General features: G+C 73.1%; 26 protein-coding genes. 15 read left to right on the top strand and 11 right to left on the bottom strand.

Going from position 1 to position 54580, the window contains the following annotated elements; translation table 11 throughout:
- Positions 1-1829, bottom strand: a 1829-nt coding sequence (locus tag ABEB00_RS33945) for a condensation domain-containing protein (protein ID WP_345624568.1), incomplete at its 3' end; no start/stop codon positions are given.
- A 3-nt stretch (positions 1830-1832) separates the two neighbouring features.
- Positions 1833-20660 (bottom strand): non-ribosomal peptide synthetase, encoded by an 18828-nt coding sequence (locus tag ABEB00_RS33940; protein WP_345624567.1) that lies wholly within the window; start codon positions 20658-20660, stop codon positions 1833-1835.
- Between the two features lie 295 nt (positions 20661-20955).
- Here ABEB00_RS33940 and ABEB00_RS33935 point away from each other — a divergent pair, with 295 nt between their 5' ends.
- Genes ABEB00_RS33935 through ABEB00_RS33920 form a run of 4 tightly spaced genes read left to right on the top strand, consistent with a single transcriptional unit; the run spans position 20956 to position 25347 of the window.
- Positions 20956-22140 (top strand): LeuA family protein, encoded by a 1185-nt coding sequence (locus ABEB00_RS33935; RefSeq protein WP_345624566.1) that lies wholly within the window; start codon positions 20956-20958, stop codon positions 22138-22140.
- Positions 22140-23567 (top strand): 3-isopropylmalate dehydratase large subunit, encoded by a 1428-nt coding sequence (gene leuC / locus ABEB00_RS33930; protein ID WP_345624565.1) that lies wholly within the window; start codon positions 22140-22142, stop codon positions 23565-23567. The genes ABEB00_RS33935 and leuC overlap by 1 nt, the downstream gene beginning before the upstream one ends.
- A complete protein-coding gene (gene leuD, locus ABEB00_RS33925) occupies positions 23564-24202 on the top strand; it encodes a 3-isopropylmalate dehydratase small subunit (RefSeq protein WP_345624564.1) in 639 nt (212 codons plus the stop codon). Before leuC ends, leuD begins: the two co-directional genes overlap by 4 nt.
- On the top strand, positions 24199-25347 hold the full coding sequence (locus ABEB00_RS33920; RefSeq protein WP_345624563.1) for a pyridoxal phosphate-dependent aminotransferase: 1149 nt from the start codon (positions 24199-24201) through the stop codon (positions 25345-25347). Before leuD ends, ABEB00_RS33920 begins: the two co-directional genes overlap by 4 nt.
- Positions 25348-25385: 38 nt before the next feature.
- On the opposite strand, the gene ABEB00_RS33915 is transcribed toward ABEB00_RS33920, so the two are convergent.
- A complete protein-coding gene (locus tag ABEB00_RS33915) occupies positions 25386-26594 on the bottom strand; it encodes a cytochrome P450 (RefSeq protein ID WP_345624562.1) in 1209 nt (402 codons plus the stop codon).
- Between the two features lie 258 nt (positions 26595-26852).
- On the opposite strand from ABEB00_RS33915, the gene ABEB00_RS33910 reads away from it, so the two are divergent.
- Together ABEB00_RS33910 and ABEB00_RS33905 are read left to right on the top strand one after the other, a co-directional pair.
- Entirely contained in the window at positions 26853-28247 is a 1395-nt protein-coding gene (locus ABEB00_RS33910) for an MFS transporter (protein WP_345624569.1), read from the top strand.
- 129 nt (positions 28248-28376) lie between these two features.
- On the top strand, positions 28377-28934 hold the full coding sequence (locus ABEB00_RS33905; protein WP_345624561.1) for a glycoside hydrolase family 25 protein: 558 nt from the start codon (positions 28377-28379) through the stop codon (positions 28932-28934).
- Between the two features lie 96 nt (positions 28935-29030).
- Here ABEB00_RS33905 and ABEB00_RS33900 read toward each other — a convergent pair whose 3' ends face one another.
- The 6 genes from ABEB00_RS33900 to ABEB00_RS33875 form a co-directional block, all read right to left on the bottom strand.
- Entirely contained in the window at positions 29031-29243 is a 213-nt protein-coding gene (locus ABEB00_RS33900) for an EF-hand domain-containing protein (protein WP_345624560.1), read from the bottom strand.
- Between the two features lie 132 nt (positions 29244-29375).
- A complete protein-coding gene (locus tag ABEB00_RS33895; RefSeq protein ID WP_345624559.1) occupies positions 29376-29993 on the bottom strand; it encodes an ADP-ribosyltransferase in 618 nt (205 codons plus the stop codon).
- A gap of 98 nt (positions 29994-30091) precedes the next feature.
- Positions 30092-30595: an ATP-binding protein gene (locus ABEB00_RS33890; RefSeq protein WP_345624558.1), complete on the bottom strand. Its 504-nt coding sequence runs from the start codon at positions 30593-30595 to the stop codon at positions 30092-30094.
- A gap of 320 nt (positions 30596-30915) precedes the next feature.
- Positions 30916-31683, bottom strand: a complete 768-nt coding sequence (locus tag ABEB00_RS33885) for an enoyl-CoA hydratase/isomerase family protein (RefSeq protein ID WP_345624557.1) — start codon at positions 31681-31683, stop codon at positions 30916-30918.
- A gap of 82 nt (positions 31684-31765) precedes the next feature.
- Positions 31766-33010, bottom strand: a complete 1245-nt coding sequence (locus ABEB00_RS33880) for a L,D-transpeptidase (RefSeq protein WP_345624556.1) — start codon at positions 33008-33010, stop codon at positions 31766-31768.
- Positions 33011-33161: 151 nt separating this feature from the next.
- Positions 33162-34388, bottom strand: a complete 1227-nt coding sequence (locus ABEB00_RS33875; RefSeq protein ID WP_345624555.1) for a L,D-transpeptidase — start codon at positions 34386-34388, stop codon at positions 33162-33164.
- Between the two features lie 153 nt (positions 34389-34541).
- Between ABEB00_RS33875 and glgX the strand changes: the two genes are divergently transcribed.
- On the top strand, positions 34542-36806 hold the full coding sequence (gene glgX, locus ABEB00_RS33870; RefSeq protein ID WP_345624554.1) for a glycogen debranching protein GlgX: 2265 nt from the start codon (positions 34542-34544) through the stop codon (positions 36804-36806).
- Positions 36807-36833: 27 nt separating this feature from the next.
- Here the strand turns inward: glgX and ABEB00_RS33865 are convergent, their stop codons facing one another.
- Positions 36834-37040 carry a hypothetical protein gene (locus ABEB00_RS33865; protein ID WP_345624553.1) on the bottom strand — a complete coding sequence of 69 codons (207 nt, stop codon included), beginning with the start codon at positions 37038-37040 and terminating at the stop codon, positions 36834-36836.
- 31 nt (positions 37041-37071) lie between these two features.
- Between ABEB00_RS33865 and ABEB00_RS33860 the strand changes: the two genes are divergently transcribed.
- The 7 genes from ABEB00_RS33860 (at position 37072) to ABEB00_RS33830 (ending at position 50130) form a co-directional block, all read left to right on the top strand.
- A complete protein-coding gene (locus ABEB00_RS33860) occupies positions 37072-38478 on the top strand; it encodes a sulfatase family protein (RefSeq protein ID WP_345624552.1) in 1407 nt (468 codons plus the stop codon).
- Between the two features lie 196 nt (positions 38479-38674).
- On the top strand, positions 38675-40648 hold the full coding sequence (locus tag ABEB00_RS33855; RefSeq protein ID WP_345624551.1) for an ABC transporter ATP-binding protein: 1974 nt from the start codon (positions 38675-38677) through the stop codon (positions 40646-40648).
- Positions 40645-42522: an ABC transporter ATP-binding protein gene (locus ABEB00_RS33850; RefSeq protein ID WP_345624550.1), complete on the top strand. Its 1878-nt coding sequence runs from the start codon at positions 40645-40647 to the stop codon at positions 42520-42522. Before ABEB00_RS33855 ends, ABEB00_RS33850 begins: the two co-directional genes overlap by 4 nt.
- Positions 42523-43006: 484 nt before the next feature.
- Complete coding sequence (locus ABEB00_RS33845) at positions 43007-45049, top strand: M4 family metallopeptidase (RefSeq protein ID WP_345624549.1); 2043 nt, start codon at positions 43007-43009, stop codon at positions 45047-45049.
- Positions 45050-45140: 91 nt separating this feature from the next.
- Positions 45141-45650 carry a DUF1990 domain-containing protein gene (locus tag ABEB00_RS33840; RefSeq protein WP_345624548.1) on the top strand — a complete coding sequence of 170 codons (510 nt, stop codon included), beginning with the start codon at positions 45141-45143 and terminating at the stop codon, positions 45648-45650.
- 147 nt (positions 45651-45797) lie between these two features.
- On the top strand, positions 45798-46160 hold the full coding sequence (locus ABEB00_RS33835; RefSeq protein ID WP_345624547.1) for a trypco2 family protein: 363 nt from the start codon (positions 45798-45800) through the stop codon (positions 46158-46160).
- 31 nt (positions 46161-46191) lie between these two features.
- Positions 46192-50130, top strand: coding sequence for a tetratricopeptide repeat protein (locus ABEB00_RS33830; RefSeq protein ID WP_345624546.1), 3939 nt, complete (start codon positions 46192-46194; stop codon positions 50128-50130).
- 51 nt (positions 50131-50181) lie between these two features.
- On the opposite strand, the gene ABEB00_RS33825 is transcribed toward ABEB00_RS33830, so the two are convergent.
- Complete coding sequence (locus tag ABEB00_RS33825) at positions 50182-52800, bottom strand: glycosyltransferase family 1 protein (protein ID WP_345624545.1); 2619 nt, start codon at positions 52798-52800, stop codon at positions 50182-50184.
- A gap of 757 nt (positions 52801-53557) precedes the next feature.
- Here ABEB00_RS33825 and ABEB00_RS33820 point away from each other — a divergent pair.
- Positions 53558-54580: maltotransferase domain-containing protein (locus ABEB00_RS33820; RefSeq protein ID WP_345624544.1), on the top strand; the 1023-nt coding region annotated here is incomplete at its 3' end.

Raw genomic sequence — 54580 nt, 5'->3', positions numbered from 1 at the left:
GACCCCGACGTATACATCACATACGCCAACCCACCAGCCGAAATCCCCACCGGAAGCACCGCATCGGACTCCTCGTGCAGCTCCTCGACCGAGACGGTCGGCACGGTCCCCGGCAGCGTGTCCCCCTGACCGCCGGTGATCACGAGTTTCGGCGCGGCGTCGCGGAGCATGAACGCCACCCGCTCCTCGGGATACTCCAGATCCAGCGGCAGATACGCGCCTCCCGCCTTGAGCACCGCCAGCAGCACCACCACCAGCTCCACCGACCGCGGCAACGCGACCCCCACCAGCGACTCCCCGCCCACCCCACGGCGCACCAGGTTGCGGGCGAGCGTGTCCGACAGCTCGTCGAGTCGCTGGTAGGTGAGCGAGCGCCTGCCGGATCTGACGGCGACGGCGTCGGGCGTGGCCGCCGACCGGCGGCGGAAGGCCGCCGGGACCGACGGGTCGGGCAGGGCGGCGGCCGTCGCGTTGCAGGCGGTGAGGAGGCGGTCCCGCTCGCCGGGGAGGTACACGTCCACGGACCGCACGGGGCGGCCCGGGTCCCGCACGACCTGACGCAGCACACCGCGCAGGCGGGCGCCGAGTTGCTCGACGGTGGTGCGGTCGAACAGGTCCGTGGCGTACTCGATCACGCCGTTGATCCCCTGTTCCGTCGCGTCCGGGGCGAAGTTGAAGAACAGGTCGAACTTGGCGCCCTTGGCGGGCACCGGCTCCGCCGTGACATGTATGCCCGGGAGTGCGAAGTCGAGCCGGTGATAGTTCTGCCAGGCGAACATCACCTGGAAGAACGGGTGATAGGCCAGGGAGCGGTCCGGGTTCAGCAGCTCGACCAGCCGCTCGAAGGGAGCGTCCTGATGTTCGTAGGCACCCAGCGCCTTCTCACGGACCTGGTGGAGCAGGTCGTCGAAGGACGGGTCCCGGGAGAGCTGAAGGCGCAGCACCCAGCTATTGACGAAGAAGCCCACCATGTCGGCCAGCGCCTCGTCCGTACGTCCGGCGATGGGCGACCCGATCGCCAGATCGTCACCGCCGCCCATGCGGTGCAGCAGAACCGCCAACGCCCCCTGCAGCACCATGGACACCGTCACACCGCGGCGACGGGCCAGCTCCTCCACCCCGGAGAACAACTCCGGCCCGATCGTGAAGTCCACGACGTCACCGCGGTAGGCGGCGACGGCCGGGCGGGGCCGGTCCAGCGGCAGCCGCAACGGCTGCGGCAGGCCGTCGAGTTCCTGGCGCCAGTAGTCCACCTGCCGGGCCAGCACGCTTTCCTCGTCGGACTCGTCCCCGAGCAGCTCGCGCTGCCACAGGGTGTAGTCCACATAGCCCACCGGGAGCGGCGGCCAGTCCGGGGCGTCCCCGGCCAGCCGTGCCGCATAGGCGGTGGCGAGGTCCCGGGTGAAGGGTGCGATGGACCCGCCGTCCGCGGCGATGTGGTGGATCGCCAAGGCCAGCAGGTGCTCGTCGGGCGCGCGTCGTACCAGGGCCGCCCGGACGGGGAGATCGGTGGCCAGGTCGAACGGGTACTCCGTGGTGTCGGTGACGACGTCGGCCTGGCCCGGCCGGCCCCCGGCGGTCGACGGAACGTCCACGACGACCTCCGCGGCGGGCAGCACCTGCTGGAACGGTGTGCCCGACGGGTCCTCGACGATCAGTGTCCGCAGGCTGTCGTGCCGCCGGACCACGTCCCCCACCGCCGCCGCGAGCGCCGTGCGGTCGAGGCGGCCGCGCAGCCTCAGTACGGCCGAGATGTTGTAGTTCGCCGACGGACCGGAGAACCGGTAGAGGAACCACAGACGGCTCTGGGCATAGGACAACGGGATCATGTCTCACTCCTCGGTCATCTTGCGCAGACGCGGTCGGTGGGAGGTGGTCAGCTCCCGCCGCCGGGCGGAGAGCCCGGCGACCGTCGGGGACTCGAACAGCATCCGAATGGGGATCTCGAGGCCGGCTTCGGCCCGGATGCGGCCGATGAGACGCGTGGCGAGCAGGGAGTGCCCGCCGGCTTCGAAGAAGTTGTCGTCGATCCCCACGCGCTCCATGTCCAGGACGGCGGCGAAGCACCGCGCGAGGAGGCGTTCCTGGTCGGTGCGCGGTGCGCGGTAGTCCGCGACCGGAATGAAGGCGGGCTCGGGCAGTGCCCCGCGGTCGAGCTTGCCGTTGGGTGTCAGCGGGACGCTGTCGATCACCATCACCGCGGCGGGGACCATGAAGTCCGGCAGCCGGTCGGCAGCGAACCGCCGCACCTGTGCACCGTCCACCGGTTCCGCCGCCGTCCTGTCCGCGACGACGTAGCCGACCAGATGTCCACCGCTGCCCTGGTCGAGGTCACGCGCGACGACGGCTGCCCGCGACACACCCGGGCACCTGCGGAGCACCGCCTCGACCTCGCCGGGTTCGACGCGGAAGCCCCGTATCTTGACCTGCTCATCCGTGCGTCCGACGTACTCCAGCAGGCCGTGCGGCGTCCAGCGCGCCGTGTCACCGGTGCGGTACAGCCGTCCGCCCGGCTCCCCGCCGGTGAACGGGTCCGGCACGAACCGGGAGGCGGTGAGCCCCGGCCGGCCCAGGTAGCCGCGGGCCAGCCCCGCCCCCGCGATGTACAGCTCGCCGACGCTCCCGGCCGGCACCGGGCGCAGCCACCGGTCCAGTACGACCATGCGCACGTTCCTCAGGGGGCGGCCGATCGGCACCGTGGTGCCTGCCCCGGGAGGCCCGGAGGCGTCCGCTGCCGGTACGGCGTAGGTGGAGGCGTAGAACGTCTCCGTCGGGCCGTAGCCGTTGATGATCCGGACGCCGGGCAGTGCGGTGCGCGCCTGGTCCACGGTTGCCATGGCCAGTGGTTCGCCGGCGAAGACGACGGTGGCGGCGTCGACCGCGCCGAGGTCACCGACCAGCTCCCCGAACGCGGAGGGCACCGTCGAGAGCACCTCGCCCGACCACCGGTCGAACTCGCCGAGCGCGAGAACGTCCCGGACCAGTTCGACGGTGCCACCGGCGCACAGGGTCGCGAAGACCTCGAACACCGAGACGTCGAAGGACACCGATGTGCCGGCCAGCACGCGCCGGGCGGCGCGCAGCCCCGTGGCGGCCGCCATGGCGCCGGCGCCGTGCACCATGCCGCGGTGGCTCATGGCGACACCCTTGGGGGTGCCGGTGGATCCCGAGGTGTAGAGCAGGTAGGCGAGGTTGTCCGGGCGCAGGGGGGCGTGGCGGTCGCCGTCGTCCGGGTCGTGCGTCCGCTCCAGGGCGCAGGTGCCGGCGAGGAGGCGGGGCACCTCGGTGTCCGGAAGTCCGGCCGCGGTCTTCCGGTCGGTCAGCAGGGCCACCGGCCGGGCGTCGGTGAGCATGTACCGGATCCGGTCAGCCGGATAGTCCGGATCGACCGGCAGATACGCTCCCCCGGCCTTGAGGACGGCCAGCAGGGCCACCACCAGCTCCGGCGTGCGGGGGAGGGCCACCGCCACCCGTGTCTCGGGCCCGACCCCGCGGGCGATGAGGCCGTGGGCGAGGCGGTTGGCCTGTTCGTTCACTTCCCGGTAGGTGAGGGCTGTCGCGCCGCACACCACGGCGAGCGCGTCGGGTGTCCCGGCGGCCTGCTGCTCGAACACCGCCGTGAGGGTCGTCTCCGGCAGGGGGACCTGTGTGCCGTTGAACGTGTGGAGCACCCGCGCGCGTTCGTCCGGGCCGAGTGTGTCGACCGCGGCGACCGGCACGTCGGGGTCCGCCGCGAACCGCTGGAGTACACGTCCCAGCCGTGCGGCGATGTCCAGGGCGGTCCCGGCGGTGACCGACGTGGTCGCGTACTGGAGTCCCACGCGCAGGTGGGGGGCGGTGTCGGCGGCCACGATCAGCGGGTAGTGGGTCCCCGTCAGCGGACGGATGCCGCTGATCTCGACGCCGGCGGCCGTGTGCGCGTCGGTGAGGCCGGCCCGGTCCACCGGGAAGGACTCGAAGATGACGAGGGTGTCGAAGAGGGAGCCCAGTCCGGCTTCCCGCTGGATCTGTGCCAGCCCGTGGTGGTGGTGGTCGAGCACAGCGGCCTGGTGTTCCTGGACGCGGGCCGGCAGCGCGGCCAACGACTCACCCGGACGCAGCCGCACCCGGACGGGAAGGGTGTTGATGAAGAGCCCGACCATGCTCTCCGAGCCGTCGACCCCCGGCGGCCGGCCCGAGACGGTGGCTCCGAACACCACGTCCTCGCGGCCGGTCAACTGCCCCAGGACCACCGCCCAGGCCGCCTGGACGAGGGTGTTGGCCGTGACGCCCGCCTCGGCGGCACGCCGGGTGAGTTCCTGTGCCACCCCTGCGGGCAGGACGACTTCGGTCTGGCCCAGCGGGCCGTGTTCCGCCGTCCGGCCGGCGCCGGGCACGAGCAGGCACGGCTCCTCCAGCCCGGTGAGTTCCCGCGCCCAAACCCGGGCCGACGCCTGCGGGTCCTGCCGGGCGAGCCAGGCCAGGAAGTCACGGAAGCGGCGGGCTCGGGGCAGCAGTGTGAGGTCGGCGCCGTTGCCGTACAACCGGAGCAGATCCTGGATCAGCAGGGGCAGTGACCATCCGTCGAACAGGACGTGATGGGCCGTCAGGACCAGTTCGTGGCGCTCCTCGCCCATGCGGACCAGGGTCATCCGCAGCAGCGGCGGGACAGCGGGATCGAAGTGTGCGGCCTGGTCCCGGGCGAGCAGTCGCTCGAACTCGCCGTCCCTGGTCCGCGCCGGGGCACCGCTCAGATCGAGGTGGTGCCAGGGCAGGTCGACGTGGCCCGGCACGACCTGGACCGTCTCGCCGTCCGCGGTGTCGGCGAAGGCGACGCGAAGGTTCGCGTGGCGGTCGAGCAGGGCCTGCCCGGCGGCCCGCATCCGCGTGGGGTCGACCATGCCGTCGAGGTGGAGGACGAGTTGCATGTGGTAGGCGTCGAAGGAGTCCCCGGCCAGCCCGCTGTGGTAGAGCAGGCCGGCTTGCATGGAGGTCAGCGGCCATGCATCGGTCAGCCCGGAGTACCGCTCCTCCCACCTCTCGATGTCCGGCTGTTCCACCCGTACCAGAGGCAGGTCGGACGGGGTCAGTCCGCCCGAGTCCGGCTGCTCGGCGTGGTGCGCCAGACCTTCCAGCAGGGCGGTCCACCGGCCGGCCAGCTCGGACACCTTCACGTCGTCCAGAACGCCCGAAGGGAAGGCGAAGACGGTGGACAGGCGCGGGCCCCGCTCGGTGTCGGTGACGGCGGCATGGATCTCCAGGGCCGAGGTGACGGGCAGGTCCGGATCGGGGGACGGGGCACCGATGCCCGGGACGCTCGTCCAGCCGAGCCCCCGCAGTGGTCCGGGCATGTCGCCCGCCGAGTACCGTCCCAGGTAGTTGAATCCGATCTGCCCTTGCGGGCGGGCCGCGAGTTCGGCCCCGGTCCGCTCGTTGAGGTGGCGCAGCAGTCCGTAGCCGAGCCCCTTGTCGGGGATCCGCAGCAGTTGTTCCTTCACCGACTTCACGAGACGGGCGGCGGCGGGGCCCCCGTCGAGCACGTCCCGCGCGTCGGTGTCGCCCACGTCCAGCCGGACCGGATACACACTGGTGAACCAGCCGACGGTCCGGGACAGGTCGGCGCCGGGGACGACCTGCTCCTCACGACCGTGTCCTTCGAGCCGGAGCAGAACCGTCGTGTCGTCGGTGCCCCGCCAGTCCCGCACGGCCAGGGCGAGCGCCGCCAGCAGCCCGTCGTGCACCCCGCCCCGGAACGCGGCGGGGAGCTTGGTCAGCAGGCTCTGTGTCGTCGGGGCGGACAGCTCGGTGCGAACGGTGCGTACCGTGCCGGCGACGTCCTTCGCCGGATCGATCCTCCTGGAGCCGATGAGCGGATCGGTGCCGGCCAGCCGGTCCCGCCAGAACTCCATCTCGGCCACGCGCTCCGGGCGGCGCGCCTCGTCCGCCAACGCCTGCGCCCAGCGGCGGGCCGACGTCGGGACACCGGGCAGTTCCGGCCGCCTGCCCTGCCGCACCTGCTGCCAGGCAGCGGCGAGGTCGGGCAGGAGAATCCTCCACGACACGCCGTCGACCACCAGATGGTGCAGGACGAGCAGCAGCCGGCCAGACCCTGTCCCCGCCTCGCGGAGCCACACGAACTGGGCCATCACCCCGTCGGACGGGTCGAGCCGGTCCGCAGCCGCGTCCAGCTCCTCACGCACCCGGTCTTCCCAGGGGGTCTGCGGGTCCCAACGGGCCTCATGGATCCATCGCCCCGCGTCCACCGTGCCCGCGGGCGCGACAGTCACCCCTTGCCCGACCGGTGTCATCAGCCGGGCGCGGAGCATGTCGTGCCGGTCGACCACGGCGGACACCGTCGCCCGCAGCTCGTCCGAGGTGAGGTCGGCCGGGAGGTCCAGCACCATCGACATGGAGAACCGCCGGTGGCCGCCGCCGAGGGCGAACAGGTGCCGGGCGGCGGGCAGATGGGGCATCGGTCCCACGCCGCCACCCTCCGGTTCGGGCAGTACGCGACGTGCTCCGTCCGGGCCACCACGCGCCGCGGCCTCGGCCAGCGCGGCGACCGTCCGGCACTCGAAGACCTGCCGCGGGGTGACCTCGATTCCGTGCGCCCTCGCGCGGGCGACCACCTGGATGGAGCGGATGCTGTCCCCGCCGGCCGCGAAGAAGTCGTCGTCCGCACCGACCCGGGCCAGGCCCAGGACTTCGGCGTACACACCCGCCAGGGCCCGCTCCTCGTCCGACGCGGGCGCCCGGTAGGCGGGACCGGTGAACCGGGGCTCGGGCAGGGCCCCCCGGTCCAGCTTCCCGTTCGGCGTCAGCGGCAGCCGGTCCATGAAGACGAACGCACCGGGCACCATGTAGTCGGGAAGCCGGCCCTCGGCGAATCGGCGCAGCTCGGGCGTCGAGATGCCCGCGGTGAGATCGACGTCGCCGGTCGCGGCGGCACCGGACGGCACCACGTAGGCGACGAGCCGGGTACCGCCGTGGCCGTTGCCGAGCGCGACGACCGCGGCCCGCTCGACTCCGGGACAGGCGGTCAGCGCGGCCTCCACCTCGCCCGGCTCGATACGGAACCCGCGCACCTTCACCTGCGCGTCGGCGCGGCCGGTGTATTCGAGTTGCCCGTCGGCGTTCCACCGCACGAGGTCGCCGGTCCGGTACATCCGCGCGCCCGCCGGGCCGAAGGGGTCGGCCACGAACCGGCCGGCGGTCAGCGCGGCACGGCCCCGGTAGCCCCGGCCGACGAGCCCGGCGACGTACAGCTCGCCGACGGCTCCGGTGGGCAGCGGGGCCAGCCCTGGGCCGAGTACGTAGGTCCGCATGTTCGCCAGCGGCCGGCCCACCGGCGCCGTGCCCGTCATCGCCTGGTCCCGCACCTCGAACGTGGTGGCGTAGAAGGACTCGGTCTGTCCGTACGCGTTGACGAGACGGGCGCCGGGCAGTGCCTTCTGTATCCGCCTGACCAGGTCGGGACGGAGTGCCTCCCCGGCGACCACCACGGTGTCCACGGCCGAGCCGGGCGCGATCTGTTCGAGCAGTTCGGCAAGGACGGAGGGGACCGTGCTGAGCACACCGCCGCTCCAGCCCTGCCGCTCGCTGAGCGCGAGGGCGTCCCGGACCAGTTCGACCGTGCCGCCCGCGCACAGCGTCGTGAACAGTTCGAAGAGTGACACGTCGAAGCTGACCGACGTGCCGGCGAGGGTGCGCGTCGCGGAGGTGACACCGATTGTCGAGGTCAGCGCCAGCACGCCGTTGACGAGGCCCTCATGGGTGATGCCGACGCCCTTGGGCCGCCCGGTCGACCCGGAGGTGTACATCAGGTAGGCGAGGTTTTCCGGGTGGACCTGGCGAAGGTGCGCGCCGGCCGGGCCGCCGAGGTCGTCCAGGAGGCATCGTGGCGTGCCGTCCGGCGGCAGGACCGGCTCGGTGGCGGCGTCGGTCAGCACACAGAGGGGACGGGAGTCGGCCAGCACCTCCGCCAGCCGCTGACCGGGGTACGCCGGGTCGAGGGGCAGGTAGGTGCCGCCCGCCCTCAGCACGCCCAGCACGGCGGCCACCAGGCGGGACGACCTCGGCAGTGCCACGGCGACCACGGTCTCGGGGCCGGCTCCCCGCGCGGCCAGGGTCCGGGCGATCCGCTCCGACCGCGCGCGCAGCTCCCGGTACGTCAGGCGCTCGTCCTCGCACAGCAGGGCGAGCGCATCCGGTGTGTCGTCGGCGCGCTGATCGAACAGGCCGACGACCGTGGCGTCGGGGAGCGCCGCGGTCGTGGCGTTCAGCTCCGTCACGAGCCGGTGGCGCTCGGCGCCACCGAGCAGATCCACGGAACCGATCCGCAGGGCGGGGGCGGCGACGACCTGGCGCAGCACCCGGACGAACTGCTCCGCGATCCGGTCGGCGGTCTTGTCGTCGAACAGGTCCACGGCGTATTCGAGCACTCCGTCGACGCCGCCCCCCGCACCCGGCCCGAGGTTGAACAGCAGGTCGAACTTGGCGGTGAGCGCCGGGACGGGTTCCGCCTCGACGCGCAGGCCGGGGAGGTCCAGCTCCAGCGGCGCCGTGTTCTGCCAGGCGAACATGACCTGGAACAGCGGGTGGGCGGCCGTGGATCGGTCCGGGTTGAGCAGCTCGACGAGTCGCTCGAACGGCAGGTCCTGGTTGTCGTAGGCCGCCATGGCCTTGTCACGCACCTGGTCGAGGAGCCGGCCGAAGGGGGGATTGCCCGTCGGCCGGACCCGCAGCACCCACGTGTTGACGAAGAACCCCACCAGGTCCGCCAGGGCCTCGTCGGTGCGGCCGGCGATGGGTGACCCGAGCGTGATGTCGTCGCCGCCACCGAGCTGGTGCAACAGTGTGACCAGCGCGGACTGCAACACCATGGGGGCCGTCGCACCGGCGTCGCGCGCCACCTGTTCCACCCGGGCCATCAGGTCGCGGTCCAGGGTGAACCCGGTCCGGCCGCCGCGGTGGCCGGCCACCGGCGGCCTGGGCCGGTCGGCGGGCAGGGACAGCGGTCCCGGTACGCCGGCCAGCTCCCGCTGCCAGTAGGCGAACTGTTCCGTCAGTACGCTGCCCGGATCGTCCTCGTCGCCGAGCAGACCGGCGTGCCAGAGCGCGTAGTCGGCGTACTGCACCGGTAGCTCCCGCCAGGCCGGAGGCAGCCCTCGCCGGCGCGCCGCGTAGGCGCGTGACAGGTCGCGTGTCAGAGGTGCGGCGGAGCCTCCGTCGGCGGCGATGTGGTGGAGGACGAGCACCAGGACGTGGACGTCCGGACCGCATCGGAACAGGCGCGCGAGAAGGGGGGCCTCGCGGTACAGGTCGAACTCGTGCGCCGCGAGGGCCGCCACCGCGGCGGGGACCGCCTCCTCGGCCAGTGGCCGGGCGGGCAGGTCGACCCGCACGTCCTCGGCCGGCAGTATCCGCTGACCGGCCGCCCCGTTCTCGTCCTCCACGATCAGGGTCCGCAGGCTCTCGTGCCGCGTCAGGACGTCGTGCACCGCCGCGCGGAGGGCCACGACGTCGAGGTCGCCGCGGAGCCGTACGGCCAGCGGAAGGTTGTACGTGGCCGAGGGGCCGTCGAACCGGTCGATGAACCACATACGGCGCTGGGCGAACGACAGCGGTACGCGGTGCGGCCGTGCGCCTCGGCGCAGGACGGGCCGCCTCCGGGGGGAGCCGGTGAGCCGGTGGGCGAGGTGTGCGACGGTCGGCGCCTCCAGCACCGCGCGGATCGTCACCTCGGTGTCCAGCTCCGACCGGATGCGGCTGACCAGCCGGGTGGCGAGCAGTGAATGCCCGCCCAGGGCGTAGAAGTCGTCGTCGATGCCGACCTGGGGGACGTCGAGCACTTCGGCGAACAGGGCGGCCAGGAGGTGTTCACGGCGATCCCGCGGCGCCCGGTACGGGCTCTGCGTGCCCTCGGGTGCGGGCAGCGCCGTGCGGTCCAGCTTCCCGCTGGGCGTGAGGGGGAAGCTGTCCAGGGCGACGACGAACGACGGCACGGCGTAGGACGGCAGCCGCTCCTCGGCGAAGGCCCGCAGATCTTCCGGGGAGGCCGGCTCCTCCAGTACCACGTAGGCCACCAGGCGGGTGGCGGCGCCGGTCCCGTGGGCGACCACGACGACCTGGCCGACCGCGGGATGCTCCGCCAGCGCGGCCTCGGCCTCCGCGGGCTCGACGCGGTGTCCGCGTACCTTGACCTGCGCGTCGGCCCGTCCGACGCACTCCAGCAGGCCGTCGTCGTTCCAGCGTCCCAGGTCGCCGGTGCGGTACATGCGCGATCCGGGAGGGCCGAAGGGGTCGGCGACGAACCGCTCGGCGGTCAGGCCCGCGCGGCGGTGGTAGCCGCGTCCCACGCTCGCCCCCGCGACGTACAGTTCGCCCGTCACGCCCTGGGGCAGCAAAGTGAGCGACGGCCCGAGGACGTACACGCACACGTTGTCCAGGGGCCGGCCGATCGGTACGCTGCCGGCCGTGCGCAGCGGCTCCCCCGGGGCGAGAGCGAAGGCGGTGGCGTAGAACGTCTCGCTCTGCCCGTAGGCGTTGAGCACCCGCGCACCGGGAAGGCGGTCGCGTAGCCGGTCGACCAGCGCGGCGGGCAGGACCTCACCCGCGAAGACCACCGCGTCCGCGGCGGCCCGGCTCCCGATCCGCTCCACCAGCTCCGCGAACACCGAGGGCACGGTGCTGATCACGCCTGCGTTCCCGCGGTCGCGCTCCGCCAGCGACAGTACGTTCGGGACCACGTCGACGCGGCCGCCGGTGGTCAGTGTCGTCAGCATCTCGAAGACCGACACGTCGAAGCTGATGGAGGCGCCGGCCAGCATGTGCCAGCCCGTGTCCAGACCAAGACCGCGTACGAGCCCGGTCAGCCCGTTGGCCACGTTCCGGTGGGTGATCCCCACGCCCTTGGGGGTGCCGAGGGAACCGGAGGTGTACATCAGGTAGGCGAGGCCGTCCGGGCGGGCGCGGGGCGGGGGGTTCGTGTCCGGCCGCGCCGGCGTCCGCTCCAGCGTGAGCCGTGTGATACCATCCGGCGCGGAATCCGACCGCGGGTCCGGGTCCGGGTCCGGGTCCGGGTCCGCGAGCATCAGCAGCGGGCGCGCGTCCGCGAGCATGAAGTCCCGCCTGGACTCGGGGAACGCCGGGTCCAGGGGCAGGTAGGCGCCCCCGGTCTTCAGCACCCCGAGTACGGCCACCACGAGGTCGGTCGAGCGGGACATCGCCACACCTGTGAGGGTCTCCGGCCCGGCCCCGTGCTCCGTCAGCCGGTGTGCGAGGCGGTTCGCCCGGGCGTTCAGCTCGCGATAGGTCAGCGTGTCCGTGCCGTCGGTCACGGCGGTGGCGTCGGGCGTCGACGCGGCCTGCCGCTCGAACAGCTCGGGCAGGGTGAGTGACGGCGACGGCGCGGTGGGGCCGTTGTACTGACGCAGGAGGCGGTCGCGCTCGCCCGGGGCCAGTACGTCCACAGCGGCGACGCGCAGTTCCGGTTCGTCGCGGAGTTGACGCAGCAGCCGGGCCAGGCGTCCTGCCGTCCGGTGGGCGTCGGCGGAGGTGAACAGGCCCTCCTGGTACTGCAGGCTCAGCCGGAGGTGCGGGTCGGCGGTCGCCATGACGGTCAGCGGATAGTGCGTCACCGTGAACGGCCGGATGCCGGTGACCTCGATGCCGGCGGCGGCGTGGGCCTCGCCCATCCCGGCCCGGTCCACCGGGTAGGACTCGAAGGCGACCAGCGTGTCGAAGAGGGTGTCGAGCCCGGCCAGCCGCTGGATGTCGCTCAGGCTGAAGTGGTGGTGATCGAGCAGCGCGGCCTGCCTGTCCTGCACCCGCGCCACAAGGTCCGCGACCGTGTCGGCCGGCGTGCAGCTCACCCGGACGGGGACGGTGTTGATGAACATCCCCACCATCGAGTCGGCGCCGGGGACGGCCGGCGGCCTGCCGGACACGGTGGCACCGAAGACGACGTCCTGGCGGCCGGTGAGCTGCCCGAGCAGAAGGGCCCAGGCGCACTGCAGGACGGTGTTGACCGTGACTCCCAGTGCGGCGGCGCGGCGGGACAGCGCCGCGGACTCCGCCGGGGTCAGCGGCACGTCCACGTGACCGACGCGCGGAGAACCGGACGAGTGGTTCCGTCCGTTCCCGTCGCGCGGGGCAAGCAGCGTCGGACCCTCCAGTGCGTCCATCTCCTCCGCCCAGGCCCGCTCGGCCGCGGCGGCGTCCTGAGTACCGAGCCACTGGAGGAACGCGCGGTACTCCCGCGGCCTCGGCAGCACCGACGCGTCGTCCGCCGCGTACAGGTGCAGCAGTTCCTTCAGCAGGATCGGCAGTGACCAGCCGTCGAAGAGCAAGTGGTGCGAGGTGAGCACCAGTTCGGCGCTCCGCGGGCCGGTGCGCAGCAGTGCCAGCCGCAGCAGCGGCGGCACGTCGAGAGCGAACGGCTGCTCCAGATCGGCCTTGAGGAACTGCTCGACCGCCCGGGCGGGCTCGGTCGCGGCGCTCAGGTCGGTCTCGTGCCAGGGCAGGGCCAGGCCGTCGACGACGAGTTGCACCGGCTCGCCGCGGGTCCCGGTGGTGAACCCGGCGCGCAGGCTCCGGTGCCGGTCGAGCAGGGCCTGCCCGGCGGCGCGCATCCGTGCGGCATCGATGTGGCCCTTGAGGTGGAGGACGAGCTGGACCTGGTACACGTCGAAGGAGGAATCGGCCAGGGACGCGTGATACATCAGCCCGGTCTGCAGCGGCGTCAGCGGCCAGACGTCGGCCAGGCCGGGGTGCCGGCCCTGCCAGGTGTCCAGATCACGCTGGCTCACCGGCGTCAGGGGCACGTCGGACGGGGTGAGGCCACCCGTCCCGGGCCGGGACACGTGCCGGGCGAGCCCTTCGAGGCCGGTCCGCCACCTCCGGGCCAGGTCCCGCACCCGGCCGGCGCTCAGCACACCGCTGGGGAAGGTGAGCGTGGCGCTCAGCCGCCTGTCGTCGCCGGACCCCGCGAGGACGGCGGTCACGTCCAGCACGGACATCACCGGCATGTCCTCGTCCACCGGTGCGCCGAGGCCGCCCGCTTCGGGGGCGGGAGCCCAGTCCAGGCCGCGCACCGCCGCGGGCATGTCGTCGGCGGCGTATCCGCCGAGGTAGTTGAAGGTGATCTGCCCGGTGGGGAGTCGGGCCATCTCGTCGCGGGTGCGGGGGTTCAGGTAGCGCAGCAGGCCGTAGCCGAGGCCGTTGTCGGGCACGCTCCGTAGCTGCTCCTTGACCGACTTGACCAGGGCTCCGGCCGCCGGTCCCCCGGCGAGGACCTCGTCCGGGTCCCAGGCGCCGACATCGAGCCGTACCGGGAACATGCCGGTGAACCATCCGACCGTCCGGGAGAGGTCGGCGCCGGCAACGATCTGCTCCTCGCGGCCGTGCCCTTCGAGCCGGAGCAGCACCGACCCCTCGTCCGGGCCGCGCCACTGACGCACGGCCACCGCCAGCGCGGCGAGCAGCCCGTCCCGCGTGGTGCACCGGAAGGCGGCGGGCAGCCGGGTCAGCAGGGCGTGCGTGACCTCGGTGCTCAGGGTGACCCGCACCTGCGCCGTGGTGGCCGTCCGGTCGACCGCCAGGTCGAGCGGGCGCCTGCCCAGGTCCGGGTCGGGCCCGGACAGCACGCTCCGCCACCAGGCCGCCTCCGCCGCCCTGCCCGGCCGGACGGCTTCCTCCGCGAGCGCGTGCGCCCATCGCCGCGCCGACGTGGTGCGGGGCGGCAGCTCGACGGAACGGCCCGCCCGCACCCGGGACCAGGCGGCGGCCAGGTCGGGGAGCAGGATCTGCCACGAGACCCCGTCGACGACCAGGTGGTGCACCATCAGCAGCAGACGTCCGGGGCGCCCGTCGGCCCGGAACCACACGGCCTGCGCCATCGCCCCCTCTTCGGGGTTCAGCTTGGCTGCGGCGCGGCGCAGTTCACGGGACAGCAGGTGGCTCCAGTCGTCCCCCGACCAGCTCCCGGCGTGGTCGAGGCGGCGGATCGGGACGCTGTCCCCCTCGCCTTCCACGACGAGACCGGGAGCGGGGTCCTGCACCAGCCGCGTCGCCGTGACGCGATGGTGGCGCAGCACCGCGTTCAGCGTCGCGGCCAGGCCACTTTCATCGATGCCCTCCGGCAGGGTCAGGAGGAAGTGCTGAGCGAACCCGGCGCGGCTGCCGGGCAGTTCGCCGACGTATCGCGCGATGGGCAGCAGCGGCTGCCAGCCCTCGACGCCGCCTTCCAGTTCGGCCAGCCGCTCGGGCGCACCGTCCTCGGACACCACGCCGGCGACCTCGGCCAGCCTGGCGACGGTGCGGTGTTCGAAGACCTGCCGGGGGGTGATCGCCATCCCGGCGGCGCGGGCCCGCACCGCCACGTGGATGGAGCGGATGCTCTCTCCGCCCAGGGAGAAGAAGTCGTCATCGATGCCGACGCGGTCCAGTCCCAGCACTTCGGCGTAGACCGCGGCCAGGGCCCGTTCCACCGCCGAACCGGCAGCTCGGTAGTCACCTCCGGCGGACTCGGGTGCGGGCAGGGCCGACCGGTCCGGCTTCCCGTCCGCCGTCAGCGGCAGGCTGTCCAGCACGGTGATGACGGCCGGTGTCATCAGAGGGGGCAGCCGACGGGCGACGAACTCCCGGAGGTCTCCCACGGCGATACCGGCGTTGATGTCGACGTCCGCGGCGTGGTCCCCGGCGGGCCGGTCCGACGACGTCACCGGCACGACACAGGCGACCAGTCGTGTCTCGCCGCCCTTGTCCCGTACCGCTGTCACGGCCGCCTGGGCGACCCCGGGGTACGCGGTCAGAGCGGCCTCGACCTCGGCCGGTTCGACGCGTGTGCCGTGGACGGACACCTGCGCGTCGGTCCGGCCGAGGTGCTCCAGTTCTCCCCTGGCGTTCCACCGCGCCAGGACACCGGTGCGATACATCCGCGTGCCGGCGGGGCCGAAGGGATCAGCCACGAACCGTTCCGCCGTACCGCCGGGACAAGCGAAGTACCCGCGGGCGACCCCGGGCCCGGCCACATGGACCTCGCCCGGAACGCCCAGGGGCTGCCTCCTCAGTCCGGGCCCGAGCACGTGGACCCGGGCGGAGTCCTCGGCCCGGCCGTACGGGCCGGCCCGGTCCTCCCCCGCCCGAAGGGGGGCCGGACCGGTGCGCGCGGACCATGTTCCCGCCTCGCCGACGCCGTACACGGTCGGCGTTTCGACGTCGTCCCCGAGTCGGCTCCGGGCCCATTCCCGCAGGCGGTGTGCCCCGGGCGCGTCGCCGGCGAGCAGCACTGTCCGCAACGCCGTGCGCGGCCGGTGCCCGCTTGCCTCGGCGGCGGCCGCGAAGCCGGAACCGGTGGCGGCGTCCAGGGCCAGGACGGTGACGCCCTCACAGACGACGAGGTCCCACAGCGCCTCCGCCGAACGGGCGACCTGCTCCGGCACGACCACGACCCGCCCGCCGCCGAGCAGGGCCTCCCAGTTCTCCCGCTCCGCCAGGTCGGATGCCACCTCGTGGTACCAGGCCGACACCTCGGCACGATCGTCGTCCCGCCCGCGCCCCGCGGCCCGGTTCAGCAGCGCGCCGTGGGTGAGGGCGACCGCCTCGGCATGCCCCCGCGGTCCCGAGACGTGCAGCAGGCAGGCCGGCAGATCGGGCCGCACCCGTCCCGGGCCCGGGTGGGTGTCCGGTTGCCGCGCCGCGGCCCGGCGCTCGGCGTCGCGCACCCGCAGGGCAGGCAGGTCCGCGCGGGCGAGAGCGGGGGCCGTGTGCTGTTCCGCCAGGATCAGCGACGGCCGTACGGTGGCGAGGAGATGCCCGACGCGCTCGCTGCCGTCGGCCGGGTCCAGCGGCAGGTAGGCGCCGCCGGCCTTCAGCACGGCGAGCCGCGCCACCACCGCCTCCGGCGACCGGGGCAGCGCCAGGGCGACCACCGTCTCCGGGCCCACCCCGCGGTCGACGAGTTCGTGCCCGAGCCGGTTGGCGCGCACGTCCAGCTCCCCATAGGTGAGCGCGCCGCCGGTCCAGCTCACCGCCACCGTGTCCGGGCGGTCCGCCGCGTAGCGGGCCAGGACCTCCGGGATCGTCGTCGCGCCCGCGCCGGGCCCGGCCGGCTCGCGCACCGGGGCCGGGCCGGGTCCACCTGTCCAGAGGTCCTCTTCCGCAAGGACGACGCTGACCGCGCCCAGCCGGCGGGAAGGGCGGGTGACCACCTGCCGGAGCACCTGGACGAAGCGCGCGGCGAGCTGTTCGATCGTCGCCCGCTCGAACAGGTCGGTGGCGTACTCGACCGAGCCGCGCAGTCCCGTCCCGTCCGGGTCCGGCCCCATATTGATCAGCAGGTCGAACTTGGCTGTCCCCGTGGGGGTGACGGCCCATTCCGCCCGTACCCCCCCGAGGTCGAAACCAGGCAGTTCGTCCTGCCAGGCGAACATGGTCTGGAAGAGCGGATGGTGTCCCAGCGAGCGTTCGGGGTTGAGCAGTTCGACCAGCCGGTCGAACGGCGCGTCCTGGTGGTCGTAGGCGGCCAGCGCCTTGTCACGCACCTGTTCGAGGAGTCGCTCGAACGAGAGGTGCCCGGCGGGGCGGGCGCGCAGCACCCAGGTGTTGACGAAGAATCCGACCAGGTCGGTCAGTTGTTCGTCGGTCCGTCCGGCGATCGGGCAGCCGATGGCGATGTCGTCACCCGACCCCATCTGGTGCAGCAGCACGGTGAACGCCGCTTGCAGCACGATCGAGGGGGTGAGGGAACGACCGCGAGCGAGTGCCTCGACCGCGGCGGACAGCTCCGGCCCGACGGTGAAGTCCACCGTGGCGCCCCGGTGGGTGGCCCGCGCCGGCCGGGGGTGGTCGGCGGGCAGCGGCGTCGGCTGTCGCAGTCCCGCCAGTTCCCCTTCCCAGTACGCCAGTTGCCGGCTCAGCAGCGGACTGTCGCCGGAGCCCGCGGCCAGCAGCTCACGCTGCCAGAGGGTGTAATCGGCGTACTGCACCGGCAGGTCGGGCCAGTGCGGCGCCTCGCCACCGAGCCGGGCCGTGTACGCCGCCGACAGGTCGCGTCCCAACGGCACGACGGACTCGGCGTCGCCCGCGATGTGGTGCAGCACCAGCACCAGCACATGCGCCTCGTCCCCGACACGCAGGAGCGAAGCGCGCAGGGGAAGGTCGTGGACGAGGTCGAACAGACCGGTGGCCGCCGTGCGCACGGCGTCCTCGACCCCCGCCCGGTCGACCGTCAGCACCCGAAGGGCGACGCCGGCCGCCGACGCGGCGCGCACTCGCTGGAAGGCGACGCCGTGTTCGTCCTCGGCGATCACCGTCCGCAGGGCCTCGTGCCGGGTCACCACGTCCCGCAGCGCCGACTCCAGCGCGTCCGCGTCCACCGGACCGTCGAGGCTGAACACGGCCGGGATGTTGTACGAGGCGGAGGGATCGGCCAAGCGGTGCAGGAACCACAGCCGCTGCTGCGCGAACGACAGCGGTACGCGGTCCGGGCGCTCCACCGGCCGCAACCGCGGGCGGGCGGCGGCATCCGTGTGCAGGTGCCGCGCCAACCCGGCAACGGTGGGCGCGGCGAAGACCGCGCCGATGGGCAGCTCCACTCCCAGCTCCGCACGGATCCGGTTCACCAGGCGGGTGACCAGCAGCGAGTGACCGCCGAGCAGGAAGAAGTTGTCGTCGATGCCGACCCGGTCCACCCCGGTCAGTTCGGCGTAGAGGCGCACGAGTGTCTCTTCGTGCGGCGTCCGCGCGGCGCGGAAGTCCTCCCGCGGCACTTCGGGGTCCGGCAGCGCCGCGCGGTCGAGCTTTCCACTGGCCGTCACCGGAAGCCGGTCGAGTACGACGAAGACCGCCGGGACCATGAACTCCGGCAGTCGTGCCGCGGCGAACGCCCGCAGCTCGCCGGTGGACAACGGGGTCGCGGCGGCCGCGTAGGCCACGAGCTGCTTCCCCTCCCCCGCCGCCGGATCGGCACGGGAGAGAACGGCCGCTCCGGAGACGCTCGGGTGGGTCTTGAGCACCGCCTCTATCTCACCGGGTTCGATCCTGAAGCCGCGGACCTTGACCTGGTCGTCCGCCCGGCCGACGAAGTACAGGTCTCCGGACGGGGCGACGGTGACCACGTCGCCGGTGCGGTACATGCGTTCGCCGGGCAGGCCGGACGGGCAGGCGACGAACCGCTCGGCGGTGAGACCGCCCTTGCCCAGATACCCGCGGGCCAGTCCGGTCCCCGACACGTACAGTTCGCCGGTGCAGCCCGGGGGCACCGGCTGAAGCGCGGCGTCGAGCACGTGGACGCGGGTGTTGTCCGTCGGCCGTCCGATGGGCACATCCGCGCCGATCGACGTGTCGGCGGTGAGGGTCTGGCAGGTCGCGGCGACGGTCGTCTCGGTCGGGCCGTACACGTTCACGAATGTCGTCGCCGGACACTCCCGGACCGCACGCCTGATCGTCGAGGCCAGCACCCGCTCGCCGCCGGTCACCACCGTGGAGAGCCCTGCCAGGCAGGCGGGATCGCTCTCGACGACGAGGTTGAGCAGGGCGGAGGGCAGGCACACCGCGGTGACCCGGTGTTCGGTGAAGAGCCCCGCCAACTGCCGCAGACCGAGCTCCCCCGGCGGTGCGACCACGACGCTGCCTCCGTGCGTCAGGGGCACCCACAGCTCATAGACGGACGCGTCAAAGGTGTGCGGTGACCGCAGCAGCACCCGGTCGTGGCCGGTGCGCCAGCCCCGGTCCAGCACGAAGTCCGTGAGATTGCGGTGGTTGACACCAATGGCCTTCGGGGTGCCCGTGGAGCCGGATGTGAACATGACGTAGGCGAGCCGGTCAAGTCGGTCACCCGTGCCCGTGCCCGGGTCCGGCGCCGCGCCGCGGGACGGAGTCCGGAGCTGGTCCAGCACGAGGACCGGGCCGGTTCCCTCCGGGACACCGCGGGCATGCGCGGAATCGGTCAGCACCATCCTCGGACGCACGTCGTGCAGCATCAGCTCCACTCGTGCCCGGGGGTACGAAGGATCGACCGGCACGTAGGCGCCACCGGCCTTCAGCACGGCCAGGAACGTCGTCACCAGTTCCACCGACCGCGGCAGCAGCACCACGACCGGCGCATCGGGTACGACACCCCGCCGTCGCAGTTCGGCGGCCAGGCGCCCGGCGCGTTCGTCGAGTTCCCGGTAGGTGAGCGACGTGTCGCCGCAGACCACGGCGACAGCTTCGGGTGTCTCCTCCGCCCGCTCCTTCACCAGCTCCGGGACGGTCAGCCCGGGAGCCGGCCGGTGAGTGTCGTTGACGCGTGCCAGGAGGGCGCGCTGTTCCGGCCGAAGCGTCGCCAGGCGGGCGCCCGGCACGTCCGGCCGGTCTGCCGCGGCACGCAGGAAGTCCACCAACTCCGCGGCGATGAAGTGCAGTTCGGACGATCCGTACAGAGTGGACGGCGCATCCACGCGCACGTGCAGATCACCGTCGGCGCCGCCGTCCCGGTACACCGTGATGCCGAGATCGTCCACGATTCCCCAGGACCCCAGGAGGAGCCGGGCAGGGCTGCCCGCGAAATCCAGCGCCGTCACATACGGCATGACGTTGACGAGGACCCCGAAGGGGCTGCGCGCCTCGCCGGTCACACCGGCACCCCTCTGGATGTCGGTGACGTGGTGCCCGGCGTGCCTCAGCACCTGACGCATCTCGGCGGCCACCGCACGCACCGTCTCGGCGAAGGTGGACGTGAGCGGTGTACCGCCTCGCAGCGGCACGATGTTCAAGGTGGGCGCGATCGTGTGCGCCGCGGCGCCCCGCCGGTTCTTGACACCGAGCGAGAACAGCGGCGTGGGCGGTCCGCCACGCCGCGCCAGATACAGGGACGTCGCCGCGGCCACCAGCTCGGGCAGCCGCGCGCCCAGCCGCCGCGCCAGCTCTTCCCAACCGGCCGCCTCGCTCCCGGCCACGGTGACGACGCGGCTGCCCATGCCGATGGCCCCCGCCAGCTCCGCCCAGCGGTCGGCCGGCCGGCCGCGCTCGTGCGGCGCCGTCCCCGCCGTGGCGGAAACCCCGGTAGCGGGACGGGAGAGGCGGGCCGGGACCCGTCGGTCCGCCAGGTACTCGCGCCAGAAATCCGCATCGTCGACAAAGCGGGTGGAATCCCGGTATTCCTGCTCGGCGGTGAGCAGCGCATCGGGGCTTTCGAACCGCGCCGGCGGCACCGGCAGGCCCGCGTACCGGGCGGAGTAGACCTCGGCGATGCGCGACGACAGCATCGTGACCACGCTGAAGCCGTCGGCGACCAGGTGCTGGAAGATGACGACAAGGAGGAGGCGGGCCGGCTCCAGCCGGATCGCACCGACCCGGAACAGGAGGTCCTTCGACAGGTCGAACGGGGCGCCGACCAGGTCGGCCAGCATCTCGCGGGCGGCCGCCTCGGGGTCCTTCGCCGCACTCACGTCGGCGCTGAACGGCTCCAGCCGGCCGGCCGGACCGACAGTCCGCCGCAGCCCTTCCTCCTCCTCGTGGAAGTTGGCGAGAACGGCATCGGTCTCACTGAATACCTGCCGTAGCGCGGCGTCGAGCACACCGAGGTCGACCTGACCGTGAATTTCCCACAACATGGCCGGGTTGTTGGAATTCCCGGGTGCCATTTTCTGGGCCAGCCACAGCCCTTCCTGAGCCGACGACACGCCACTCGTACTCAAGATGACCGCCTCCCCTTCCGGAGACAAACGCGTACGCATTTGCCGCAGAGACCACCACTCTTGAGGCCCCATGGTCGGCGGGTCAAGGGCGTCCAGGGTTCGGCACTTCAATGTGTCTTCGGCATCGGGTGTCCCGTCGACAGGACAGCGACAACCCTTGATGGCAGCACGGCCGGGCCCCACTCCCGCACAGGCAGGACAGCCTTGACACCGCATTCCGCCCGGGGCAGCATGCTTTTTTGTCCGACTTTCCGAGGCCCCTTTTCCCTTTGCCTGTGATTGGAGGGGTATTCTCGTGCCGACTCAACACAGTACGCCAAGAAGGATTCGCCTTTTCGACACCACGTTGCGCGACGGTGAACAGGCTCCTGGCAACGCGATGCGTCCGCCGCAGAAGCTGGACCTCGCGCTGACGATAGAAGCTCTCGGCGTCGACGTCGTCGAGGCGGGATTCCCGAGTTCCTCACCGAGCGAGTTTCAGGCGGTCAAGATGATCTCCGAATCTCTCACCTCGGCGCATGTCGCGACGCTCAACCGGGCACTGCCGCAGGACATCCACCTCGCCGTCGAGGCCGGCGGTACGGAGCGGCACCACCTCCAGGTCATGGCAACCGGCAGTGAGATCCACCTGAAGCACAAGCGGGGTATCGGGCAGGCCGAGGCGCAGCGCGAGGTGGTGGCGGCGATCGCGCTGGCCAGATCCCTCGGTGTGCGGCACGTGACGCTGGCCATCGAGGACGCGTCGCGCGGCTCCGACGCCCTGCTGCGGCCCCTGATCACCGAGTCGGTGGCGGCAGGCGCGGACACGCTGACGATCGCGGACACCACCGGCTGCATGGTTCCGGCCCAGTACGGCGCTCTCATCGGCCGCGTCCGGTCCTGGGTCGCGGCCGACGTCACGATCTCCACGCACTGCCACGAGGACCTGGGCCTGGCCCTGGCGAACGCGCTGGCCGGCGTCGACGCGGGCGCCCAGGAGGTCCAGGCGACCCTCGCGGGCATCGGCGAGCGGGCGGGCAACACCTCGCTGGAGGAGCTGATCGCCGTCCTCACCTACAAGGCCGAGGAGCTGCACTCGACCACCACGGCCAGGACGGAGGGCCTCTGGGCGGCGTTCGAGGCGTTGAGCGAGGCGATCGGCCTGCCCGCCCCGCGCAACAAGGCGCTCTTCGGAGTCAACGCGTTCGCCACCCAGGCGGGCATCCACCAGGCAGGTCTCCTCCGGTCCCACCTCAGCTACGAGTACGTCGAGCCGTCCCGTTTCGGGCGGGAACGCACCATGCTGGTGGGCAGGCACTCCGGCCGTGCCGTCCTGCGCCACGTACTGACGGAGATGCGAGCGCCCGCCGACGACCAGCTCGTCGAGGAGCTGTACGAGACGTACATCGCGAACCGCGGCGACGGCACCTGCCTGCGCCTTTCCGAGCTGCGGGCGCTGATCGACGAACACCGGACCGCCCCGGCCGGCGGGCGCCCGTGATGCCGCCGGGGAAGACGCCGGGGAAGACTCTGATCGAGAAGGTGTGGGACAGCCATACCGTGCTGCGCACCGCGGGCGAGCCCGATCTGCTCTACGTCGACCTGCATCTGATCCATGAGGCCAGCTCGCCTCAGGCCTTCGACGGCTTACGGCTGTCCGGCGGCAGCGTACGGCGTCCTGGTCTGACTCTGGCGGTCGAGGACCACAACGTCCCCACCGACTCCCTGCGGATTCTCGACCCGCTGGGAAGGCAGCAGCTCGAAAGGCTGCGGCACAACTGTGCCGCCCACGGCATCGAGCTGTTCGCACTCGGTGACGCCGGACAGGGGATCGTGCATGTGGTGGCGCCCGAGAGGGGGCTCGTCCGCCCCGGGATGTCCGTGGTGTGCGGGGACAGTCACACCTCCACCCACGGGGCGTTCGGCGCGCTCGCGTTCGGGATCGGGACCACCGACGTGGAACACGTCCTCGCCACCCAGACCCTCCCGCTGTTCCCGCCCCGCACCATGTCCGTCGAGTTCACCGGAGAACCGGCCGCCGAGGTGACGGCGAAAGACCTCGTCCTGGCCCTCATCTCCCGCATCGGCGCCAACGGCGCCAACGGCCACGTCATCGAATACCGCGGCCCCGCCGTCAGGGCCATGTCGATGGAGAGCCGGATGACCCTCTGCAACATGAGCGTCGAGGCGGGCGCACGGGCCGGCCTCGTCGCCCCGGACGAGATCACCTACCAGTACCTGAAGGGCCTGCCCGGCATGCCGGCGGGCCGCGCCTGGGAGGAAGCGGTGGCCGACTGGGAGCAGTTGCGCACCGACCGCGGCGCCACGTTCGACGCCGAGGTGCGCCTGGACGTCTCGGCGCTGACTCCGTTCGTCACGTGGGGAACCAACCCGGGCCAGGCGGTGCCGCTCGGCGAGCGGGTGCCTTCCCCCCGCTCGCTGTCCGATCCACACGAACGGGCCGCGGCCGAGCGGGCCCTCGCCTACATGGACCTGGTGCCGGGCACCCCCATGGACTCCATCGAGGTCGACACCGTCTTCCTCGGCTCATGCACCAATGGGCGGCTGGAGGACCTGCGGGCCGCGGCCGCGGTACTCGACGGCCGACGCGTCGCTCCGGGCGTGCGCATGCTCGTCGTGCCCGGCTCCATGGAGGTCCGCCGCGCCGCGGCGGACCTGGGCCTCGACGAGGTGTTCCGCACCGCGGGCGCGGAATGGCGGCTGTCCGGCTGCTCCATGTGCCTGGGCATGAACGCCGACCGGCTGACGGGCCCCAGCCGCTGCCTCTCCACGTCGAACCGCAATTACGAGGGCCGGCAAGGACCGCGGGCCCGTACGCACCTGGCGTCACCCGCGGTCGCCGCGGCAACGGCGGTCACCGGCCGCCTGACCTCACCGAGCCGGCTTCCGGCCCGGGACGTCCGGTGAAACCGCTGACCCGGCACACCGGGCGGGGCGTCGTACTGGACCGGAACGACGTCGACACCGACCAGATCGTGCCCGCGGAGTTCTGCAAGCGGCTGACGAAGAGCGGCTACGCGGACGCGCTCTTCGCCGGATGGCGTCAGGACCCCGCCTTCGTGCTGAATCTGCCCGCCGGCGCGCAGGCGAGCATCCTCGTGGCCGGGCACAACTTCGGCACCGGAAGCTCGCGGGAGCACGCGGTGTGGGCCCTGCGCGACTGGGGGTTCGTCGCGGTGTTCGCGAGCAGCTTCGGCGACATCTTCCGGCGGAACGCGGGCAAGAACGGGCTGCTCGCGGTCGAGCTGCCGCCCTCCGCCCTGGCCGAGGTCGCGGACCGGGTCAGGTCCGACCCCCGCTCCGAGATCACCGTCGACCTCACCCGGCTCGAAGTCCGCGGCGCCGGGACACGGCACCGGTTCGCCCTGGACGACCGGGTCCGCCGACTGCTGATGAACGGCCTGGACGAGATCGCCCTCACCCTGGGAAACGAGGACGCCATCACCGCGCACGAGCAGGCAAGAGCCCGGTGGATGCCCACCACCGGGCCGGTGTCTCCGGCAAGCAGCGCTCCCCCCGCAGCGGAGGGAAGCCCCCGATGACCGAGGTACGGCTGGCGGCCCGCGTCGGTGTCCTGGCACCCAGCGGTCTGTTCGGACTTCTTCGCGAGGGTCGACGGGGCGGAGTCCTCGACCTGGCCCTCGGCGTGCCGGGGGCTCCCCCGACCCCGCCCCTGTTGATCGAGTCGGCCTGCGCGGCACTGCGCGAAGGGGTCAACCAGTACGGCGTCCCGGACGGCAACCTCGCGCTGCGTGAGCGCATCGCCGCGGCGCTGCCGGGCCCCACCGACCCGCTCACCGAACTCACCCTGACCGTCGGCTCCAGCGAAGGGCTCACGGCAGCGGTCCTGGCCACCGTGGAGCCGGGCGACGAGGTCATCGTCTTCGAACCGTTCTACGAGAACTTCTTCAGCGCGATCGCCCTCGCCGGCGGTGTGCCGCGGCTCGTGGAGACCCACCCCCCTGACTGGCGTCACGACCTCTCCACCCTGCGGGCGGCGTTCGGACCACGGACGAGAGCGATGGTGGTGTGCACGCCGGACAACCCCACCGGGCGCGTGCTGACCCGCCGGGAGTTCGACGAGATCGCCACGCTGTGCGCGCGGTGGAACGTCGTACTGATCTCCGACGAGATCTACGCCGGGTACCTGCACCAGGGTCACCGTCATGTGTCCGCGGCCGACGTCCCGTCGCTCGGCGGGCGCGCCATCGTGCTCGGCAGCCTCTCGAAGAGCCATGCCATCAGCGGCTGGCGGATCGGGTACGTGCGGGCGCCGGGAGAACTCACCAGGGCCGTCCGCAAGGTGCACGAGGCGATCTGCAGCGGCGGTGCGGCTCCCCTGCAGGAGGCCGTCGCACGCGCGGCGGCCGCGGACGCCCGCTTCCTGAGCCCCTCGGAGGATCTGGGCGAGCAGCGGGAGACCACGCTCCGGATCTTCGACGAACTGGGCTTTCGCTGTCTGCCGCCGGAAGGCGGCTGTTACACCATGGCCGACATCCGGCACTTCACCGACGAGGACGGTGAGACGCTGGCCTACCGCATGGTGCGTGAAGCCGGCGTCATGGTCGCGCCCGGCGCGTACTTCTACGCCGAGCGGGCGCGGGGCTCGGGTCTCGTCCGCATCGCGTTCAACCGCCGCCTCACGCTCCTCAGCGAGGCGGAGCAGCGGTTGTCGATGTACCGGTAGCGGGAGGGGAGGGGCCCCTCCCGCGGCTCAGCCGTGGCTCACCCCGTGTACAGGGGCAGCCGCCGGACACCGGTCATGTCCGGCGACGGCAGGAAGACCGGCGGATCTCCGGGCGTGGTGTGCAGGACGGGAAACCGGTCCATGAGGACGTTCAGGGCCACCCTGCCCTCCAACCGCGCCAGCGGAGCACCGAGGCAGAAGTGAACGCCTCGCCCGAAGCCGAGGTGGGGGTTGGGGTCCCTCGTCGGATCGAACACATGCGGTTCGGCGAACCGGTCCCCGTCCCGGTTGGCCGCCGCGAGCCAGACCATCACCATCTGGTCCGCCGGCACCCGCTCTCCCCCGAGCGTGACCTCCCGGGTCGTGGACCGGGCGATCGCGGGGAACGGGCTGAACAGCCGGACGGACTCCTCCAGCGCGCCGGGCACCAGTGAGCGGTCCTTGCGCACCTTCACCGCCCAGTCCGGTTGTGCGTCCAGGCACAGCACGGTATTCCCGAGCAGCATGGTCGTGCTCACGTGCCCGGCGACGAACAGCAGGACAGCGAAGGTCACCACTTCCTGGTCGGACAGGCGCTTGCCCTCCACCTCCGCACCGACCAACTGGCTGATCAAGTCGTCCCGTGGCTGCCGCCTCCGGTCGATGACGTGATCCCGCACGTAGTCGAACATCGGCTGCCACTTCTCGATCAGATCGCGGCTCTCACGCTCCGCCTCCTCGCCGCGGTCGACAAGGGAGATCTGGGCGGTGTCCTCCAGCATCACCGTCACCCATTCCTTGAAGAGGTGGCGGTCGGCACTCGGAACGCCCAGGAGTTCCGCGATGACGATGACCGGAAGCGGATAGGCCAGGTCATTGACCAACTCGATACCGTCCCCGCCGGCGGCCTGGTCGAGAAGCTCGTGTGTGAGCGCGCGGACACGGGGTTCGAGCCCCGAGACCATCGCGGGAGTGAAAACACGGCTGACCAGTTTGCGCAAGGTCCGGTGTTCCACTCCGTCCATCTGTATGAGATTCCCCTCCTTGTGCTCATTGACGGACTCCGAGTCGTAGAGGCGTTTGGTGTCGGACGAGAAAGTCCCGGGATCGTTCAGGATCTGCCACGCCTCCGCGTATCCGTAGACATCCCACTTGCCCAGGCTTTCATCGAAGCGAACCGACGCCGCCGGCCGGAGGCCGCGCAGCCAGAAATGCCGCGGGTGGACCTTCCACTGGTCAGCGAGGTCGATCATCGAGCCGGCGGCCATCGGGCGCCCCTTTCCGGTGCGAGTGACGCGAGGACCCTTCCATCGGACCACGCGCTTTGCCCCGGCACCAGAAAATCCCGCCGCCGTCAGACGGCTTTCACGCCTGTCCCGGCAACGGGACACCACCGAAGCCAAAAGAAACAGGAGGCCGGTCGTCAGCGCGACGGATGTCTCACATGCTGACACGAGCTTCCCATAAGATGGGACGCCTGAGATCGTTGCGGGGCCCCTACATTCGCTTTCGTGAAAGACCGAGCAATGCCCGCACCAGCCACCGGCTCAGCCCCGGCGCCCGTCAACCCGCAGTCGCGCGTCCTCATCGCCAGCCTCATCGGCACGACGATCGAGTTCTACGACTTCTACATCTACGCCACCGCCGCCGTACTGGTCTTCCCCCAGCTCTTCTTCCCGAGCAGCGACCCGACCACGGCGCTGCTGTCGTCCTTCGCGGTCTTCGGCGCCGCGATGGTCGCCCGGCCGATCGGCGCGGTCTTCTTCGGCCACCTCGGTGACCGGCTCGGCCGCAAGAAGACGCTGGTGGTCTCGCTCCTGACCATGGGCATCGCCACGTTCCTGATCGGCGTCCTGCCCACCTACGCGCAGGTCGGCTGGGTCGCCACCGCGCTGCTCGTGCTGATGCGGCTCGCGCAGGGCTTCGCCCTCGGCGGCGAGTGGAGCGGCGCCGCCCTGGTCGCGACCGAGAACGCGCCCAAGGGCAAGCGGGCGCTGTACGGCACCTTCCCGCAGCTCGGCGCCCCGCTCGGTTTCATCATCGGCAACGGCCTGTTCCTGATCATCGGCGCACTGCTGCCGTCCGCGGCCGGCGCCGACCCCACCCAGCCCTCCGACGGTTTCGTCGACTGGGGGTGGCGCATCCCGTTCCTGTTCTCCACCGTGATGGTCGCGATCGGCCTGTGGGTGCGCTCGCGGCTGGTGGAGTCGGCGGTGTTCGCCAGGACGCGGGAGGCCGGCAAGGTCCGCAAGCTGCCGCTGGCCACGGTGGTCCAGGGCCACTGGCGGCAGCTCGTCCTGGGCACCTTCTTCATGCTGGCGACGTACGTGCTCTTCTACCTGATGACCACGTTCTCGCTGAGCTACGGCCGTACCGCCGAGGACGCGGCCGTGCCGGGCCTCGGCTACAGCTACACCACCTTCGTCCTGATGATGATCTTCGGGGTGCTGTTCTTCGCGGTCTTCACGCTGGTCTCCGGCCCGCTCGCGGACAAGTACGGACGCCGCGCCACCCTCCTGTGGGTCACCGCCGCGATCGTGGTCTTCGGCCTGGTCTGGGTGCCGCTGATCGGCCTGGGCACGCTCGGTGTCGTCCTGTGGCTGGTCCTCGGCTTCACCCTGATGGGGATGACCTTCGGCCCGATGGGCGCGCTGCTGCCGGAACTCTTCCCGACCAGCGTGCGCTACACCGGCTCCGGCATCTCGTACAACGTCAGCTCCATCCTCGGCGCGGCCGTCGCCCCCTTCATCGCGGTGGCCCTCTGGGAGGCCGGCGACGGTTCCCCCTGGCTGGTCGGCGTCTACCTCTCCGCGATGGCGGTCCTCACCCTGATCGCGCTCGTCCTCGGCAAGGAGACGAAGGACGTCTCGCTGGACGAGGACGAGACGCCCGTGCCCGCGGTGACCTCGACCGCCCCCTGATCCACCGGCGTTCACCACCGCCGGGCGCCGACCCTCCTCACGCCCGGCGTACGGCCGTCGATGCGGGGCATAACAACAACCTCCGCCCCCGGGGCACTTGAGCCCCTACAGGCACCCGAGGGAGTTCCCATGCTGCGCGGCATCGATGTCAGCGCCTACCAGTCCGCCACCTACGACACGGACGACCTCTCCTTCGTCTTCATCAAGGCGACGGAGGGCCGTTCGTACGTCAACTCCAAGCTCTCGGCCCAGACGAAGCGGGCCCGGGACGCCGATCTCGTCGTCGGTTTCTACCACTTCCTGTGGCCGGGCAACCTGACCGCCCAGGCCGAGTACTTCGTCTCCAAGGCCCCCGAGAAGGCCGGCGACATCCTCGCCGTCGACTGGGAGACCACGGGCGAGGGCACCCATGCGAGCAACGCCGAGAAGGACCGCTTCATCCGCAAGGTGAAGGAGCTGCGCCCCAACAACCCGGTCATTCTGTACTGTAATCGGAATTTTTGGCTGAACATCGATACGACGTCCTACGCCGGTGACGGCCTGTGGATCGCCGACTATGTGACGAAGGGCAAGCCGCGCATCCAGGCCGACTGGCGCATCCACCAGTACACCGACGATCCGCTCGACCGGAACGTGGCCGACTTCAAGAGCAGGGCGGCGATGCGGGCGTGGGCCGCGAGCGTGTGACCCCGCCGCCCGGCGGTCCGCGCCGCCCGGCACGGCCAGGGGCGCCCCTCCGGGTTGTGGAGGGGCGCCCCTGGCGGACCGGGCCGCGGCCTCGCGTCACTTGTTCAGGAAGGCCCAGAACTCGTCGAACGAGAGCAGCTTGTCGCCGTCCAGGTCGCGGCTGGCGATGATGGCCTCCGCCACGGACTCGGTGACGTTCCAGTCGCCCCCCTGGGCGAGAGCGGTCTTGAACTCGGCCGGGGTGATGTAACCGTCCCCGTCCCCGTCGATCCGGTCGAACTGCTTGCGTGCTTCCTCGATGTCCGCCACCGATCCGCCCCTCTTCCGCGTGCTCCGGACGTGATCTGGTCGATCAGTTCGTCCTGCTGTCGTCCTGCTGTCGCAGGTCAGATTAACGTTCCGGCCGCGCGGGAGGGGCGGCGAGGGTGGGGCGGGCGCCGCTCAGTGCCAGGGCTCGTAGTGCGGGTTGCTCTCGCACTCGCTCATGATCTCGGTCTTGGTCTTCCGGTCGACCGGGCAGACGCCGATGACGTAGGCGCGGGCGATGCCGCCGGGGAAGGCGACCTCCCGCTGGTCGGCCCACCGGTGGGTGTCACCGATGGTCCGGTTGACGTCGATGCCGCCGGGGGCGTCGACGTAGTAGTTGTAGCCGGACTTGTACCAGGTCTTGTAGAGGTCGTGGTCGTAGGAGGTCGACACGTACGGGGAGGGCTGGTTGACGAGGACGTACTGCTCGACGTCGTACTGGCCGTTCACGACGTCCCGGGGCCGGAAGCCCTCCTCGAAGACGACCGCCGGGCCCCGGCTGTCGCTGCGGTAGAGCGTGCCGCAGGTGGTGCGCCAGGACGGTTCGGGGGTGATCCGGCCGAGGTCGGCACCCCGGTCGGCGGCGGCCTTGAGCTTGTCCTCGAACACGGGACAGGCGGGGGCGGCGGCGGCCGGGGCGACGGCCGGGCCGGCCGCTGCCTCGGCGGGGAGGGTGCCGGCCGAGGTGGCGAAGACGGCAGCGAGGGAGAGCGCGGCGGCAGCGGCGCGGCGGCGCAGTCGGGTGAAGTTCATGCCGGTACCGTCCCGGGTCCGCGCGGCGCGCGCGGGGACCGTCACCCGTGGGTGGCGTGTCCCGCCGAAACGGTTGCCGCGGCCCGGACTTGACGGTCTCAGCCGTCGGCCACCTTCAGCTCGAACCAGGTGGTCTTGCCGTGCGGCAGCAGGTCGACGCCCCAGCGGTCGGCGAGGGTGTCGACGAGGAACAGGCCACGTCCGCCGAGGTCGGTGACCCGGACCGGCAGCAGGCAGGGCAGCCCCCGGGACGGGTCGCGGACCTCCGCGCGGACCCAGCCGGGGCGGCGGCTCATGCCGAGGCCGAAGACGCGGGCGCCGGTGTGCTGGACGGCGTTGCCCACCAGTTCGGAGACGAGGAGGACGACGTCCTCGGCGAGCCGGGGGCTCAGTCCCCACTGGCGCAGGACGACGACCTGGGCCAGTCGGCGGGCGAGGGCGGCGGACTCGGGAAGGGAGGGCAACTGGACCTCGGACTCGGTCGGGTCCCCGAACAACTCCACTGCGCGCAGGGCGTGTTCGTCCTCGACCGCCGGCGACCAGCGCGCGACGGTCGCACGTCCGGCTCCCCGCGGCTGCCCCGTGTCCTCCAGCCCCGCCATGCCCCCACTATGGCCGCCCGCGGCACGCCCCGGGGCCGTTCCCGGTGATACGCCCGCACGGGGCGGCCCCGCCGAAAGCGGCAACCGGCATATGCCGGAGGCGGCCTGTCGGCCGGAGAGGCCGCGCTGACGTGGGCGGACGGCGGAACGGACGGCGTCCGGCGGCCCCTCTGGGCGAGACGGCCTCAAGACGCCGCCGGGACCGCCGTAAACCGCCCTTTCGAGGGACCCCGGACCGGACGCCGCGTCAACCTGGGTCCCGCCGACGTCCGTCCCGCGGCGCCCGCCCGGCGGCCTCCGGCCGCTCGGTTCGCGTCCGGTCAGCGGAACTTCGCCTTCCCCGGGCCCTCCTCGACGAAGCTGCGCATCCCGCGCTCCCGGTCCTCCGTGGCGAACAGGCCCGCGAACCAGTTCCGTTCGACGGCGAGGCCGGTGTCGAGGTCGGTCTCCAGCCCGGTGTCGATCGCCTCCTTCGCCGCGCGCAGCGCGATCGCCGGGCCCCGGGCCAGCCGGGCGGCCCAGGCGTGGGCCTGGTCGTAGACCTCGGCGGCGGGCACGACACGGTCCACCAGGCCCAGCGCCAGCGCCTCGTCGGCCCGGACCTGGCGGCCCGTGAAGATCAGGTCCTTGGCCTTGGCGGGCCCGACCAGCCGGGACAGGCGCTGGGTGCCGCCGGCGCCGGGGATCAGGCCGAGCAGGATCTCCGGCTGGCCGAGCTTGGCGTTGTCGGCCGCGATCCGGAAGTCGGCGCAGAGCGCCAGTTCGCAGCCGCCGCCCAGCGCGTACCCGGTCACGGCCGCCACCACCGGCTTGGGGATGCGGGCGACCGCGGTGAAGGAGTCCTGGAGGGCCCGGGAGCGCGCGATCATCGCCGCGTGGTCCATGGCCCGCATCTCCTTGATGTCCGCGCCCGCGGCGAACACCTTCTCGCCGCCGTGCACGACCACGGCGCGCACGTCCTCGCGCCGGGTGACCTCCTCGGCCAGCTCCTTCAGCCGGTCCTGCGTGGCGACGTCCAGCGCGTTCATCGGCGGGCGGTCCAGGCGCAGCACGCCGACGCCCTCGGCGACTTCGAGATGTACGGTCATGCGAGCAGGTTAGCGGCGGTTAACGACGACGGTCCCGGTGTGATGGCTCACACCGGGACCGCGCGCGGTCCGGCCGGAGCGGTCAGGCCGTCCACTTCTCCCAGGACATGTTCCAGCCGTTGTAGCCGTTGTCCGGGGCGACGGTGGCGTCGTCCGAGTTCTTGACGACGACCACGTCGCCGATCATCGAGTGGGCGAAGAACCAGGCGGCCGGCGCCTTGTCGTCCCCGCCGCCGCGGGTGTCGCGCAGGCCGACGCAGCCGTGGCTGGCGTTGCGGTTGCCGAAGGCGTCGCCGCCCCAGTAGTTGCCGTGGATGAAGGTGCCGGAGGTGGTCAGGCGCATGGCGTGCGGGACGTCCTTGATGTCGTACTCGCCGCCGTAGCCGACCGTCTCGCCGTTCATGCGGGTCACCGCGAGTTTCTCGCTGATGACCATCTGGCCGTTCCAGGTCTCGTAGCCGGGGGCGCCGGTGGTGACGGGGACGGTCTTGACGACCTTGCCCTCACGCATGACCTTCATCGTGAGCTTCTTGGCGTCGACGACGGAGACCTGGTCGCGGCCGATGGTGAAGGAGACCGTCTTGGCCTGCTCGCCGTAGACGCCGTCGCGGCCCTCGACGCCGTCGAGGTCGAGGTCGACGGTGACCTTGGTGCCGGCCTTCCAGTACTTCTCGGGCCGGAAGTCGAGGCGGTCGTTGCCGAACCAGTGGCCCTCGACGTCGACGGCGGGTTCGGTCCGGACGCGGATGGCCTTCTCGATGGCCGCGGGCTCGGTGATGCCCCGGCTGAAGCGGATCGAGAACGGCATTCCGACGCCGACCTTCGAGCCGTCCTCGGGGGTGAAGTTGCCGATGAACGTGTTCTCGGGGGTCAGGGTGGTGAAACGGGAGTCCTCCGCGGCGGTGCGGCCCTCGGAGTCCTCGGCGACCGCGTGCACCGCGTAGGTGGTGGCGGCGGCCAGGTGGGTGGACGGCGTCCAGGCGGCGCCGTCCTCGGTTATCCTCCCGTCGACCTTCGCCCCGTCGGCGTCCTTGACCACGACCTCGGTCAGCTTGCCCCTGGCGGCGGCGACCTTCAGCCGGCCGCTGGTGTCGACCGACTTGGCACCGTTCTCGGGGGCGATGGTGACGACGGCCTCCGACTGCGTGCTCCGCACCGCGCCGGAGCCGTCGTTCTTCCCCTTGCCGCCGCCGGACCCGGAGTCCGTCCCGCCGCCGCCGCACGCGGTCACCGCCAGCAGCAGGAGGCCGGCCACGAGGGCCGGTGCCTTCCCGCCGCGGCGCCCCGGTATGCCCGCCGACGCCCCCGATATCGGACGCACGTTCAACTTGTCTCCCCTCGCCGGGCCCGGTCCGGCCCGCACCCCGTGCGCCTGCACGCACCGGCGCATAGTAACCGCAGGCCAGCGGCGGTTTGGAGGGGTCGATTGTCACTGTTCCGTACCGACTGTTCCGTACCCGTCGAGGCCGGGCGGCGGATCACCGCACCGCGCTGCCCGCCCGCCACTTCGCCCAGCTCGTGTTCCAGCCGCCGAGCCCGTTGTCCGGGGCGACCTTCTTGTCCTTGCTGCGGACCACCTCGACGACGTCGCCGACGAGGCTGCGGTCGAAGAACCAGCCCGCCGGGGTGTCCGCCCCGCCGCCCTTGACGTCGCGCAGTCCCACACAGCCGTGGCTGACGTTGGTGCGGCCGAAGACGTCGCCGGGCGCCCAGTAGTTGCCGTGCAGGAAGGTGCCGGAGCCGGTCAGGCGCACGGCGTGCGGGACGTCCGGGATGTCGTACTCGCCGCCGAAGCCGACCGTGCGGCTGTTCATGCGGGTGACGTCGAGCATCTCGGTGATCACCATCTTGCCGTTGTACGTGGGTGTCTTCGCGGCGCCCGCGGTCACCGGCACGGTGGCGAGCAGCGCGCCGTCCCGGCGGACCTTCATGGTCTTCTCCGCCGCGTCGACCACGGAGACCTGGTGGCGGCCGACGGTGAACGAGACCTTCTTGTGCTGGAGTCCGTAGACCCCGGGGGCGCCCTCGACGTCCCGCAGGCGCAGGTCGACGGTAACCTCGGTGCCGGGTTTCCAGTAGTACCGGGGGCGGAAGTCGAGGCGGTCGCGGCCGAACCAGTGCGGGCGGATGTCGACGGCCGGTTCCGCGCTCACCCGGACGGCCCGCTCGACGGCGGCCCGGTCGGTGATCTCCCGGCTGAACTCCAGGGAGACGATCATGCCGGTGCCCACCGTGGAGCGGTGCTCCGGGCCGACGTAGCCGATGAACCGCTCCTCGGGGACGTACGTCCGGAAGGCCGCGTGCCGTGCGGAGCGGCGGCCGCGGCCGTCGAGGGCGACGGCGTCGACGGTGTACCTCGCGGCGAGCGCGAGCCGGGGGTCGTCGGGTTCCCAGCGCCGGCCGTCGGCGGAGATCCGGCCGGGGACCGGGGTCTCGCTCGCGTCCTGCGACTTGACCACCCGGACCGACTCCAGGTGTCCTTCCGGCACCCGGACGGAGAGCTTCCGTCCGGGCCGTACCGCCTTGTCGCCGTCGCCCGGGGAGATGCGGATCGCCTCCTCGGGTGCGGGGGGTTTGCCGAAGACCCCGCCAAGACCGGTCGAGTCCGAGGTGCAGCCGGCGGCTCCGGCCAGCAGCCCTGTCCATGTCAGTAGGGCGGCCAGCGCGGCCCCCGCGCGCCACGCGCGCCCGTGTACGTGCCTCACATCCACCCGTAACGACCGGTCGGCCCTGGGGAAACGTGAGTGCGACCCGCGCTCTGGGCAGAAGAGGGGGGAGAACGACGCGACGGGGGGCGACGGCCGGGACGCCGTACGCCCAGGTGCCCCGTCGTTCCACGAGCCGTGGGAGGCCGACAGGTGTCCAGCGCAGCCGAGCGGGAGGCGGTGGCCGGGAACCGGGCCGCCGAGAACGGACGCGCCGCCGCCACCCCGGTGGACGGTGTGCGGCGGGCCGCGCCGCCGCCGTCGGTGGCCGCCTGGCCGGGCACCCCGGTGCCGCTCGGCGCCCGGTTCCGGACCGGGCCGGACGGGGTGGCCGGCACCAACTTCGCGCTGTGGGCCGGTGGCGCGGAGGCGGTGGAGCTGTGCCTCTTCGACGAGCGGGGCGCGGGCGGCGGGGAGCGCCGGGTGCGGCTGACCGAGCTGACCCACGAGATCTGGCACGGCTTCGTGCCGGGCGTGCTGCCCGGCCGGCGCTACGGCTTCCGGGTGCACGGCCGCTGGGACCCGTGGACCGGCGCCCGCTGGAACCCGGCGAAGCTGCTCCTGGACCCGTACGCACGCGCGGTGGACGGCGACTTCCGGCTGCCGCCGGAGGTGTACGGGCATGTCCGGGACTGGCCGGAGCAGCACGCGGCGGACACCGTGCGCGACGACCGGGACTCCGCGCCGTACGTCCCCAAGGGTGTCGTCGTCCATGACGACGACGACTGGGCGGACGACCACCGGCCCAAGACGCCGTGGGCGGACACGGTCCTCTACGAGCTGCACGTGCGCGGCTTCACCAAGCGCCACCCCGGCATCCCCGAGGAGCTGCGCGGCACCTACGCCGGGCTCGCGCATCCGGCCGCCGTCGCCCACCTGGTGGGGCTCGGCGTGACGGCGGTGGAGCTGCTGCCGGTGCACCAGTTCGCGCACGAGAGCCATCTGCTCGACCGGGGGCTGCGCAACTACTGGGGGTACAACTCGATCGGCTACTTCGCCCCGCACGCCGCCTACGCCGCCTCCGGCACCCGGGGCGAGCAGGTCGGCGAGTTCAAGCGGATGGTGCGGGCGCTGCACGAGGCGGGCGTCGAGGTGATACTCGACGTGGTCTACAACCACACCGCGGAGGCCGGCGAGCTGGGCCCGACGCTCTCCCTGAAGGGCATCGACAACCGCGGCTACTACCGCCTGGCCGGCGACGCCCGCCGCTACGCCGACTACACCGGCTGCGGCAACACCCTGCACGTCGTGCAGCCCCAGGTGCTGCGGCTGATCACGGACTCGCTGCGGTACTGGGTGACCGAGATGGGCGTGGACGGCTTCCGCTTCGACCTGGCGGCGGCGCTGGCCCGCTCGATGCACGACGTCGACATGCTCTCCCCGTTCCTCGCGGTGATCGCGCAGGACCCGGTGCTGCGCCGGGTGAAGCTGATCGCCGAACCGTGGGACGTGGGCTCGGGCGGCTACCAGGTGGGGGCCTTCCCGCCGCTGTGGACGGAGTGGAACGACCGCTACCGGGGCACGGTGCGGGACTTCTGGCGGCACGCCCTGCCGGACGTCCGGGAGATGGGCTACCGGCTCTCCGGCTCCAGCGACCTGTACGCCTGGGGCGGGCGGCGGCCCTACGCGTCGGTCAACTTCGTCACCGCGCACGACGGCTTCACCCTCCGCGACCTGGTGAGCTACGAGCGCAAGCACAACGAGGCCAACGGCGAGGGCAACCGGGACGGCTCGGACGACAACCGGGCGTGGAACTGCGGGACGGAGGGCGAGAGCGACGACGAACGGGTGCGGGCGCTGCGCCGGCGCCAGTTGCGCAACCTGCTGACCACGCTGCTGCTCTCCACCGGCGTGCCGATGCTGGTGGCCGGTGACGAACTGGGCCGCACCCAGGGCGGCAACAACAACGCCTACTGCCAGGACAACGAGCTGAGCTGGCTGGACTGGGACCTGCTGGAGGAGCCCGGCTGGCGGGCCCTGTACGAGCTGACGGCCCGGCTGATCCGGTTGCGCCACGCCCATCCGGTGCTGCGCCGGCGCGCCTTCTTCTCCGGCCGGCCGCACTCGGCGGACGGCCTGCGCGACCTGGCCTGGTTCACCCCGCACGGCGCGGAGATGACCGAGCGGGACTGGTACGCGCCCGCCGCCACGCTGGGCATGTACCTGTCCGGGCGGGACATACCGGGGCGGGACGAGCGCGGCGAGGAGATCGTCGACGACAGCTTCCTGGCGGTGCTGCACGCCGGTGACCTGCCGGTGGGCTTCTCGCTGCCGGGGGCGCCGTGGGCGGAGCGGTACGAGGTGGTGGTGGACACCAGCCGGGAGGAGCAGGCGCGGGCACCGGAGGAGACCCACCGGGCGGGGACGGAACTCACGGTGCCGGCCCGGGCGGTGCTGCTGCTGCGGGTGGTGGGCTGAGCCGCCCCGCCCGCGGGGCTCGCCGGGTCACGGGGTTCTTTGCGGCTGCGTGAAATCGTCGACGATCTTCTTGACCGTCGGCGGGCCGGGCTGGAAGCGTCCCTGGCCATGAGGACTGCCGCCGCACACCAGTGCGAGCGCGTCGCGCTCGTGCGGCGCCGCCATGTCGACCTGTGCCGCCAGTGCGGCGCGCTCTGTCGCTGAGCCGCCCCCACCGCTCCCCGCCTCCTCCACTCCTCTCCACTCTTCCCCTTGGGGTTCACGCATGCCCGAGATATCCCGTCGTGCCTTCGGTGGCCTGGTCGGCGGTGGCGCGGTGACCGCCGCCGTCGCCGGCAGCACCACCACCGCCGAGGCCGCCGCCGCCCCCGCCGAGCGCCCCTTCCGGGCCCGCGGGACCGCCCGGCCCCGCAGACGCCCCAACATCCTGTTCATCCTCGGCGACGACCTCGGCTGGGCCGACCTCTCCTCGTACGGCTCCCCGCACATCAGGACCCCGCACCTGGACAGGCTGGCGGCCCAGGGCGTGCGGTTCACCCAGGCCTACTCGGGCTCGGCGACCTGCTCCCCCACCCGGTTCAGCCTCTACACGGGCCGCTACCCCGGCCGTACCGCGGGCGGTCTCGCCGAGCCCCTCGGCAACCGCACCCAGGGCCTGGACCCGAACCACCCCACCCTCGCCTCGCTGCTGAAGAAGGCCGGTTACGACACCGCCCTGATCGGCAAGTGGCACTGCGGCTGGCTGCCGGACTACAGCCCCACCAAGTCCGGCTGGGACGAGTTCTTCGGCAACTTCGGCGGCGCCCTGGAGTACTTCTCCAAGCTCGGCCAGCTCGGCGACTACGACCTCTACGAGGGCGACGCCACCTACAAGGACCTCCGCTACTACACCACCGTCCTGACCGAGCGGGCCGTGGAGTACGTCTCGCGCGACCACGACAAGCCCTGGCTGCTCAACCTCAACTTCACCACCCCGCACTGGCCGTGGCTGACCGAGGACGACGAGGAGACGGGCCGGGAGATAGCGGCGAAGATCCGCTCCGGGAACGTGATGGGCGGGCTGCTGCACAACGACGGCGGCTCGGTGGAGAAGTACAAGGAGATGGTGGAGAGCCTCGACGCCTCCGTCGGCGAGGTGCTCACCGCGCTGCGCCGCTCCGGCCAGGAGGACGACACGATCGTGGTGTTCGCCAGCGACAACGGCGGCGAGCGGTTCTCGTACCTGTGGCCGCTCAGCGGCGGCAAGTCCGAGCTGCTGGAGGGCGGCATCCGGGTACCGACGCTGCTGCGCTGGCCGGCCGCGCTCGACGCCCGCCAGGTCAGCCACGAGCCGGTCTACTCGCCGGACTGGACGGCCACCCTGCTGGAGGTGGCCGGCGCCCGCCCGGACAAGGCGTACCCGCTCGACGGGCACAGCCTCGCCGGGTATCTGCTGCGCGGCGCGGACGTCCCCGAGCGCGACCTGTTCTGGCGGGTGCGGGGCAACCGGGCGCTGCGGCGCGGCGACTTCAAGTACTACCGGGACGCGGCCGGCAAGGACCATCTGTACGACCTCTCCGCCGACGCGCGCGAGCAGGCCGACCTCGCCGCCGTCCGGCCGGAGCTGCTCGCCGAGCTGAAGGCCGCCTGGGAGAAGGTGGACGGCGGGCTGCTGCCGTACCCGGCGTCCTGAGCCGGGCCGGCGGCCGGGCCGAGGCCGCGCAGGGGCCGCGCAGGGACCGCGCAGGGGCCGCGCAGGGACCGCGCCCTGGCCGCGCAGGGACCGCGCAGGGACCGACGAACGCGCTGGTCGGGGCCTCGGTGGCCGGTTGCGGTTCCGGCGAAAACTCGGTGGGCAGGGTCAGTGGCGGTCCGTAGGCTCCCTGTTGATGGCCACTACACCCGCGCCCCCGACACCCGCCCGCGCACCCGCGGCCGCCCCGGCCGCCGGGCCGGCCGCCGACCGCCCCCGGGACCGTTCCGCCGTACGGTCGCTGCTGCGGCTGTGGCCGTTCGTGCGGCCGGTGCGGGTGCGGCTGTCCGTCGCCGCCTGCGTCGCGATCCTCGCCTCCTGCGTGGGCCTGGTGATCCCACTGGTCCTGAAGTGGATGGTGGACGGCCCCGTCGCCGACCGGGACCCGGCCGGTGTCTGGCTGGGGGCGCTGTACCTGCTGCTCCTGGGGATCGCGGAGGCGCTGCTGTTCGGGCTGCGGCGGTGGCTGGTGGCCCGGCCGCTGTCGCGGGTCGAGGCGGAGATGCGGGCGGCGCTGTACCGGCGGCTGCAGCGGCTGCCGGTCGCCTTCCACGACCGCTGGCCCTCGGGCCAGTTGCTCTCGCGCGGCACCACCGATCTGATGCTGCTGCGCATGTTCCTCGCCTTCCCGCTCACCTTCCTGCTGGTCAACGGGGTCACGATCCTGGTCGGCCTGGCCATCATGCTGGTGCAGGACTGGACGCTGGGGCTGGTGATACTCGGGCCCGCGATCCCGCTGGTCCTCACCTGCTCGGTGTTCGAGAAGAAGTACTCCGGGGTGGCCCGGCGGGCGCAGGACCAGGTCGGCGATCTGACGACGGTCGTCGAGGAGAGCGTGCTCGGCATCCGGATCATCAAGGGGTTCGGCCGCCACCGCAGCCAGGCGCGGGCGTTCGCCGGGCTGTCGCGGGAACTGCGCGGGACGGAGCTGCGCAAGGCGCGGCTGCTGGCGGCGATCTGGGCGGTGATCGTCACCCTGCCCGAAGTGGCCGTCGGGGCGGCGCTGGTGGTCGGGGTGGTGCAGGTGGCCGACGGGGTGCTGTCGGCCGGGACGCTGGTGGCGTTCCTGTCGACGGTGCTGGCCCTGCGGTGGCCGATCGAGTCGATCGGTTTCCTGCTGGCGATGAGCCAGGAGGCGGCGACCGCCACCGAGCGGTACTTCGAGGTGATGGACGAGGAGCCGGAGCGCGACACCCCGGCCCGGGAGCACCGGCCCGGGTCGGAACCGGGCGGCGGGCTGCGGTTCGAGGGGGTCCGGTTCCGCTACCCCGACGCGCCGCCCGGCTCCCCGCCCCTCCTCGACCGGGTCGACCTGCACATCCGGCCCGGCGAGTCGGTCGCCCTGGTCGGGGCCACCGGCAGCGGCAAGACCACCCTCACCGCGCTCGTCCCCCGGCTGCACGAGGTGACCGGAGGGCGGATCACCCTGGACGGCGAGGACATCACCGCGCTCTCCCGGGCCCGCCTGCGTGCCATGGTCGCCGTCGCCTTCGAGGAACCCACCCTGTTCTCCGCGAGCGTCGGCGAGAACGTACTGATGGGTGCCGGTACCGGGGCCGGTGAGGAGGAGCTGGCGCGGGCCCTGGCCGTGGCCCGCGCCGACTTCGCGCACGCCCTGCCGCAGGGGACGGACACCCAGGTCGGCGAGCAGGGCCTCAGCCTGTCCGGCGGGCAGCGGCAACGGCTCGCGCTGGCCCGCGCGGTGGTCGGCCGCCCCCGGTTCCTCGTCCTGGACGACCCGCTCTCCGCGCTGGACGTGCACACCGAGGCCGCCGTCGAGGCCGCGCTGCGCCGGGTCCTCGCGGACACCACCGCGCTGATCGTCGCCCACCGGCCCTCCACGGTCCTGCTCGCCGACCGGGTGGCCCTGCTCTCCGGCGGCCGGATCGCCGCCGTCGGCACCCACCACGAACTGCTGCGCGACAACGCCGAGTACGCCCGTCTGATGGCGGGCCGGGACACACCCGCCAGGGAGGCGAGGGAACCGGAGGAACCGGAGGAACCGGCACAGCCGGCAGAACCAGCCGAGGCGGCAGAGACGGCGCAGGCGGCGCAGGCAGCGCAGGCAGCGCAGGCAGCGCAGGCGGCAGAAGAGGACGAGGGCCGATGACGGCGACCACCACCACCGCGACCGCCCAGGACGAGCCCGCCGACCGGCCGGCCAGCGCCGGCCGGGGCCCCGGCGACGGCGACGGCGACCCCTTCGACCGCGATGTGCTGCCCACCCCGCCGGGCGCCACCGCCGCCCTGCTCCGCTCCCTGCTGGCCCCGATGCGGGCCCGCGTCGCCGTCACCACCCTCCTGCTGCTGCTCCAGCAGGCGGCCGTGCAGACGGGCCCGCTGCTGGTGGCGTACGCCATCGACCGCGCCGTCCCCGCCCTGCGCGCGGACGACCGCGGGCCGCTGATCGCGGTGGCCGGCGGCTATCTGCTGTGCGCGGCGCTCGGCGGCGCCCTGCAGTACGCGTTCATCGCCGCCGCCGCCCGCGTCAACCAGGACGTACTGCTCGACCTGCGCGGCCGGATCTTCCGGCACGCCCAGGCGCTCAGCGTCGACTTCCACGAGCGCTACACCTCGGGCCGGCTGATCTCCCGCTCCACCACCGACGTGGAGTCGCTGCGCGAACTGCTCGGCGAGGGGCTCCAGGAACTCGTCACGGTCGTCCTCTCCTTCGTCTACATCTCGGCGATGCTGCTCTGGCTTGACCTCGGCCTCGGCGCGGTCGCGGTGGCGTCGTTCGGGCCGCTGTACGCGCTGGTGCGGACGTACCAGCGGCGCGCGGGGCGGGTCTACCGGCTGCGGTCGACGGCGACCGCGGCGCTGATCGTGCGGTTCGTGGAGACGCTGAACGGCATCCGGCCGGTGCGCGCGTTCCGCCGGGAGGACGCCAACGACGCCGCGTTCGCCGTGCTCAACGAGCGGCACGAACGCGTCAACGGCGACGCCCTGCTGGAGATGGCCCGCTATGTCACCGGCTCCCGGCTGGTCGCCAACACGGCCGTCGCGGGCATCGTGCTGTGGGGCGCCCACCGGGTGGCGGACGGCACGCTGGCCCTCGGGGTGCTGGCGGCTGCGGTGCTGTACCTGCGCCGCCTGTACGACCCGATCGACCGGCTCGGCATGTTCCTCAACTCCTACCAGTCGGCGGCGGCGTCGCTGGAGAAGATCGCGGGCCTGCTCGCCCAGACACCGACCGTGCCCGAGCCCGCGGTGCCCCGGGAGCTGCCCGCGCCGCGGAGCGACCAGCCCGGCCGGGAGGTCGTCTTCGACCGGGTCGGCTTCGGCTACCGCACCGGCGGCGAGGTGCTGCCGCCCTTCGACCTGACGCTGCCCGCCGGGCAGACGGTCGCGGTCGTCGGCTCCACCGGCGCGGGCAAGTCGACCCTGGCCAAGCTCCTCGCCCGGTTCTACGACCCCTCCGCCGGGCGGGTGCTGCTGGACGGCGTCGACCTGCGCGAGCTGGCCGTGCCGGAGCTGCGGCGCGGGGTGGTGCTGGTGACGCAGGAGGCGTTCCTGTTCTCCGGGACGGTCGCCGACAACATCGCGATCGGCCGCCCGGAGGCGACCCGGGCGGAGATCGAGCGGGCCGCGAAGGCGATCGGCGCCCACGACTTCATCAGCGCGCTGCCCGACGGCTACGACACCGACGTACGCAAGCGCGGCGGGCGGATCTCCGCCGGGCAGCGGCAACTGGTGGCGTTCGCGCGGGCGCTGCTCGCCGATCCGGCGGTGCTCATCCTGGACGAGGCGACCAGCTCGCTGGACATCCCGGGCGAGCGGGCGGTGCAGCGGGCGATGACGACCGTACTGAAGGGGCGTACGGCGGTGGTGATCGCCCACCGGCTGTCGACCGTGGAGATCGCCGACCGGGTGCTGGTCATGGCGGACGGCCGGATCGTGGAGGACGGCGTCCCGGCCGAACTGATCGCGGGCACCGGCAGGTTCGCGGACCTGCACCGGGCCTGGCGGGACAGTCTGGCCTGAGCGGCGACGCGACGGGGGCGGAAGGCGGGGGCGGCAGACGGGGGCGGAAGACGGGGGCGGAAGGGGGCCCGGCTCGGTGCGGCGCCGCGACGGCAGGTGGCCGCGGTCGTCGCCCACGGGACGGTGGGCGCGCTGACGGTGTCGGTATCGGTGTCGGTGTCGGTGTCGGTGTCGCTGCGGCCCGGCGCCGGAACCCCCCAGCTCGGCACAGGACACCCACAACTCCGTATAACGAACATGAACGCCCGGACAACGAACCGTTTCCGGCCAAGTTGATGACGCGCTCCTGACAAATGCGGGCCGCTCCTGTCACTCTTCCCACGGCCGCTGCACAGCGCCCCCACTGCTCCTCGTACCGCGCGCTGCGCCGTGGCCGGCATCCGCACACCTGCTTTCTGCGCACCGCCCCGTTCCGCCCGGCGGCCCACCCACCGCCCGGGTCTCCCTGGCCGCGTGACCCGCGGCCACGCAGAAGGAGTCAGTGTTGAGCAGCAGTTCCTCCCACAGACACACCTCCGGCACCTCCCGCGCCCCCCGTGCCCCGCGCCGCGCCGCGGCCATCGCCCTGGCCGGTGTGGCCGCGCTGGTCGCCACGGCGGTCCAGTCCGGCGCCGCCACCGCGGCCCCGGTCCAGGCCCCCGTCCCGGGCGCCGAGTCGGTGCGGCTCACCCCGGCCCAGCGCGCCGAGCTGATACGTGACGCCGACACCCGCAAGGCGGCCACCGCCGACGGCCTGGGCCTCGGCGCCAAGGAGAAGCTGGTCGTCCGGGACGTCGTCAAGGACGGCGACGGCACCTTGCACACCCGCTACGAGCGCACCTACGACGGGCTGCCCGTCCTCGGCGGCGACCTGGTCGTCACCACCGGCGCCGGACAGACCGAGCGGGTCGTGAAGGCCACGTCGGCCAGGATCCGGCCGGCGACCCTCACGCCGGGGATCACGGCCGCGAAGGCCGAGCAGCGGGCGGTCTCGGCCGCGAAGGCGGCCGGCGCCGAGAGCCCGGACGCCGAGAACGCCCCGCGCAAGGTGATCTGGGCGGCCGGGGGCACCCCGGTCCTCGCCTACGAGACGGTCGTCGGCGGCCTCCAGGAGGACGGCACCCCGAACGAGCTGCACGTCGTCACGGACGCCGCCACCGCCGAGCAGCTCTACGCGTACCAGGCGGTCCACAACGGCACCGGCAACACCCTGTACAGCGGCACCGTGACCCTGGGCACCGCCCAGTCCGGGTCGTCGTACACGCTGACCGACACCGCGCGCGGCAGCCACCGGACGTACAACCTGAACCGGGGCACCTCCGGCACCGGCACGCTCTTCTCCGGCAGCGACGACGTCTGGGGCAACGGCACCGCCGCCAACCTGGAGACGGCCGGCGCCGACGCCCACTACGGCGCCGCGCTGACCTGGGACTACTACAAGAACGTGCAGGGCCGCACCGGCATCAGGGGCGACGGCGTCGGCGCGTACTCCCGGGTCCACTACGGCAACAACTACGTCAACGCCTTCTGGTCGGACAGTTGCTTCTGCATGACGTACGGCGACGGCTCGGGCAACGCGAACCCGCTCACCTCCATCGACGTCGCCGCCCACGAGATGACCCACGGCGTCACCTCCAACACCGCGGGCCTCGTCTACAGCGGGGAGTCCGGCGGGCTGAACGAGGCCACCTCCGACATCTTCGGCGCGGCGGTCGAGTTCTACGCGAACAACCCCTCCGACGCCGGTGACTACCTCATCGGCGAGGAGATCGACATCAACGGCGACGGCAGCCCGTTGCGCTACATGGACCGGCCCAGCAGGGACGGCGCCTCCAAGGACGCCTGGTACTCGGGCATCGGCTCGGTCGACGTGCACTACTCCTCCGGCCCGGCGAACCACTTCTTCTACCTGCTCAGCGAGGGCAGCGGCACCAAGACCGTCAACGGCGTCTCCTACGACTCGCCGACCTCGGACGGCCTGCCGGTGGCCGGGATAGGCCGCGACAAGGCCGAGAAGATCTGGTTCCGCGCGCTGACCACGAAGTTCACCTCGACCACCAACTACGCGGCGGCCCGCACCGGCACCCTCGCGGCCGCCGGCGAGCTGTACGGCACCACCGGCGCCGAGTACAAGGCGGTCCAGGACGCGTGGGCGGGCGTCGCGGTCGGCGCCCGGTCGGGCGGCGGCACCGGCGGCGGCACCTCCTTCGAGTCCACCGCGGACGTGTCGATCCCGGACAACGGCGCCGCCGTGACCTCCTCCCTCACCGTCTCCGGCCGCACCGGCAACGCGCCCGCCAACCTCCAGGTCACGGTGGACATCGTGCACACCTTCCGCGGTGACCTGGTGGTCGACCTGCTCGCCCCGGACGGGACGGCGTACCGGCTGAAGAACTTCAGCTCCTCCGACTCGGCCGACAACGTCCGGGCGACCTACACGGTCAACGCCTCCTCGGAGGTCGCCAACGGCGTCTGGAAGCTGCGCGCCCAGGACCAGGCGGCCCAGGACACGGGGTACATCAGTGGCTTCACGCTGACCTTCCCGTAGCCCCCGCCGCACCCCCGATCCCCCCACGGGAAACGACCGGGGCGGCACCCGGGACCGCGATGTCCCGGGTGCCGCCCTAGTCTTGGTTCCCATGTCCTTCACGTACGACGCCGTCGGCGCCACCCGCGAGCAGGACCACTGCCCGCCGGGGTTCCACCCCCTGCACGTGCGCACCCGCCTCGGGGAGGGGGAACCGGTCTTCCAACGGGCGGCCGAGGCCCTCCTGACCTGGGAGATGCACCGGGCGGTGGGCGTCGGTCTCGACACCGGCGCGGACCGCGCCGCGCCCGGCGTGGACGTCACCGTCACCCTCGCCGGAATGATCAGGGCGCCCTGCCGGGTGGTGTGGACCCTGGAGGAGCGCCGCCGGGCCGGCTGGGCGTACGGCACCCTGCCCGGCCATCCGGAGTGCGGCGAGGAGGCGTTCGTCGTCGACCGCACGGGCGACGGCACGGTCTGGCTGACCGTGTCCGCGTTCAGCCGCCCCGCCAAGTGGTACGCCAAGGCGGGCGGCCCGGCCGCCCGGGGCCTGCAGCAGGCGTACGCCCGACGCTGCGGCAAGGTGCTGCGCGACCTGTGCGAGGGCACGCCGGAGGCCTGAACCGGGACCCCGCCCGGGAAGACCTCCGCCACGTACCCGAACACCGGTGCGTCGTGGCACCGTTGGTCCTCGCGGGCCGTTCTCTGGCACTCTGGGCACTCCGACATCACCGGCGCTCGGTCCGGCGCCGCCCGCGTGGGGGGACGCATGCCCGAGGAACTGGAACTGGCCGCCGCCGTACAGCTCGTACGCGCCGAACTGCTCCGCGCGGCGGCCGACGCGGCCGACGAGGAACTGCGGTTCGCCGTGGGGCCCATCGGCATGGAGTTCACCGTCGAACTGCGCCGGGACGTGCGGGCGAAGACCGGTTTCAAAGCCTGGGTCGTCTCCGCCGATGTGGACGGCGGCGCCGGCCGCACCCGCACCCACAAGGTGTCGCTCACGCTCACCCCGACCCGGCCGGACGGCACGTCGGTGGAGATCTCGCGGGACCTCCCGGCCCCCGAAAACGGCGGTCGGCGCCCGGCGGACGACGAGTCCGCCCTGTTCGCGCCGCCCGACCCGGCCTGACCGCCGCCGTGCCGGAACGCGGGGGGAGCGCATGAACAGGGCGCGGCTGGCCGCCGTACGGACCACTCTCGCGGGCAAGCACCCGCGGGTCGGCTCGGGCTGTGTGATCGGCCCCGGGCTGGTGCTGACGGCGGGACACGCGCTGCAGCCGCTCGGCGCGGCGGTCGCCGCCGACGGCGTGCACGTCCAAGTCCAGTTCCTGACCACGAACCGGCTGGTGCCCGCCGAGATCGCCTGGGACGGACGCCGGTACGGCCTGGACGCGGCGGTGCTGCGGATCGCGCCGGACCGCCGGCCGGCCGAGGTCCCCGACTCCCCGGTGCGCTTCGGCAGGTTCGTCACACTGCGCGCGGGCCAGCCCTGCGACACGGTGGGTTTCGCGCGGGTACAGGGCGCGCGGCGGGCCGACGGACTGGAGACCGCGCAGGTCTCCGGCACGGTGAGCCCCGGTGACGGGATGCTCGGCGGCCGCTGGGAGCTGAGCGTCGACCGGGCACCGGCCGGCCTCGGCGAGTCGCCGTGGAGCGGTATGTCCGGCTCGGCGCTGTGGAGCGGACGGCTGCTGTGCGGAGTGATCGGCGTGGACCTGGCGCACTGGCAGCACGGCAAACTCCAGGCGGTCCCCGCGCACCGGCTGCTCGCCGAGCCGTCGCTGCGCGCGCTGCTCCGGAGCGAACTGGGCCACGTCCCCGTCGCCGAACCGGTCGAGCTGGACGCGCTGTGCGAGCCGGCGGTGCCCGCCCGCGCGCCCCGGCTGCCGTCGGAGCTGCTGCGCCCGCAGGCCGAGTCGGTCCCGTTCGGCGGCCGGGAGCGGGAGCTGCGCGACTTCGTGGACTGGTGCGGCGACGGCGGCGGACTCGCCACCCGGCTGATCACGGGGCTCGGCGGCCAGGGCAAGACCCGGTTCGCCCGGGAACTGGCCGTGACGATGGCCACCCGCGGCTGGGTGACCGCCCGACTGCGCGAGTCGGACACCGACCGGGCCGAGCTGGTCCGCGGCCTGCAGGCGCTGACCGAGGTCGACCAGCGGATGCTGCTCGTCCTCGACTACGCCGAGACCAGCCCGGACCTGGTCGGCAACGTCCTGGAGACGCTCCAGGCACGCGGTGGGCACCATCCGGTGCGGGTCGTGCTGATCGCGCGCAGCGCGGGTGAGTGGTGGGAGCAGTTGCCGGGCGCCACGCCGCGCAGCGCGGGGGTGCTGAGCGGGGCCCGGACCGTGGAGCTGCGGGAGGTGGCGACGACGGCCCCGGACCGCGAGCGGAGGTACCGGGAGGCGGTCGGGGCGCTGGCCCGGGGGCTGCCCGCGCTGGGCACGCCGGCCGAGGCCGGGCGGGCGGACTGGGCCGGTGTGGCGCGTACGGTGCTGGCCCGGCCGTACCGGGACACCGGGAACGGCTCCGCGCTCCATCTGCACATGCGGGCGCTGCTGGACCTGCTGACGGCGGCCGACCAGCGGGCGGCGGCCCGCCGGGCCCGTACCCGGGCCGAGCCGGACGGCGGCCGCCCGCCCGCGGATCCGGACGTGCGGGCGGAACTCCTCGGGCACGAACGGCGGTACTGGCGGCGCACCGCCGACTCCCTCCCGGGTCCCGGACTCGCCCTCGGCGGCTCCGGGCAGGACTCCCTCGCCGACATCGTGGCGGTGGCGACCCTGACCAGTGCCACCCGGGCGGACCGCGCGGTCGAGCTGTTGTCCCTGCTGCCGGGCGCGGCCGGCGACCGCGCGCCGCGGGCGGCGGCGGAGTGGCTGCACGAGCTGTATCCGCCCGCGGAGGGGTCGTACTGGGGCGCGCTGGAGCCGGATCTGCTCGGCGAGTACCACGTGGCGTCACGGGTCCGGCACCATCCGGGGCTGCTGCCCGCGCTGCTGCCGCGGTTGCGGGGCCGGGAGGCGGAACGGGCGCTCACCGTGCTCGCCCGGGCCGAGGCACAGCCCGGCTGCCCCTGTCCGGACCTGGCCGACCGGGTCGAGCGGCTGATCGTGGACCACCCGTCGGCGCTGGCGGTGCCCGCCGCCGTGGTCGCCGGGCGCTCGGAGAATCCCGGCTTCCTGCTGGGCGCGCTGCGTGCGCTGGCCGCCCGGAGCGACCTCTCCCCCGAACTCCTGGAGACCCTGCACGCGGTGGTGCCCGGCGGGAGCAGGCTGCTGGGCGAGCAGGCACTGGGGCTCGCCGAGCGACTCGCCCGGATGCACCGCCGCCGGGCCTGGCTCACCGGCGGTGAGCCGCGTCTCTCCTCCCCCCGGGTACGGGCGGACGTGGCGCGCGCCGAGCACAATCTCGCGGTCCGCCTGGTCTCCGTACGGCGCTGGACGGAGGCGGTGGAGTCGAGCGGGCGCGCGATCCGGCTCTACCGCGGCCTCTCCAGGGCCCGGCCGGCCACGTATCTGCCGCTCCTGGCGGAGTCGCTGGGCGTGCGCTGGGCGGCCCTGAGCGAACTCGGCCGCTACCGCGAGGCACTGACGGACTGCGCGGAGGCGGTCCGCGTCAACCGCCGCCTGGTGGCGGACGGGCCGGCCGGACCGGCGGCGCCCGGTGATCCGGAGCGGGACGGGACGGAGCCGGCCGGTGGCCGGACGGCGGGCGGACCCGGGGCGGGTCGCGCCCCGGTGCCGTACCGGGGCGCGGCGGACCGTCCCGGACCGGTCCCCGCCCGGGTGCCCGCGGCGGCGGGGGCGGCCGCCGCGCTGGTCGCCGAGGCGGCGGCGCTGGTCGGGCCGGAGCCCGGCCCGCGAGGGGCGGCGGCCGTACCGGGGCGGACCGCCGCGCTGGACACCGAGGCGATGACGCACCGCGCCCGGCTGGCGCAGGCGCTGAACAACCTGTCGGTGGTCCTGGCGGCCCGCGACTTCCGTGAGGAGGCGCTCGCCGCCGCCGAGGAGGCGGTGGAGATCTCGGAGGAACTGGTCCACCTGCGTCCGGTCCGCCACCACCTCGCCCTGCTGGCCGGGGCGCTGCACAACCTCGCCAACCGCCTTTCCCCGGGCCGGAGCGCGCTGGAGACGGTGACGCACGCGGTGCTGATCCGGCGCCGGCTCGCGCAGGTCCATCCGGACGCGTACCTGCCGGGTCTGATGGAGTCGCTGCACAACCAGGCGCTCGAACTGGCCGCGCTGGGCCGCTACTCGGCCGCCCGCCGGGTGATCGACGAGGCGCTGCGCGTGACCCTGCAGTTGGTGGAGGACCAGCCCGCGCTCTACCGGCCGGCCCTGCCCCGGGTGCTGCGCACCCGCGCGGGGGTGCTCAACCGCACCGGTGACGGTTTCGAGGCCGCCCGGTCGGCCTTCCGGGCGCTGCTCCTCTACCGCGATCTGGCCCGCACCGCCCCGGCCCGGTACCACGAGGACATCGAGGCCGCGCTGCGCCAGGCGGCGTCCGTCGCCTGGGACGCCTTCGAGAACGTGGACCGCCGCAGGGGTGCGCTCTGGTGGGGTGGTCTGCGCGGGGAGGCGAGCCGTCTCGCCGCCGAGCGGGCCGCCCGCGAGTACCGGGAACGGCTGCGCGACACCCGCTGGCCGCGGGCGCGGGCCCGGCTCGCGCAGTGGGCCGGCGTCCGGCTGCGGGTGGAGCGCCCGCGCGAGCCGGTACGGTCGGGCCGCCCGGCCTCCCTTCCGGTCGTACGGGTCACGGTTCCCACCGTGCTCCAGGTACCGCGGGAGGACGAAATGGCGCGGGACCGGCGCGCGTTCCGCGCCCTGCTGGGCCCCGGCGATCTGATCCGGTCGCCCCCGCCCGGCGTCCCGCGCCCGCCCGCACCTGTGGGCCTGGCCTGGGCGCTGGAGCTCAACCCCGAGCTGGAGGAACTGCTGGAGCCGCTGGGGCCGCTGGTGTACGAGGGGGAGGAGCTGAACTCCGCGCTGCGCCAGTTGCTGAAGCCGCTGGAACACCTGGCGCGCGAGGCGGGGCCGGTGCCCGACGCCGAGGCGTCGGGGGCACCGGCCCCGGACGGGTGCGAGGAGGTCACCTGACGGGGCGCCGCCGCCCGCCCTGCCACAGCGGCCGGCGGCGCCCGGCCCGGGTCACCTCATCAGCAGTCCCGCCGCCTCCACCAGTTCCTCCGAGCCGACCGCGACCAGCCCCATGTCGGCGCTGGAGGCGAGCAGCGGGTGGGCGGGCAGGATGCGGACCGTGTAGCCGAAGGGCCCGGTGCGGTCCAGGGTGAGCGGGCCCTCGTACGCCCAGCGGCCCTCCAGGTCGGGGCCGCCCACCGGTTTCAGTGGCACGGCGCTCGCGTCGGTGATCCGGTCCTCGGTGTCCACCCGGCCGGAGACGGCCTGCACCTCCACGTCGTCCGGGACGAGTTCGCCGAGGCGGACCCGGACCCGCAGGACGAGGGTGGCGCCGAGTTCCGCGGTGCCGGCCGGGGCGGCGGTCTCCAGGTGGTCGACGGCCACCCCGGGCCAGGCCGCGCGGACCCGGGCCTTCCAGTCGGCGAGGGCGTGGGCGGAGTCCGGGTCCATGGCGCGGTGCGCCGCGGCGGCCGGGGCGTAGAGCCGCTCCACGTACTCGCGGACCATCCGGCCGGCCAGCACCTTGGGTCCGAGCAGTCCCAGCGTCCGGCGGACCATCTCGATCCAGCGGTCGGGCAGCCCGCTCTGGCCGCGCTCGTAGAAGCGCGGGGTGACCCGCTGTTCCAGCAGGTCGTAGAGGGCGGCGGCCTCTATGTCGTCGCGCCGGTCCGGATCGGTCGCGGCGCCGTCGGCGGTGGGGATCGCCCAGCCGAAGTCGGGCTGGAACCACTCGTCCCACCAGCCGTCGAGCACCGACAGGTTGAGGCAGCCGTTGAGCGCCGCCTTCATGCCGGAGGTGCCGCACGCCTCCAGCGGGCGCAGCGGGTTGTTCAGCCAGATGTCGCAGCCCGGGTAGAGCTTCTGCGCCATCGCCATGCCGTAGTCCGGCAGGAAGACGATCCGGTGCCGCACCCGCGGGTCGTCGGCGAACCGCACCAGTTCCTGCACCAGCCGCTTGCCGCCGTCGTCGGCCGGGTGCGCCTTGCCCGCGACCACGATCTGGACCGGCCGCTCCGGGTGGAGCAGCAGGTCCGTCAGCCGGTCCCGGTCGCGCAGCATCAGCGTCAGCCGCTTGTACGAGGGGACCCGCCGGGCGAAGCCGATGGTGAGGACGTCCGGGTCGAGGACGCCGTCGATCCAGCCCAGTTCGGCGCTGCCGGCGCCGCGCTGGCGCCAGGAGGCCCGCAGCCGGGTGCGGACCTCGGTGACGAGCTGTTCGCGCAGGGTGCGGCGCAGCTCCCAGACGTCCCCCGCGGGGATGTCGACGACCGCGTCCCAGCTTTCCGAGCCGTCGCCGGTCAGCGCGGTCTCGGTGCGCTCCACGCCGACCTGCCGGGCGCCGAGCCGGAACACCTCGGGGGCGACCCAGGTGGGCGCGTGCACGCCGTTGGTGACGGAGGTGATGGGCACCTCGTCGGGGTCGAAGCCGGGCCACAGCCCGGAGAACATCTCGCGGCTGACGCCGCCGTGCAGCAGGGAGACGCCGTTGGCGCGCTGGGCCAGCCGCAGGCCCATCACGGCCATGTTGAACAGGTGGGGTTCGCCGCCCGGGTAGGTCTCCATGCCGAGCCGCAGGACGCGCTCGACGTCGATCCGCGGGAGTTCGGCGTCCGGGCCGAAGTGGCGGGCGAGCAGCTCGCGGTCGAAGCGGTCGATGCCGGCGGGGACGGGCGTGTGGGTGGTGAAGACGGTGCCGGCCCGGACCGCCTCCAGCGCCGGGTCGAACTCCGATCCGGTGTCGCACAGCTCCGCGATGCGTTCCAGGCCGAGGAAACCGGCGTGGCCCTCGTTGGTGTGGAACACCTCGGGGTCGGCGTGCCCGGTGAGCCGGCAGTACGTCCGTACCGCGCGGACACCTCCTATGCCGAGGAGCATCTCCTGGAGCAGCCGGTGTTCGCTGCCGCCGCCGTAGAGCCGGTCGGTGACGCCGCGTTCGCCGAGGTCGTTCTCCTCGACGTCGGAGTCGAGCAGCAGCAGCGGGACGCGGCCGACCCGGGCCAGCCAGACGCGGGCCCGCAGGTCCCGGCCGCCGGGCAGGGCGAGACGGACCTCGGCGGGGGTGCCGTCGCTCTCCTTCAGCAGGCTCAGGGGCAGCTCGTTGGGGTCGAGCACCGGGTAGTGCTCCTGCTGCCAGCCGTCCCGGCTCAGGGACTGGCGGAAGTAGCCGTGGCGGTAGAGCAGGCCGACGCCGATGAGCGGCACGCCGAGGTCGCTGGCGGCCTTCAGGTGATCGCCGGCGAGGATGCCGAGGCCGCCGGAGTACTGCGGCAGGGCGGCGTTGATGCCGAACTCGGGGGAGAAGTAGGCGACGGCGGCGGGGAGGCGGCCGGGCTGGGTCTGGTACCAGCGGTCGCCGGTCACATAGTGGTCGAGGTCGTCGGCGGCGGCGGTGAGGCGGCGCAGGAAGCGCCGGTCCTCGGCCAGCTCCGCGAGCCGGGCGGGCCGGACGGTGCCGAGCAGCCGTACCGGGTCGCCGCCGGAGGCGGCCCAGCACTCGGGGTCGACGGACTGGAAGAGGTCACGGGTCTCCGCGTGCCAGGACCAGCGCAGGTTGCGGGCCAGGTCGCTGAGCGGGCGGAGGGGGTCGGGGAGAACGGGACGGACGGTCAGTCGGCGGATCGCCTTCACATTCACCTCAGGCGCGTTCGCTGGAGTGACGCGGTGTGTACCGCGCCGTCCCTGACGACGGTACCGGCGACACCGGGGCCGCCGTGGGGGCTTGGCCAGGGGACCGCCCGATCGGCCGGAACGCTTCCGCCCCGGAGCACCGGACGGACTATCGGCGGCCGCGTCCGGATATGGCCGATTCCGTCCCGGTGGGCCATCTTGTGACGCTTCACGGCGCACGAGAGGCTGCCCCGGTCGGGACTCACCCGCCTGAGGAGGGGACGCACACGATGACACGGACGCGTACGCGACGGCCGCGGTCCGGTGGGACGGCGCCTCGCCCAGGCGTACGGGGCGAGAATCGGCCACTTCCGGGGCCCGCTCCTGAACGGACCCGGCGCCACCGGCCCGTTCCTCCCGGGCGTGTCGGTCACCTCGGTCTCCCGTCCGAGCGGCACGGGACGGGCGGCGCCGGATCAGGGCACAAAAGCCCTGATTGCCGGGCCGGTCTCCGGGAAGATGTCAGTTCGGGGCTCGGTTCACCGAACAGGCTGTCGCGGGCACTCCGTTCCTGACAGCGGTCGGCGGTCGCCGGGCCCGCCCGTGGGGGACGGGGCCGGACTCGCGCCCCGGGATACGCGTCAGTAGTCGACAGAGTGCCGGATTGCCCACCCGAAGAGTGGGGGAAGGCTCCTGCGGTACGCCCCACCGGGAGTACCGCGAAGCCTCCTTCCCCCCGTCATCCGCCCACCCCCCGTTGTCGCGGACAGGAGCGGTCATGCCCGCCACGCACCACCCGTCCTCACCTCCCACGTCGCGCGGAGAAGCGGCCGTCGCGCGCTCCGCCGGCACCGGTCCGCCCGCCCCGGCGCCGTCCGCCGCGGCCGGCGCCGGTTCCGTGGGCCGCATTCCCGTGTTCGACGTCCGCCCGGCGGTCCGGCAGGGGCTGCGGCCCGCCAAGGCCGTGACCGGCGAGACGTTCGAGATATCGGCCACCGTCTTCCGGGAAGGACATGACGCGGTGGCCGCCAACGTCGTCCTGAGAGATCCGCAGGGCCGCCCCGGCCCGTGGACACCCCTTCGCGAACTGGCGCCCGGCACCGACCGCTGGGGCGCCGAGGTCACCGCCGGGGAGCCCGGCCGGTGGACGTTCGCCGTCGAGGCGTGGGGCGACCCGGTGACCACCTGGCGCCACCACGCGCAGATCAAGATCCCGGCCGGGATCGACACCGGACTAGTGCTGGAGGAGGGCGCCCGGCTGTACGAGCGGGCCGCGGCCGGCGTGCCCGAGGGCGCGGGGCGGCGGGAGATCCTCGGCGCCGCCGAGGCGCTCCGGGACGAGGCCCGTCCGGCCGCGTCCCGGCTGGCGGCGGCGCTGACGCCCGAGGTCGACGCGGTCCTCGCCCGGTACCCGCTGCGCGAACTGGTCACCGTCTCGGAGACCTTGCCGCTGCTGGTGGAGCGGGAGCGGGCGCTGTTCGGTTCCTGGTACGAGTTCTTCCCGCGCTCCGAGGGCACCCCGGAGCGCCCGCACGGCACGTTCCGCACCGCCGCGCGCCGGCTGCCCGCGATCGCCGCGATGGGCTTCGACGTGGTCTACCTGCCGCCGATCCACCCCATCGGCACCACCCACCGCAAAGGCCCCAACAACACCCTCACCGCCACCCCCGAGGACGTCGGCGTGCCCTGGGCGATCGGCTCGCCGGAGGGCGGTCACGACGCGGTCCACCCCGACCTGGGCACCATCGAGGACTTCGACCGGTTCGTGCGCGAGGCGCGGAGCCTCGGGATGGAGATCGCC

Origin of the sequence: Streptomyces ziwulingensis (genome assembly GCF_039542605.1) — a bacterium.
Lineage (GTDB): Bacteria > Actinomycetota > Actinomycetes > Streptomycetales > Streptomycetaceae > Streptomyces > Streptomyces ziwulingensis.
This window is presented reverse-complemented; position numbering and strand designations above follow the sequence as displayed.

Bases quoted from the DNA above. Each gene is read 5' to 3' on its own strand.
- ABEB00_RS33850 (WP_345624550.1), top strand. From the start codon at position 40,645: ATGACGGCGACCACCACCACCGCGACCGCCCAGGACGAGCCCGCCGAC.
- ABEB00_RS33835 (WP_345624547.1), top strand. From the start codon at position 45,798: ATGCCCGAGGAACTGGAACTGGCCGCCGCCGTACAGCTCGTACGCGCC.
- ABEB00_RS33860 (WP_345624552.1), top strand. From the start codon at position 37,072: ATGCCCGAGATATCCCGTCGTGCCTTCGGTGGCCTGGTCGGCGGTGGC.
- ABEB00_RS33905 (WP_345624561.1), top strand. From the start codon at position 28,377: ATGCTGCGCGGCATCGATGTCAGCGCCTACCAGTCCGCCACCTACGAC.
- ABEB00_RS33915 (WP_345624562.1), bottom strand. From the start codon at position 26,594: ATGGCCGCCGGCTCGATGATCGACCTCGCTGACCAGTGGAAGGTCCAC.
- ABEB00_RS33830 (WP_345624546.1), top strand. From the start codon at position 46,192: ATGAACAGGGCGCGGCTGGCCGCCGTACGGACCACTCTCGCGGGCAAG.
- ABEB00_RS33920 (WP_345624563.1), top strand. From the start codon at position 24,199: ATGACCGAGGTACGGCTGGCGGCCCGCGTCGGTGTCCTGGCACCCAGC.
- leuC (WP_345624565.1), top strand. From the start codon at position 22,140: ATGCCGCCGGGGAAGACGCCGGGGAAGACTCTGATCGAGAAGGTGTGG.
- ABEB00_RS33895 (WP_345624559.1), bottom strand. From the start codon at position 29,993: ATGAACTTCACCCGACTGCGCCGCCGCGCCGCTGCCGCCGCGCTCTCC.
- ABEB00_RS33885 (WP_345624557.1), bottom strand. From the start codon at position 31,683: ATGACCGTACATCTCGAAGTCGCCGAGGGCGTCGGCGTGCTGCGCCTG.
- ABEB00_RS33890 (WP_345624558.1), bottom strand. From the start codon at position 30,595: ATGGCGGGGCTGGAGGACACGGGGCAGCCGCGGGGAGCCGGACGTGCG.
- ABEB00_RS33840 (WP_345624548.1), top strand. From the start codon at position 45,141: ATGTCCTTCACGTACGACGCCGTCGGCGCCACCCGCGAGCAGGACCAC.
- ABEB00_RS33855 (WP_345624551.1), top strand. From the start codon at position 38,675: ATGGCCACTACACCCGCGCCCCCGACACCCGCCCGCGCACCCGCGGCC.
- ABEB00_RS33910 (WP_345624569.1), top strand. From the start codon at position 26,853: ATGCCCGCACCAGCCACCGGCTCAGCCCCGGCGCCCGTCAACCCGCAG.